General features: G+C 48.1%; 37 protein-coding genes (2 of these 37 running past the window's edge). 22 read left to right on the top strand and 15 right to left on the bottom strand.

Annotation, left to right across the window (positions count from 1 at the left end):
• Positions 1 to 362, bottom strand: the 5' portion of a protein-coding gene (locus ACO08K_RS10065; RefSeq protein WP_421796267.1) for a glycoside hydrolase family 172 protein. The gene continues 751 nt to the left of window position 1, outside the view; 362 of the gene's 1,113 nt are visible here — the first part of the coding sequence; its start codon is at positions 360 to 362; the stop codon falls past the left edge of the window.
• A 293-nt stretch (positions 363 to 655) separates the two neighbouring features.
• Here ACO08K_RS10065 and ACO08K_RS10060 point away from each other — a divergent pair, with 293 nt between their 5' ends.
• Positions 656 to 2,410, top strand: a complete 1,755-nt coding sequence (locus ACO08K_RS10060; RefSeq protein WP_421796266.1) for a DUF5597 domain-containing protein — start codon at positions 656 to 658, stop codon at positions 2,408 to 2,410.
• A gap of 28 nt (positions 2,411 to 2,438) precedes the next feature.
• Here the strand turns inward: ACO08K_RS10060 and ACO08K_RS10055 are convergent, their stop codons facing one another.
• Both ACO08K_RS10055 and ACO08K_RS10050 read right to left on the bottom strand, forming a co-directional pair.
• Positions 2,439 to 2,942, bottom strand: coding sequence for a hypothetical protein (locus ACO08K_RS10055; RefSeq protein ID WP_421796265.1), 504 nt, complete (start codon positions 2,940 to 2,942; stop codon positions 2,439 to 2,441).
• A gap of 151 nt (positions 2,943 to 3,093) precedes the next feature.
• Positions 3,094 to 4,110, bottom strand: a complete 1,017-nt coding sequence (locus ACO08K_RS10050) for an alpha/beta hydrolase family protein (protein WP_421796264.1) — start codon at positions 4,108 to 4,110, stop codon at positions 3,094 to 3,096.
• Positions 4,111 to 4,298: 188 nt separating this feature from the next.
• Between ACO08K_RS10050 and ACO08K_RS10045 the strand changes: the two genes are divergently transcribed.
• The 7 genes from ACO08K_RS10045 (at position 4,299) to ACO08K_RS10015 (ending at position 12,683) form a co-directional block, all read left to right on the top strand.
• The gene (locus ACO08K_RS10045) at positions 4,299 to 5,477 is read left to right on the top strand and encodes a hypothetical protein (protein WP_421796263.1); all 1,179 of its coding nucleotides are present in this window, start codon (positions 4,299 to 4,301) and stop codon (positions 5,475 to 5,477) included.
• Between the two features lie 254 nt (positions 5,478 to 5,731).
• Complete coding sequence (locus ACO08K_RS10040) at positions 5,732 to 6,247, top strand: exonuclease (protein ID WP_421796262.1); 516 nt, start codon at positions 5,732 to 5,734, stop codon at positions 6,245 to 6,247.
• Positions 6,248 to 6,288: 41 nt separating this feature from the next.
• The gene (locus ACO08K_RS10035; protein WP_421796261.1) at positions 6,289 to 6,702 is read left to right on the top strand and encodes a hypothetical protein; all 414 of its coding nucleotides are present in this window, start codon (positions 6,289 to 6,291) and stop codon (positions 6,700 to 6,702) included.
• A 175-nt stretch (positions 6,703 to 6,877) separates the two neighbouring features.
• On the top strand, positions 6,878 to 8,026 hold the full coding sequence (locus tag ACO08K_RS10030; RefSeq protein WP_421798305.1) for a cystathionine gamma-synthase: 1,149 nt from the start codon (positions 6,878 to 6,880) through the stop codon (positions 8,024 to 8,026).
• Positions 8,027 to 8,183: 157 nt separating this feature from the next.
• Entirely contained in the window at positions 8,184 to 9,173 is a 990-nt protein-coding gene (locus ACO08K_RS10025; RefSeq protein ID WP_421796260.1) for a hypothetical protein, read from the top strand.
• A 113-nt stretch (positions 9,174 to 9,286) separates the two neighbouring features.
• Positions 9,287 to 10,000, top strand: a complete 714-nt coding sequence (purQ, locus tag ACO08K_RS10020) for a phosphoribosylformylglycinamidine synthase subunit PurQ (protein ID WP_421796259.1) — start codon at positions 9,287 to 9,289, stop codon at positions 9,998 to 10,000.
• A 112-nt stretch (positions 10,001 to 10,112) separates the two neighbouring features.
• Positions 10,113 to 12,683, top strand: a complete 2,571-nt coding sequence (locus ACO08K_RS10015) for a protein-disulfide reductase DsbD family protein (protein WP_421796258.1) — start codon at positions 10,113 to 10,115, stop codon at positions 12,681 to 12,683.
• 123 nt (positions 12,684 to 12,806) lie between these two features.
• Here ACO08K_RS10015 and ACO08K_RS10010 read toward each other — a convergent pair whose 3' ends face one another.
• The 6 genes from ACO08K_RS10010 to ACO08K_RS09985 all read right to left on the bottom strand — a co-directional run bounded on the left by ACO08K_RS10010 (position 12,807) and on the right by ACO08K_RS09985 (position 18,167).
• Positions 12,807 to 13,289: a biotin/lipoyl-containing protein gene (locus ACO08K_RS10010; protein WP_421796257.1), complete on the bottom strand. Its 483-nt coding sequence runs from the start codon at positions 13,287 to 13,289 to the stop codon at positions 12,807 to 12,809.
• A gap of 5 nt (positions 13,290 to 13,294) precedes the next feature.
• On the bottom strand, positions 13,295 to 13,675 hold the full coding sequence (locus ACO08K_RS10005; RefSeq protein ID WP_421796256.1) for a hypothetical protein: 381 nt from the start codon (positions 13,673 to 13,675) through the stop codon (positions 13,295 to 13,297).
• Positions 13,676 to 13,766: 91 nt separating this feature from the next.
• The gene (locus ACO08K_RS10000; RefSeq protein WP_421796255.1) at positions 13,767 to 14,051 is read right to left on the bottom strand and encodes an AtpZ/AtpI family protein; all 285 of its coding nucleotides are present in this window, start codon (positions 14,049 to 14,051) and stop codon (positions 13,767 to 13,769) included.
• A complete protein-coding gene (locus tag ACO08K_RS09995) occupies positions 14,020 to 14,478 on the bottom strand; it encodes a bactofilin family protein (RefSeq protein ID WP_421796254.1) in 459 nt (152 codons plus the stop codon). The genes ACO08K_RS10000 and ACO08K_RS09995 overlap by 32 nt, the downstream gene beginning before the upstream one ends.
• Positions 14,479 to 14,790: 312 nt before the next feature.
• The gene (locus ACO08K_RS09990) at positions 14,791 to 15,846 is read right to left on the bottom strand and encodes a PorP/SprF family type IX secretion system membrane protein (protein WP_421796253.1); all 1,056 of its coding nucleotides are present in this window, start codon (positions 15,844 to 15,846) and stop codon (positions 14,791 to 14,793) included.
• A gap of 374 nt (positions 15,847 to 16,220) precedes the next feature.
• Positions 16,221 to 18,167, bottom strand: a complete 1,947-nt coding sequence (locus tag ACO08K_RS09985; RefSeq protein ID WP_421796252.1) for a TlpA family protein disulfide reductase — start codon at positions 18,165 to 18,167, stop codon at positions 16,221 to 16,223.
• A 246-nt stretch (positions 18,168 to 18,413) separates the two neighbouring features.
• On the opposite strand from ACO08K_RS09985, the gene ACO08K_RS09980 reads away from it, so the two are divergent.
• The 3 genes from ACO08K_RS09980 (at position 18,414) to ACO08K_RS09970 (ending at position 31,015) form a co-directional block, all read left to right on the top strand.
• Positions 18,414 to 20,468, top strand: coding sequence for a gliding motility-associated C-terminal domain-containing protein (locus ACO08K_RS09980; protein ID WP_421796251.1), 2,055 nt, complete (start codon positions 18,414 to 18,416; stop codon positions 20,466 to 20,468).
• Between the two features lie 101 nt (positions 20,469 to 20,569).
• Entirely contained in the window at positions 20,570 to 23,392 is a 2,823-nt protein-coding gene (locus ACO08K_RS09975) for a PAS domain S-box protein (protein ID WP_421796250.1), read from the top strand.
• A 402-nt stretch (positions 23,393 to 23,794) separates the two neighbouring features.
• On the top strand, positions 23,795 to 31,015 hold the full coding sequence (locus ACO08K_RS09970; RefSeq protein WP_421796249.1) for a gliding motility-associated C-terminal domain-containing protein: 7,221 nt from the start codon (positions 23,795 to 23,797) through the stop codon (positions 31,013 to 31,015).
• A 125-nt stretch (positions 31,016 to 31,140) separates the two neighbouring features.
• Here ACO08K_RS09970 and ACO08K_RS09965 read toward each other — a convergent pair whose 3' ends face one another.
• Positions 31,141 to 33,738, bottom strand: coding sequence for a beta-mannosidase (locus tag ACO08K_RS09965; protein WP_421796248.1), 2,598 nt, complete (start codon positions 33,736 to 33,738; stop codon positions 31,141 to 31,143).
• A gap of 283 nt (positions 33,739 to 34,021) precedes the next feature.
• Between ACO08K_RS09965 and ACO08K_RS09960 the strand changes: the two genes are divergently transcribed.
• The 6 genes from ACO08K_RS09960 (at position 34,022) to ACO08K_RS09935 (ending at position 43,268) form a co-directional block, all read left to right on the top strand.
• A complete protein-coding gene (locus tag ACO08K_RS09960; protein WP_421796247.1) occupies positions 34,022 to 36,142 on the top strand; it encodes a carboxy terminal-processing peptidase in 2,121 nt (706 codons plus the stop codon).
• Between the two features lie 9 nt (positions 36,143 to 36,151).
• Complete coding sequence (locus ACO08K_RS09955; protein WP_421796246.1) at positions 36,152 to 37,759, top strand: hypothetical protein; 1,608 nt, start codon at positions 36,152 to 36,154, stop codon at positions 37,757 to 37,759.
• A gap of 108 nt (positions 37,760 to 37,867) precedes the next feature.
• Entirely contained in the window at positions 37,868 to 38,323 is a 456-nt protein-coding gene (locus ACO08K_RS09950; RefSeq protein ID WP_421796245.1) for a nuclear transport factor 2 family protein, read from the top strand.
• A gap of 33 nt (positions 38,324 to 38,356) precedes the next feature.
• On the top strand, positions 38,357 to 40,231 hold the full coding sequence (locus ACO08K_RS09945) for a PQQ-binding-like beta-propeller repeat protein (protein WP_421796244.1): 1,875 nt from the start codon (positions 38,357 to 38,359) through the stop codon (positions 40,229 to 40,231).
• 35 nt (positions 40,232 to 40,266) lie between these two features.
• The gene (locus tag ACO08K_RS09940; RefSeq protein WP_421796243.1) at positions 40,267 to 41,394 is read left to right on the top strand and encodes a dienelactone hydrolase family protein; all 1,128 of its coding nucleotides are present in this window, start codon (positions 40,267 to 40,269) and stop codon (positions 41,392 to 41,394) included.
• 20 nt (positions 41,395 to 41,414) lie between these two features.
• Positions 41,415 to 43,268 (top strand): peptidase M61, encoded by a 1,854-nt coding sequence (locus tag ACO08K_RS09935; RefSeq protein WP_421796242.1) that lies wholly within the window; start codon positions 41,415 to 41,417, stop codon positions 43,266 to 43,268.
• A 185-nt stretch (positions 43,269 to 43,453) separates the two neighbouring features.
• On the opposite strand, the gene ACO08K_RS09930 is transcribed toward ACO08K_RS09935, so the two are convergent.
• Entirely contained in the window at positions 43,454 to 46,420 is a 2,967-nt protein-coding gene (locus ACO08K_RS09930) for a tetratricopeptide repeat protein (RefSeq protein ID WP_421796241.1), read from the bottom strand.
• A 197-nt stretch (positions 46,421 to 46,617) separates the two neighbouring features.
• Here ACO08K_RS09930 and ACO08K_RS09925 point away from each other — a divergent pair, with 197 nt between their 5' ends.
• Positions 46,618 to 47,520: a M23 family metallopeptidase gene (locus ACO08K_RS09925; protein ID WP_421796240.1), complete on the top strand. Its 903-nt coding sequence runs from the start codon at positions 46,618 to 46,620 to the stop codon at positions 47,518 to 47,520.
• Between the two features lie 187 nt (positions 47,521 to 47,707).
• Positions 47,708 to 48,139 (top strand): LNS2 domain-containing protein, encoded by a 432-nt coding sequence (locus tag ACO08K_RS09920; protein WP_320028490.1) that lies wholly within the window; start codon positions 47,708 to 47,710, stop codon positions 48,137 to 48,139.
• A 331-nt stretch (positions 48,140 to 48,470) separates the two neighbouring features.
• Here the strand turns inward: ACO08K_RS09920 and ACO08K_RS09915 are convergent, their stop codons facing one another.
• Positions 48,471 to 50,030 (bottom strand): hypothetical protein, encoded by a 1,560-nt coding sequence (locus ACO08K_RS09915; protein ID WP_421796239.1) that lies wholly within the window; start codon positions 50,028 to 50,030, stop codon positions 48,471 to 48,473.
• 600 nt (positions 50,031 to 50,630) lie between these two features.
• Between ACO08K_RS09915 and ACO08K_RS09910 the strand changes: the two genes are divergently transcribed.
• Positions 50,631 to 51,101 (top strand): low molecular weight protein-tyrosine-phosphatase, encoded by a 471-nt coding sequence (locus ACO08K_RS09910; RefSeq protein ID WP_421796238.1) that lies wholly within the window; start codon positions 50,631 to 50,633, stop codon positions 51,099 to 51,101.
• 85 nt (positions 51,102 to 51,186) lie between these two features.
• Here the strand turns inward: ACO08K_RS09910 and ACO08K_RS09905 are convergent, their stop codons facing one another.
• Positions 51,187 to 53,934, bottom strand: a complete 2,748-nt coding sequence (locus tag ACO08K_RS09905) for a 2-oxoglutarate dehydrogenase E1 component (RefSeq protein ID WP_421796237.1) — start codon at positions 53,932 to 53,934, stop codon at positions 51,187 to 51,189.
• Between the two features lie 168 nt (positions 53,935 to 54,102).
• Between ACO08K_RS09905 and rpsT the strand changes: the two genes are divergently transcribed.
• A complete protein-coding gene (gene rpsT, locus ACO08K_RS09900; protein WP_421796236.1) occupies positions 54,103 to 54,357 on the top strand; it encodes a 30S ribosomal protein S20 in 255 nt (84 codons plus the stop codon).
• A gap of 47 nt (positions 54,358 to 54,404) precedes the next feature.
• The gene (locus tag ACO08K_RS09895; protein WP_421796235.1) at positions 54,405 to 54,974 is read left to right on the top strand and encodes a TetR/AcrR family transcriptional regulator; all 570 of its coding nucleotides are present in this window, start codon (positions 54,405 to 54,407) and stop codon (positions 54,972 to 54,974) included.
• A 23-nt stretch (positions 54,975 to 54,997) separates the two neighbouring features.
• On the opposite strand, the gene ACO08K_RS09890 is transcribed toward ACO08K_RS09895, so the two are convergent.
• Both ACO08K_RS09890 and ACO08K_RS09885 read right to left on the bottom strand, forming a co-directional pair.
• Positions 54,998 to 55,372, bottom strand: a complete 375-nt coding sequence (locus tag ACO08K_RS09890) for an AAA family ATPase (RefSeq protein ID WP_421796234.1) — start codon at positions 55,370 to 55,372, stop codon at positions 54,998 to 55,000.
• A gap of 455 nt (positions 55,373 to 55,827) precedes the next feature.
• Positions 55,828 to 57,671, bottom strand: partial view of a 3-hydroxyacyl-CoA dehydrogenase NAD-binding domain-containing protein gene (locus ACO08K_RS09885; RefSeq protein ID WP_421796233.1) — the 3' portion only. Its footprint extends 310 nt past the window's final position; only the last 1,844 of its 2,154 coding nucleotides appear in the window; the start codon falls outside the window, past its right edge — the gene reads right to left on this strand; the stop codon is at positions 55,828 to 55,830.

Genomic DNA, 57,671 nt, shown 5'->3' with positions numbered 1-57,671 from the left:
AAACAGTTGAAAGACCGCCCTTCGGGATTCGCAAAAAGCGCCGTTTCCATACGTACCACTTTGGCCAAGCCAAAGCCAAAAAAATCGCCAAAAGGCACGTCCACTGCGGGTTTGCTTTGCCCATCCCAATACATGCGCAGCCGCATGGCGCGCAGCATTTCGGGCGAGCGGTCCCGCACCGTGAACCACATGCGCTGGATGATGCCCGGACCTTTGAGGTCTAAAAGGGTTTTGGTTTCGCCCGCTTTAAATTCCTCGAAGGCGTGGCCTTTGGCACCTTTATTGACTTTGCCCCCATTGTTGCTTACCCCATTGAAGTTCTCAAAGCTGCTGATGCTGCTGCGTTTGATGTTCTTTGGCATTTGGTGGAGGCTTTGGCCTTGGAGGAGAAAAGAAAAGACCAGGCCAAGAAGGACTAAACTGTGACGCATGGGTAATCAGGTTGTTTGTACTACGGATTGAGTAGTTGGTTGTGATGCAACAATGACGTATGCAAATGCTAAGTTACCTTACCGCTTTTGAATTTTATACTGCACTTGCTTTTCCATTATGACGCGCCCGGATTGAAACTGCACAATCAAAGAACCCTTTTGCATACCCCACTCGTCCGGCCAATGCTAATTTTACCATCATCAAATTCGCAAAAAACAGCAGCATGGCCAATCTTCCCAAAATAGTCACCACCCTGGGTATCCTATTGCTTCCCCTACTCAGTTTTGCGCAGCGCCCTTTCCTTGATAAAAGTGGAGGAGCGGCCAAAATGATGGTGCAAAACAAACCCTTCATCATCCTTGGTGCTGAAATCCACAATTCCACGGGTTCGGATACAGCTGGATTGAAAAAAGTACTCAAGCAGGCCAAAGCCCTGAACATGAACACCATCCTGGCCTATGCTTACTGGGAGTTCATTGAGCCCGAAGAAGGCAAATTCAATTTTTGGCTGCTGGATCAACTCCTGCTAGCCGCACGAAAGGAAAAACTAAAAGTAGCCCTCGTTTGGTTTGGCAGTTGGAAAAGTACCACTTCCTCCTATGCCCCCGCCTGGGTAAAAACCAATCCCCAGCGTTTTCCCCGACATACCCTGGCCGATGGCAAAACCCTGGAAATTCTTTCCCCCTTCAGCGAGGCCAATCGCAACGCCGACGCCAAGGCTTACGCGGCGTTGATGCAACACCTCGTCGCAGTTGACAAGGAACATACCGTGATTTTGCTGCAAACCGAAAACGAACCGGGTTGTTTTCAGGGCTACCGGGATTATTCTCCCGCCGCGCTCAAAGCCTGGGGCGCCGAAGTGCCCGCTGCAGTCATCACTTACCTCAATGCCAACAAGGGGAAACTGTTTCCCGCCCTGGAAAAGGCCTGGGCAAACAATGGCTACAAAACCCAAGGAACCTGGGAAGAGTTATTTGGCAAAAGCACGGCGGAAGGGGAGTACCCTTACTACAGCGAAGAGCTGTTTATGGCCTACCATTATTCCACTTACATCAACCACATTGCTGCGCAAGGCCGGAAGATTTTGGACCTGCCGACTTTTTGCAATGGCTGGTTGTACAACAAACGGGGAACCTACCCCCACGGCACCATCAACCCCCATGTGTTGGACCTGTACCGGGCGGGAGGTACTGCGCTGGACTTTTACTCCCCCAATGTGTACACCATCGATTACGACGATTTGTTCAGCAAATACAAAACGGGGGGCAATATCCTGTTCATCCCGGAAAGTTTGCTCTCACCCGCTGGGGTGCTCTACGCCATTGCCGAATACGATGCGATTGGTTTTGCCCCATTCGGCATTGATGGCTGGAACCGCAACGACGAACAAGTCAAACTCAACTTGAAATTGCTCGGTGAAATCAACGGTACCCTTCAACAGATGCAGGGCTTGATCAGCTCCAAATACAATTCGCCACAAATGCGCGGGGCCTACTTCGCTCCTCCCGCCCGCAACAAGGAAATTGAGTTGGGTGATTACAAACTAAGCATTGGCTCTTCGGCAGATTTCCGCTTCAGCATCGATTTTGGTAAATCGTTGGAACAAGTGGGCAAACAAGTCATTTCCTTTGCTGCATTGTCTGGTCAGGACGACCCCGCTCCCGGCCCTAATACGCCGCCCGCGGATAAACCTGCTCCGCCTGCATCGCCCTTTGGCGGTTTGCCCAAAGACATGGGAGCAGCGCTGGTCATCCAAAATGCAGCGGACGAGTTTTACATTGTTGGCTACGGGGTCAAGCTCAATTTTGCACTAAAGGAAGGTATCAGCTTCAATCACCTGGGCTTTCTGTCCATTGACGAGGGCTATTTCAAGCAAGATCAGTTCATCGCCACCAAACGTTGGAATGGGGATGAGCAAAAGGTGAGTTTGCCGGGGCAGCAATTGACGGTGCTGAAGGTGAGGTTGTATCGGATTTGAATACTTGGTTTGGAGGAGGATGAGGCGTTTACGCATACATAAACGCCTCATCCCCCTCGGCTATTTTCCTTACATTCTCCAAAACCCTCTTCATATACACCCGCCAAAAAGTTTTTGTGAACAACCAATTCAGGGGGTACAACCAGACCACTTCGGCGTGCATCGTATAGGTGTATTCGATCAAAATTTGCTTGGGCTCCAATTCCGTCGTCCGCCATTCTCCTACAAATTTTGAAAAGCCCAGCATCCAGGCTTTGAACTCACTCACCTCGATTTTCCAGTATTGGTTTTCGATGCGTTCGATGACCCGATCCATGGAGGCCTCGCCACCAGGCTGGCTAAAGGAGGGCGCTACAAATACCCTTTTGCTGCTGCCGGGCTGGCCCCAGTTTTCGTCTTCGGTGCAATGGGTCACTTTGGGCATGATGCCGTAGCCGGTGTGCACTTTGGACACGTCACAAAGCATGGGCGCTTTAAAGGCACGCTCCAGTGAGCAGTGGTAAATGGTTTTGACGGTAACGCTGGTGGTCATATAGAGGAGTTTTTAGGTGGGTTTTGTGCTTTCCGTACGCCTTCGGCCAATAGCGACATCAACCGGAACGCGGTTGACACAGTCTATTTGGTTCCGATCAAAGGTAAAACACCTAAACCAAGGGAACAACAAGGAAAAGTTAATTCTAGGTTTATAATTGTGCGAGGAATTCGGCAATCCGCTTGGCCAATTCAGGGTTGTCCGTGGCAATATCGGCATGTGTTTTATCGTAGGTATAGAGTTGGAATAGGGATTTTAAGCCCAGCTGGGTCATTTTTTGCTCCAACCCATACGCTTGGTCTACTGGCACATTTTTATCCTTCAAACCCATATGTAGCTGGGTTAACGGCAAATGTTGGGCAAAATAAAGGGGCGAGGAGGCAATCAATTTATTCCTCGTTTCAGCTAAAGTTGCTTGTTTGTTTTTCAAATCGTTTAGAAACTGACACAGATAGGTTGGGTCATTTTCATGTAGCGAAGTCAGGGTCAATAAATCGGTCGGCCCCACTACGTCTACTACTCTTTTGATTCTTGGGTCTCTGATTCCAGCCAAAAGGGCTACAGTTCCGCCTCTGCTGCCACCTCTAATCGAGCTTCGGTTTACATCAGCTTTGCTTTCAGTTTGCTGAACCAGGTTGAGGAAAGCGATGGCATCGTCGGTTGCACCATCAAAGGCGTCACAATGCACACCTTCGGATAATGGCGACGAATACAAAGTGCCATTCAAGGTAATCGCCAATGATTGCCCTCTTAAAGCAGGGATCGCTAAAATATACGGCCCACTTGGATCGGAGCTGTCCAGAGAAAGGTTGACTGAATTGGTCGTAATATCCAGTCCAAATCCCCCAATTAATAGTCGTACTGGCACTGACACATCGGTTTTAGGAATGAGTAAAGCACCGTATTCTTTGATGCCGTTTATTTTGAAAGACAGCATTTTGAAAGTATATTTTCCGTCCAGGATTGTACTTTCCTGAATCACCGTATAGTCCCTCGGAGTCAAATCTCTCTGTTTCCATTGGGCAAAAATGCTGTCCGTTTCTGCTGTAGAGGGAGTGGCAAACAAGGCACTTTTTTCCTGTTCCGACAGCATATCTTTCTCATCACAGGAAAGTATAAGAAACAAGCAAGTCATTAGCATCAGGGCTTTTGGGGAAAATCTTTGCATACCTAATTTTTATTGTAGTGTAAACAAACGTTTAGAAGACTTGAAAAGCGGGGCAAAAGTTGGGTGGGGTTTTTGAAGATTGATTTTAGGTGGTCGCTTCAACAAACTTGAACCCAACTTGAATCGAGTTTGAACACCCCAAAAGCTGCTTTCTCGCCTAGTTTTGGCCAAAATCAAACGACTTAGCCATGAAAACACGAGTTCTTTTAATCCTCTTCTTTTTGGCCATCCAAAGCTTTGTTTTTGCGCAAAAAAACAAAGCAGCAGTCACACCCGCCAAGCCTGTCGATTTTACCATCCCGCTTACGCCGGAAAAATGGGCATTCCAGGCCGGGAAAGTAGATTTTGTAGACTACAAAGGCCAAAAAAGCATGAAAATTGCCCCCCAATCCGGGCAAGTTGTACTGAAGGATTTGGTATTCAAAGACGGCACCATTGAGTTTGACGTTGAGCCCATTTTGCCCGAATTTGCACAATCTATCTATTTCCACCGCAGAGACGAAAAAGAACAGGAGATCGTTTACCTGCGCGTAGGTACCATCGGCAACAAACTCACCAACAGCGCCATCCAATACACCCCTTATTTCGATGCCATCAACATGTGGGACATGTATCCTCAATACCAGGGCCCGGCACTAATCAAAGGGGGCGATTGGAACCACATCAAGTTGGTGATTTCCGGCCTTCAAATGCGGGTATATCTGAATCACCTACCACAACCCGTCCTGGAAATTCCGAAGCTGGAAGGCAACATGAAGGAAGGCAGTATTGCTTTTGATGGCGCTTCTTACATCGCCAATTTGCAAATCAAACCCGATGCGACAGAAGGTTTAACGCCCCAGGAAGGAGTGGATTTGAGCAACCACGAAGCCAATTATTTGCGCAAGTGGGCCATCAGCACACCCACAGATTTGCCTCCTGGCAGCGAAGCTTTTTTGGGCAACCAACCCAAAGTAGAACAATTTACGGACAGCATCAAGGCTGAAAGGGGCGGATTCGTCAATCTGACTAGAAAATTTGGGGGCAATAAAAGCCGCAAAGTGGTTTGGCTCAAAACCAAAATCATCGCTAAAGAAAATGTAAAAACCAGGCTCCAACTGGGCTTCAGTGATGAGGTGTGGGTGTTTTTGAACAAACAAACGGTATTTGTGGACAAAAACCTGTTCCAACAAGCCGCTATGCGGAAGTACCCCGAAGGCCGTATGTCCAAAGACAATGCCAGTTTTGGCATCAACCTCAAAGCGGGCGAAAATGAATTGCTGATTGCCGTTGCCAACGACTTTTACGGCTGGGGCATCATCGCCCGTTTGGAAAGTACGGATGGAATCACTGGGCTTGATGAAGTAAAAGAATTTGTGCGGAACTGAGCGCATCCTCTCAAGTGCACTGGATTCAGTGGTTTTAACTGGTACAAGTCCAGATTTGGAAGTAGAATCTGGCGCTGTAGAGACGCACGGCCGTGCGTCTCTACAATGTTTTACGTAATACAACAAACCGCTTGCAGGGCACAACCATATTCGGAACTTATGTTATTCAATCTTGGTTGGAGTTTAAAAGGTCATCAACTACCTTTATATGCAGCACAACAGAGGCATTTTATTTTGCTATAAAAAACAAAGCCATGGCCTACATTATGGTGGACGTCGAAACAGACGGCCCAATCCCCGGTGATTATTCGATGATTTCCCTCGGCGCGGTACTGGTTAAACCCGAACTGAACCAGACCTTTTTTGCTCAATTCCGACCCATTTCAGAACAATACCTGCCCCCGGCCCTGGCCGTTTCAGGCTATTCCCGGGAGCAAACCTTGGGTTTTCCAGAGCCTAAGGGTGAAATGCAACGTTTTAAAGATTGGGTAGCCGAGGTCTGCCCCGATCGCCCCATTTTTATCAGCGACAACAATGGCTTCGACTGGATGTTTGTGTGCTGGTATTTCCATCATTTTTTGGGCGAAAACCCCTTCGGTTACAGCTCCCAAAATCTGGGCAGCCTGTACAAAGGCCTGGTCAAAGACACCTTTGACAACTTCAAACACCTGCGGATTAGCCCCCATACCCACCACCCGGTGGATGATGCCAAAGGCAATGCCGAAGCCTTGTTGGAAATGAAAAAAATGGGGCTGAAGCTGAAGTTGTAGACAAAGTATTTTTCTGTATCTTTGTATAAATCCGTGACGCAATGAACGACAACTTAATCATTATGGGAGTTAACGCACCGCGTATCCACCAGGCTATCATTGCTAAATTGATTTATGGGCTGACGGATTTGTACCTCAAATCTCACTCTCAGCTATTCCCTTATCCGGAAACCATGATCGATGAAAGTCAAACCAGCCCAGCACCTGATTTAATGTTGGTTAATAGCGAAACGGATTTGACCAAAGTCATCATTGAAATCACTCATACGCAAGGTGTTAAAAAAGATGCCCAAAAGTTACAGGAGTTGATGCAGGTTTATGACATTCCTGAAGGATTTATCTATGACTACAAATTAGGGATTTGGTACAAATACGATTTGCAAAAAGGACAACAAAAAGAAAATCCATCCTGGTGTGATGCAGTTGGCGTAGACTTGGCGAAGTTGTTGTTTTGAGAAATAGGCTGCCAACTTTTTTCTACCTTTGCGCACCTAAATAATGGGCAAAAATAAGTGTTCGTTTTTCCTGAGTCAAAGGATTAGATAAGACACTTAAAATGGACCATTTACTTATCTAATCCTTTGTCAAAATGAAACACTTATTTTTTATCGCCCTACTAACCAAACAGCAATCATGAAATTCGGAACCAAAGCCATTCACGCGGGCATTGAGCCAGACCCATCCACTGGCGCGGTGATGACCCCGATATACCAAACCTCGACCTATGCACAGGAAGCACCTGGTGTACATCAGGGTTATGAATACGCACGTACCCAAAACCCCACGCGTTCAGTTTTGGAAAAAAACCTCGCTGCCCTGGAAAACGGCCAGCACGCGGTGTGCTTCAGCAGTGGGCTGGCGGCGATGGACGCCATCATCCGTTTGTTAAACCCGGGTGATGAACTCATTTCCAGCAATGACCTTTACGGCGGGTCTTATCGGCAGTTGGTGCGGGTACACGGGCGTTACGGGCTGGTCTCGCATTTTGTACCCATGCAGGATTTGGGTAGCATTGCGGCCAAAATCAACGCCAAAACCCGGATGCTGTGGATTGAAACACCCACGAACCCCATGCTCAGTTTGGTGGACATCAAGGCGGTGTGCACCCTGGCACGGGAGCAAGGCATCCTCACTTGTGTGGACAATACTTTTGCCTCACCCTATTTGCAAAACCCACTGGATTTGGGCGCCGATATCGTGATGCATTCTGCAACCAAATACATAGGTGGCCACTCCGACGTGATTCACGGTGTAGTGATCACGAACAATGACTCGATCGCGCAGCAGTTGCGCTTTTTACAAAATGCCATTGGCGCAGTGCCCGGGCCACAGGATTGTTTCTTGATTTTGCGGGGCATCAAAACCCTACATTTGCGAGTGGAGCGGGCTTGTCAAAACGCGGAGAAAATTGCCCTGTTTTTGCGCAACCACCCCAAAGTACGCAAGACCTACTACCCTGGTTTTAGCGACCACCCCGGGCATTCCATTGCTAAAAAACAAATGCGGCATTTTGGGGCCATGGTTTCTTTTGACTTGCATACCGATACCCTGGAATACGCTACAAATGTTTTGTCCAATACCCAGCTGTTCACGCTGGCTGAGTCTCTGGGCGGCGTAGAATCGCTGATTGGCCACCCGGCCACGATGACGCACGCCAGTATTCCGCAGGAAGAGCGCTATAAAGTGGGCTTGACCAATTCATTGATCCGCTTGAGTGTGGGCATTGAAGACGTAGAAGATTTGATTGAAGATTTGGCGCAAGCGCTGGATCGACTCTGAAAAAGTTGAGGAGTTGAGAAGTTTAGGCTACCGCAGCGTTTTTGACGAAGACCTTGTATAAGTCGCTGCGGTAGCCTCAACTTCTCAACTCCTCAACCCCTCAACTTCTCAACTTTTTACCTACATTTGCCTCATTATCTATGCAAAACCACAACTAGTGCTCTCGTTATTCCGCACCAATCAGATTTTGTCGACCATTTTTGTACTGTTTTTTGCCAGCTTGATGTTGGCAGCACCAGTGTTGTTGCAGGTCAAAGGCCAGCCCGGCGAGTACGGGATTTTTTACCATTACCTGCAAGAACTGATTCGTGGGAATAACACTACAGCACTGTTCTTTGCATTGGGCTTTTTGTTTTTGGGCGCCTTTACAGTGAATTACATTGACCTCAATTTTCGTTTGTCCAAAGACATCAACATGATGCCGGGATTATTTTACGTCCTGGTGAGTTGTACTGCGCCACAATTGGGTGTTTTTTCCCCTTTACACGCTGCCAATTTCTTTCTGCTGCTTAGCCTCCACGAGTTGATGGACACTTTTAAGAAGCAGTCGATAGCCGACCGGGTATTCAATGCAGGATTTTTTCTGGCCATCGCCAGTTTTTTTTATCCCTCCTACCTGGTTTTTATTCTGCTCATTTTTACGGGTTTGAATGTAATGCGGGGCTTTGATTTCCGGGAAAGATTGATGGCGTTTTCCGGATTGGTGGTGCCTTATGTATTGATGGGGGTTGCTGCTTTTTGGTTCAACCATTTTGACTTGTTCTGGAAATTGCAAATCACGCAGGCTTTTGGCTGGTTGGATTTGGTGGATACACCTTTCACGGTTACCGTATTGCTGGTCATCATTGTATTTGTGATTTTGTTGCTAGCGGTGATTTTTCAACAAGGTAGTTTGACGGGCAAACGGGTCATTCAATCCCAAAAGCGCATCAACCTGTTGTATTGGGCCTTATTTATTGCGATCCTGAGCGTGCCCATACAGGCGGGCGTGCAGCTGCAACACTTGATGATCCTGGCTCCAGCTGCGGGACTACTTAGCGGGATGTTGTTCAGCTCGATGTCGCGCAATTGGGCAGAGTTTTTACACTTGGTTTGGTTCGCGCTGGTGATGATTTTAAAGTATCAGGCCTTTATTTTTCCAGGATAATATTCATTTCAGTTCCTTACCTTTGCGCTTTCAAAGGGGCGATAAAAACTTATTTTTGCCTCACTATTAAAGATATGCCATTCGCTAATCGCGGATGACCAAACGCTCAAACCATGAAATTCGGCATAGTTGTTTTTCCCGGCTCCAATTGCGACGACGACATGATGCATGTGCTCGGCAACGTCATGCAACAAGAAACGGTAAAGATTTGGCACAAAGAAACCCAGTTGGACGGCTTTGCTGCAGGGGATTGTATCGTGTTGCCCGGTGGCTTTTCTTTTGGCGATTATTTGCGCTCGGGGGCCATTGCCCGCTTTTCACCGATCATGAATGCAGTGGTTGATTTTGCCAACAACGGCGGCCTGGTCTATGGCATTTGTAATGGTTTCCAGATTTTGTGTGAAGCTGGTTTGCTGCCAGGGGTGCTTTTGCGCAACTCCAATCAGCAGTACATTTGCAAAAACGTATTCCTCAAAACCATCTCCAACAATAGCCCACTGACCGCCGGCATTCACTCTGGTCAGGTTTTAAAAATTCCCATTGCCCACGGGGATGGTCGCTTTTATGCCGACCCAGAAACCCTGGCTGAATTGGAAGCGAACGATCAAATTCTATTCAAATATTGTGAGCCAAACGGTGAAATCACCCCAGGTGCCAACCCCAATGGCGCTTTGGAAAACATTGCGGGCATTTGCAACAAACAACGCAATGTATTTGGCATGATGCCCCACCCTGAGCGGGCCTCAGAAGACATCCTTGGCAACTCCGATGGCCACCGTTTGTTTGATTCTCTGGTGAAAATGACCCACATGTCGGCCTCTATGTAGTGGCGCGGACAGCTTGGGTCATATATCCTTGAATTTGTTTTTTACGTTAGAACCATTGATCAACTGAAGCTGTTCTTAATGAGCTTGTTTAAGCTTTAAAAAAGACTTTCCCATGAGAATAGTTGCTTTTTTCTTTCTCTTGTTTTGCACATTTAGTGTTTCCGCTCAAATTGAAGACCCAGTTAAATGGTCGACCAGTTTGAAGAAATTGAGTGCAACGGAATATGAACTGATTTTTGTGGCCAACATTCAGGATGGCTGGAACACCTATTCTCAATACCTGGAAAGCGACGACGGTCCGGTGCGTACCTCCTTTCATTACGACAAAGGCAGTTTCCAATTGGTGGGCAAAAATATCGAAGAGGGCGACCGCAAGGAAGGCCACGACAAGATGTTTGACATGAACGTCATCAAATTGCTGCACACGGCTACCTTCCGCCAAAAAGTAAAGGTAACCGACCCCTCTAAACCCATCATGGGCTATGTGGAGTACATGTGCTGCAACGACGAGAAGTGTTTGCCGCCTACCGAGTTTGCGTTCAAATTCATGTTGAACGACGCTGGGGCTGAAAAAAAAAAGGTAGGTAGCCTCGAAGGGGATAAGCTTAAGGACGCTCAAAATAAAAATGCGGCACCAACATCTGCTCCTGAATCATCAGTAGCCAATGCGGATTTTCAGGTAACCGATCTTTCTGGTGCAGTGGAGGCTTCCGGCCTGCAAGAGTATGCAAAATGGGAAAGTTCGATCAAAAAATTGCAGGGAAACGTTTACGAGATCACGATAAAAGGTATTCCTGAGGCTGGCTGGCATTTGTACTCTCAATTTACCGAAGAAGGAGGCGCCCTGCCTACAACCTTTACCTATAACCCAGGCAAACACTACACTTTAGAAGGCAAAACCAAAGAACTTGGAAAGATCAAAGAGGAGCTTGAGCCTCTTTTTGGCGCAGTTGTAAAGCAGTTTGAAGGGAATGCTGTTTTTACCCAAAAGATCAAAGTAACCGACCCGGAACAAGCCATCACCGGCTTGCTGACCTTCATGGCTTGCAATTCCAGCGTTTGTTCCATGCCAACGGATGTGGATTTTCACTTTTTGCCGGCTAAGCTGAGCGCGCTGATCGGGGTAGAGGCGAATAAGGTGATTAAAGGAGGAACGGGAGCTACCATTGGTACCACGCCATTAGAAACCTATTTCGGTTTGAATAAACCTCAATTGGACGCGCCGCTAGGGCAGTGTGGAGTTGAAGGTGAAGTGATAACGGCCAAAACTGGTTTTTTCAAAATATTTTTACTGGGATTTTTTGGCGGCTTATTGGCTCTGCTTACGCCTTGTGTATTCCCGATGATTCCTTTTACGGTGAGTTTTTTCACCAAAATGAGCCAGAACAAAAAGGGAAAGTTAATTGGCAATGCTTCCATGTATGCTGGCTTCATCATTTTGGTTTACTTGCTCTTGAGTATTCCTTTCCATTTGATGGACAACATCAACCCAGATATTCTGAATGACATCTCCACCAATGTGTGGCTCAACATCATCTTTTTCGCTGTATTTGTCTTTTTTGCCTTTTCCTTTTTTGGGTATTACGAAATTGCGCTGCCCAGTTCCTGGGTGAATCGCTCCAGTCAGGCTGAAAATTTAGGCGGTGCCCTCGGGATATTTTTTGCTGCATTGACTTTGGCCCTGGTATCTTTCTCGTGTACGGGCCCGATCTTGGGTTCGCTACTCGCCGGAGCACTGACCTCGGATGGCGGCGCCTGGCAATTGACTGCCGGGATGGGCGGATTCGGCTTGGGTTTAGCACTACCTTTCGCCATTTTTGCCGCTTTCCCTAGCATCATGCAATCCTTGCCTAAGTCAGGCAGTTGGATGAATACCATCAAGGTAGTTTTGGGCTTTTTGGAATTGGCCCTGGCCCTCAAATTTTTATCAAATGCGGATTTGGTAAAGGATTGGGAGTTGTTGACCATTGAGCCTTTCCTGGCAATTTGGTTGCTGATTTTCCTTGGCTTGGCCTTGTATCTGTTCGGTTTTATCCACTTTCCGCACTATGGAAAGGAAAGATCCAATGGTATAAAAATTGGGATGGGTGTGGTGTCTTTGGCTTTTGCAATTTACCTCGGAACAGGTTTTATGGTCAATAAAGCGACGGGTTCCTATCAATCATTGACCTTGCTCAGTGGCTTGGCTCCACCTGTTTGTTACAGCTGGTTCAAACCTTGCGACTGTCCTCAGGAATTAAACTGTTTCAAGGATTTACAACAGGGCTTAGCTTATGCTCGTGAAGTAAACAAGCCAGTGTTGATTGACTTCACTGGGCATGCATGTGTGAATTGCCGCAGAATGGAAGAAAACGTGTGGCCAACCAAACCTGTATACCCGTTGCTAAGCAAGGATTATGTGCTGATTTCACTCTATGTTGACGATAAACGTGAACTGCCCGAGAAAGAGCAAATTGTAGTAGAAACTGCTCAAGGAGGGACCCGCAAATTGCGCAACATCGGCCACAAATGGGCCCATTTTCAGACAGAGTACTTCAAGACCAACAGCCAACCTTACTATGTGTTGCTTTCTCCGGATGGACAATTATTGACCAATCCGTTGGGAGGAATGCAAGAAAAAGAACTGTACGGTAACTTCTTACAATGCGGCAAAGACGCGTTCACTCGCTTGTCGATGAAATAAGAAAATAGTAGGAATTGCGGATTGTAGAGACGCACGGTTGTGCGTCTCGCGGGTGTGTTGTCCTATTTTGAGAGACGCACGGCCGTGCGTCTCTACAGTGCGTTGCGCGTAGAAAATTATATTTTATTCCATCTCCAGCAGCACCTGGTTTTTATTCACTGCTGCACCTTTCTCCACCTTTACTTTTTTCACCACCCCATCACCGGGTGATTTTAATACGTTTTCCATTTTCATGGCTTCGAGGATCAACAAAGAGTCGCCCTTGTGTACTTTTTGGCCAGCATCTACCATCACGTCAATCACCAGACCGGGCATAGGCGCTTTTAAGTCTTTAAACTTGGCTGCGGCCTGGATGTGTAAGCCCAGGCGTTCAACCGTCTGGTCGAAATGATCGGCTATTTTTACTTCGTACACCTCGCCATTGATCCGAAAACCAAAAGCTTTGGCCTGGTAGTCTACTTTTTCCAGGGTGGCCAAATAGGATTTTTCGCCGTGCAGCACATGAAAATGCCCATCGTCCAGGCGGATGAAATCCAGGCCGGTTTTGGTGGCATCTTCCAGTACCACCTGGCCATTTACGGATACCTTATAATTTGGAGTTTCCATAGGAATTAGCTGGTTCTACCCAATTTCATCAAAAGGGCGGTTTCAAAAACGGTATAAATCAAATAGATGCCAAAAAATGGCACAATGAACAATTTATCGCTGGGTTTGGCCAAAAAGAAATACCCGACTATGATCATCAACGAAAACAACATCTTGACCATGGTCAATCCCATGAAAGCATTGGTAAATTGATGCTTATTGGTGCTGCGGGCAGCCATACTTCCGTACCAAAACGCGAGCAGAGTAAACAGGAAAAAAAAGGCAAAAGTACCCCACGCAAATGCTGCGTGTACCTGAAACCCCGGCAGCAAGTTGAGCAAAAACAACCCAAGTGCTGTGCACACCGACACTATACCCAAATACAGCAAAAAGCGGGATTGATTCATGACTATGTAGTTGAAAAATGATTTCAGCTACAAAAGTACAAAACCCGGATGCATAATTAAGCGATTAGTAAATTTGAAGGAAAGGCAAATGTCAGCGCGGCGGCTGATTCTTCTTGTTGGGAGCCAACAAATCCTTAAGGGTAGAATACAAGGCGGCAAAGATGGCCAATAAAGAAAGGGCTACCGTAAACCAGGGTTTTGGGCTGTGAAAATAGGCATCCAATTTTCGCCCCAACAAAGCCCCAATGAGAATAATGATACCCATTTGGAAAGCCATACCCGAATATTTGAGGTAAACATTGGATGTGGCTTTCCCTTTGGAAAAATCAGATGGATCCTCTGGATCAGTTATTGGGTGCTTTGACTCCTTTTTCATCTTCTTTTTTGGCAACAAGCGGAGCTGAATTGGATTTGGCTGCCGGTGGCTGACCACCCATGTTACAGGTCACATTAAAGACCGCTCCGGTTTGAACCAACAATTTTCCGGTAGTTACCTCACCACTCACGACCGCATTTTCGCGGATGTTGAGCAATTCTGCCACTACAATGGTGCCTTCAAATTTACCTTCAATCACTGCATTGGCACAGCGGATTTCCCCCTCAATTTGGCCCGTTGGACCAATCACCACTTTGGCATCGCAGAAGAGCTTTCCTTTGATTAAGCCATCTACGCGGATGTCACTTTCGGAACGTACCGTACCTTCAACCACTGTACCTTGTACAAGGCTATTGAAAGCGTTGGGATTCACCGGAGCAACAGATCCATTGCGTGGCTTGTTGTTGGAATCTTTACTGCTAAACATTGTGTTCAATTTTGGTTTACGAATGATTATGACTGTTATAACGTTCCAAACAGAAATTCAGTGTCTGCCTGAATCGTAGGTATAATCGGTCATAAAAATCAAAGTGGCAAGATACAAAGAAAATGGCAATTGCACTCTTGAGTCAACCTGAACTCTCTGCGACTCCAATAAAAAAGGCCTCCCGTAACTATTTTTGTGACGGAAGGCCTTTTTTATGTGACAAAACTGTGGAGCGCAACCCTAACCCATGACTTTAGTCGTGGGTTAGGGTAAAGCGTGTCCAAAACCCCAGCCCACGAATTTATTCGTGGGTTAAAAATTCGGACAGTACACCCCACGGCGTTCCAAGCCACAAATTTTATAAATCAAGCTGAACTCAAACGCCCCTTGTGAATTGGAAGCTGGTTTGAGTTGAGAAACGTTGATGTCGTAGCTAAAGCCAATGCTCAGGTCGTTGAAGTCAAAACGAGTAGAGGCAATGATGGCGTCGGTCAAATAACCTTGCTCCAGTTTGTTGGCCACCCGGCCCCACAAACCCAGCTGAAATGCCTGGTAGCTGTCTTTCGACTGATCCAGCATAAAGCGCAAACTTGCACCGGCATTAACCTGGAAAGAAGGCCCCTGACGCATCACGATAAAGCCAGGCAAAAGCCCCATTTTTCCGCTGGAAGTAGGAAACTCGCCGCCTGCGTGCACCGTCCAACGGGTAAAGATTGGGTCTTCTTCTCCTTCCGTATCAAAGGATTGGTTGGCCCGGTTCAAGTGGTGAAACGCACCCCCGATGTAGACGTTTTTATTGCCATTGCGGTGGAAATACAACAAACCCGCAGCCATGTCAGCAAAGAGGAAGTTGTCGCGGTTGAAGCGATCTTCTTGCGAAGGTAGCGTTGGATCAAAACTACCTTCCCCATCGTGTTGGGTACCCCAGCGGAGGTTCAGGAAGTCGATGCTTCGTTGAGCCAAACCAGCTTCGGCACCAGCCACCAAATAACCGGCTTTTTTGCGGCCACCACTGATTTGTTTGGAGAAAGAACCGGAGATTTTTCCGGTCAGGGTAGCGAAATTGGCCTCACCAGCCTTATCGCCCCAGAAAGTACCTCCCACGCCAAAATAGTCATAACGCCCAACCGGAATGCGTTGGTCGTAAGAGACTGAATAGGTACGGAAGGAATTGGAGCGCAGTACGCTGCCCCATTGGTTGCGGTAGTTCACAGCAACGCGAGAGTTGCAATTCATCACCCCAGTCATCGCCGGATTCAGGTTGAGTGGCGACATGTAGAACTGCGAAAAGTGAATGTCTTGCCCCTGCAATATGGTTGCCCCCCAGATCAGCAGGCCCAGCGCAAGTATTGATTTCCAGTTTTTCATATAGATAGCGAGGGTTAATAATCGGTTTTGAGTACGCACCTGGTCGAATTTCTGCTTTACCCAAGCAATTCAAACAAGCTTGAAAACAAATATGAATTTTTTGAAATTGTGCTGCAAGTATACACAACTCTCCGAATAACTGTAATGCTCAAAGCCCTGAAAAATTCAAGTAAGCCCAAAGTTTAACATTACTGTGAACTTTGATACAATTTTCAGCAGTTAAGATAGTGTTTTTTCACTGGTTTCACAACTGCACAAGCAAAACGTTGGAATAAATACTTGTATTGCCCCAAAGGGATTTCGGATTTGGGATTTCGGATTTCGGTTGGGGTAGCCCAGTAACCGAAATCCGAAATCCCAAATCCGAAATTACATCACGGTTTTACCTCCCCTGCCAGATCAATCATGGCGGCTACCTCTTCGATCAGCGTTTCAGTGCCATTGAAGCCTACGCTCATGAATTTGATGCGACCATCTTTACCGACGATGAACTTGGTAGGGATGCCCTCTACTTTGTAACTACCCACCACTTTGTCATCATTGTCCATCAGTACATTGAAGTTGTACTTGTTTTTTTCAATGAATTCAGCGGCAGCCTTTTCTTTATTGTCTCCCTTTTCCCAGGTGTCGATGAAGAGGAATACTACGTCGTTGCGGTTTTGGGTGGCTTCCAGCGATTTTTGCATACCGGGGAAGGATGCCTTACAAGGACCGCACCAGGTTGCCCAAAAATCGAGGATTACCACTTTGCCCTTCAGGCTACTCAGGGATACTTCTTCTCCTTTGAGGTTGCGCAGTTTGAAATCAGGGGCCTCCTTGTCGATCATTTTTTTGCGCAGTTCTTCCCGTTTGTGGGCTTTGGCGTCTTCTTCCAGGTTGGCCAGGTAGCGCTGAGCAGCGGCTTCGGGGCTATTGTTGGCCTGGAACAAACGTACGAACTGGGTTTTCATCGCATCAGAAGCGGTACCAGCGGTGATCAGTTTTTCCAGCATCGCTTCCGCCTCTTTGCCTCCTTTGGCTTTTTCGAGGTAGATGCAGTAGCGTTCGTTGGTTTCGGGATCACTGAATTTTTGGGTTTCGTTGTAAATGTGCTGGTACTCCAGTGCTTCGGCGTATTTGCCAGTACGGTAGAGGCAGACTGCGTAGGTATCGGAGAACATGCCGAGATAACCCTTCATGTTTTCCTTCATCTGCTTGAGACTGATAAAGCCATTGACATCAGCTTTGTCATTCGAAGCTTGTAATGCTTTGATCAGGTCAATGGATTGTTTGGAGTATTTTGTCGAACGTTCTGCGTCTTCTTTGCTTACTTCTTTGACAATTCCTTCGCCACACAATTGCCAGGCCGCGCTGTTCAGTAGATTTGCTTTCCGACTCTTGTCGCTAATTTGATTGAGGTATTTTTCAAAATTCGGCCAATCTTTTTTGCCCAAATAACCACTGGCAATCACCGAGGTAAGGCTGGAAACCACATTTTTTTCACTTGCTGTAAATGGTAAACCAGCCAAAGACTCATATAAAACTACTTTTTTACTTAGGTCTTTTTCCATGCCTACAGCCTCAATTTTCTCTGCTCTTACCAACATCCCATTGGGGTATTTTTTGCGGATGCTTTGGCCTAAAGTCTCCAGCAAAGCTTTTTCATCGAGGATTCTGAATACCTGATAGGCTGTATAGAGGTCTTGTTCGGTTGCTTTTTTGTCGTTGGCCAAAACCTCGGCCATTTTTTTGGCCTCAGCTACAATGGACTCGTCTTTGGACCTTTTACCTTCCGCAGCAAAAAAAGAAAGCAGAGTCTGATCCTTACGAGAAGCAACATTAGTGGAAAATTCCTCGCGCACCAAAGCCAAACCGCCGGGAATGTCCCGATCTACATTGGTGTAGGGTGCGTAGCGGCCTTTCGTTAGGCCTAAATTACCTTTTACACCTGGTGCCAGGGTTTTACGATCAACCTGATAAAGGCTAAACCCATAGCCTTTACCACCATTGTTGTCTTTTTCACCATCTACTTCATTGGCGAAAGTGATGTAAAAAAGGTTGGCTTTGGCCGGAATGCTTACTTTGGCTTTAAAGATGCCTGATTCAGATTTGAAGTTTACGTCATCAAATTGTAAGCGGTCCGCCTGGTTCGGATTGGTAGTCATAAAAACTACTGTAGCTTTTAATTCTTTTTCATTGGCAAGTATCGTTTGGTTTTGGTCGTAGGAAAGGGTAACGGTTTCGCCAGGAATTGGCTTTTCGGGGGAACATTGTAGTGCTTGAGCGTTGAGGCTCAAAGTAGCGACGAGGGCTACAGCAAAAGTCAGGATTAATGATTTCATGTTTTGACAATAGGTTAGGTAATCGTGATTGTGATTGAGAATTGTCATGTGTGTGTAAAAATAGAAAGTTTTTCATTTAATGCAGACTATGTGGTAAATATTGTCGGTGAAGGTACAAAAGGGTGATTTTTGGCGTAGAACAAGGCAAATTTCCTTGTTCTCCATTGAATTGTTTTTTCCCCGTTTTAAAATTCTCACACTTTACAATTACCTTGGACATCGCTTAAATATCACAACAAAAACACAATGAACGCCAAACTTCGGATCGCCATCACTCTGGTGTTTTTTAGCCTTTGTATTCAGTCTAGTATGGCCCAACAAGGCCTGTGTAAAGGGGCTCTGGGAGAAAATATTTTCAAACGGGGTGATTTTGGTAGCGGCAGCGCCAACGTATTGGGATTTGACCCCGGCATTGCACCTGGCTACCGCTACAGTGCTTCGACGCCACCCAATGACGGCTTGTACGTCATCACCAATGGCAATGCCAGTTGGGGTTCCTTTTCAGCAACATCCTGGGTCAAAACCAAAGACCGTAGCGCTGACCCCAACGGATATTTTATGGTCGTCAATGCCAGCTTTCAACCTGGCTTGTTTTATCAGGATACCGTAACTGTATGTGGCAATACGACCTACCAATTTTCAGCGGATATCATCAACCTGATGCTGCCCAGTTTTGTCGGATACATTAAGCCCAATTTGTCTTTTTTGGTGGATGGTAAAGAGGTGTACAGCAGTGGTGACGTACCCCAGGATGCTATCTGGCGTACCTACGGCTTTAGCTTTACCACGCCCCCCGACGCCAAACAGATTGTCCTGTCCCTGCGCAACAACGCACCCGGTGGACTGGGCAACGATATAGGGCTGGACAACATCACATTTTTGCCCTGCGGGCCGCTCATCAAAATGCCCGATACCAGTTACATCTGTGTCAGTGATGTATTCAAACTTATGCCTACCATTGAAATCAATGACCCCAAATCACTGGCCTACCAATGGCAACGCAGCACCGATGAAGGCAAAACCTGGACGCCGATCCCTGGGGCCAATAATTTGCACATCGATATTGAAAAACCACGCGAGGGACAAACCTTTCGCCTGGCAGCCGCTGCGAGCGCAACCCAGCTGAATAATCCTTCCTGCAATTATTTTTCTTACTCGACGGTCTTGGAGCGAAAAAAAGCCCCCAAGCCCAAAGAAATTGTCATTTGCCCTGGCGGCTCAGTCACCTTGGCCGGGCAAGTTTACCGAGACTCTGGTTACTTCGATGTGGCGCTCAAAACACCCAGTGGTTGTGACAGCATTTTGGTACACCACATCATTATCGAGGACTTGAGCCGTTTTCGGATCAAGGGGGACAGCATCATTTGCCCCGAAAATTTTTCAATTCTGGACGCGGGCAATTTTGCAAAATACCAATGGTCAACCGGAGCTACAACCGATATCATTAGTATTGAAAATCCGGGTACTTTTAGCGTTTCGGTCACCTCTGTGCATGGCTGTCCAGCTAGCCACAGTCTGGTGGTTCGTGCCCGCGAACTGCGAGGAACCATGACCGGGACCGATCCCCGTTGTGCCTTAGGTAAGGACGGCAGTATCAGCATTACCAACGTAAGTGGGGTGAATCGCCCTTTGGTATACACCCTCAATGGCAAAGATTTTCAACCCGGAAATACCTTTAACGGTCTGGTCGCCGGTACTTATAACGCTACCGTACAAGCCAGCCCCGCTTGTAAACTCAGCCGCAGTGTGACCCTGAGTGATCCAGTCGCTTTTCAGTTGGAGGATGTTGACAAAATCAGCCTCAAACAGTTTGACAGCATTCCATTGAGTGCCCGGGCAAATCAGACTATTGGCTCCTATCGTTGGTCGCCAGTGGAAGGTTTGAGTTGCAGCGATTGCGCTGAGCCTTTTGCCCAGCCCCTGAAGAGTGGCACATACACCCTGATCGCGAGCAGTGCACTGGGGTGTGTGGATTCTACCAACTTTGTTTTTGAGGTCATCCCCCGCCACAATACTTATGCGCCCAATGCATTTTCACCCAATGACGATGGGGAGAACGATTTTTTTACCCTTTTTTGTGATCGGGGTGTAGCTCTGATTGCCCATTTGAGCATTTTTGATCGCTGGGGCAACGAAGTATTCAGGGTTCAAAATGCCAAGCCCAATGGTACTGAAACGCGTTGGGATGGTAGTGCCCGTGGTAAACCTGCTTTGCAAGGCCTTTATGTTTGGCGGGCTGACGTAGAATTTGTCGACGGAGAAACCGCCAGTCGCAGTGGGTCGGTTTTATTGCTTAAATAATTTTTTGCGTCATACAAATTAACAAATAGTAATTTTTTTGAGCATAAAGCCCTGTTTTTTACCACCAGTTCCTTAATTTTGAGGAAATTGAGGAAACCAGGATGGAGACCAGATTGGACACTGATAATAGGCAATGGTTGGAAGAAAAAGCCGCTCGGGTGAGAGCCGAAGCTTTACTTTTGGAAAAAGAACAATACATTACCCAATTGCTCCGGGAAAATGAAGCCCTTCAATCAAAACTCAGTTCCACGGATGATTTAAAAAAGGAACTACACTACGTTAATGAAATTGTCAATAGTGTACAAGACATCATCTTCATTTCAGACAATCAAGGGCTTTTTCGCTTCATCAATCCAGCTGCTGAAAAATTACTGGGTTTCCCCAAGGAAGATATGCTGGGCACCCATTATGCTGCACTCATCCGTGATGATTACGCCGAACCCATCCGGCTTAAATACCTAGATCAAATCCGCCATGGCTTGACCTCTAGCTACGTGGAATTTCCAGTGAAAAATGCCTGGCAGCGCGAGATCTGGTTGGGTCAGCAGGTCAGCTTTATTTATCGGGAGGGCAAATTTTTTGAAGCACACTCTATTTCTCGGGACATCACCGAAGAAGTGCAATCGCGCAAAGACCTGACTACAACCTATTCGCGACTGAAAGGGTTGGTTCAGAATCTACATGCTGGCGTTTTGGTAGAGGACGAAAACCGTAAAATTGTGCTGATCAACCAACAGTTTTGCGACCTGTTTGGCATTCCGGTTGCTCCCGAATTGTTGATCGGTGCCGACTGTGCCCAAGCAGCGGAACAAAGCAAGGGACTTTTTTGCAATCCAGAGCGCTTTGTTCAGCGGGTAGATGAATTATTGGAAAAAAGAGAGCTGACCCTGAATGAAGACCTACAGATGCAGGATGGCAAAATCCTGGAGCGGCATTATATCCCGGTTTTTTCAGGCACCGAATACCTGGGGCACATGTGGCATTACCGGGATGTAAGTGCGCAACGCATGGCCAGTGAGCACATCCGCAAAAGTGAAGAAAAGTACCGGGGGATCATGGAACACATGGAATTGGGCTTGTTGGAGGTCAATTCTGAGGCAAAAATTGTGCGGGCTTACCCTCGCTTTTGTGCAATGGTGGGGTATAGCGAGCAAGAACTGATTGGACAAGATCCCAAACTTTTATTTGCTCCCCCTAACTTCCAACGCCAGGCCCATAAAGAAGAAGCTAAGTTTTTACAGGGGAAATCGGTGATTTGGGAGGCTCCAGTGCTCAAAAAAAACGGCAGCATCATCTGGACTCTGATTAACAATACCCCAATCTACGATGAGTTAGGCAATCTGTCGGGTACATTAGGCATTCATCTGGACATTACCGAGCAAAAATTGTTGCAAGCGGATTTGGAACGCGCCCGGGAGGAAGCCGAAAAAGCCCGGGACGCGGAAAAGGCTTTTTTGGCCAACATGAGTCACGAAATCCGCAACCCCATCAATTCCATCGTGGGCATGACCAATTTGTTGTACGATACCCAACTTAGCCCAGAGCAGGCAGAATACGTTCATACATTACAGTACTCAGCGGAGTTGTTGCAAGCCTTGGTCAGCGACGTGTTGGATATTTCAAAGATTGAACAAGGGAAAATGGAGCCCCATCTGGAGGACTTTGATTTCTTAGGAATGGCAAAGGCCATGTGTAAAACCTTCGAATTCAGACTATCCCAACGCCCCATTGAATTTCAGTGCGAGATTGCGCCCGAGGTACCGGAGTATTTGCGTACCGATCCTACTTTCCTGAACCAAATTTTGCTCAACCTGATCAACAATTCTTTCAAGTTTACCGAACAGGGCTTTGTTCGCTGCACCGCTTCGACCACCATAATCGAGGGGAAAAACTGGATTGAGTTTACGGTGACGGATACTGGGATTGGCATCCCCGAAGATCGTTTGCCTTTTATTTTTGAACGTTTTGACCAGGCTGGCAAAGCCAAAAGAACCCGCGAAGGTGCAGGTTTGGGGCTTCCCATTACCAAACAACTGGTGGAACTACTCGGTGGGCGCATTCAAGTTCAAAGCATTATGGGCGGGGGAACCAGTTTTACCGTCCTACTTCCTTTTGAAACAGTCAAAAACCCGGTCCTGCACAAATCAGAATTACCACTTGCTTACCAGCGCAAAGGGGGGGCTCCGTTTCACGTGCTCATCGTGGAGGATAATGCCATGAATAGCCGTTATCTGGAAAACCTCTTGCAAAAATGGGGATTGACCTACTCTACTGCTGATGATGGGCTGGTGGCCCTTCAGGCTACTGAAAAGGAAGTTTTTGACTTAATCCTCATGGACATTCGGATGCCCAATCTGGATGGCTACGAAACCACCCTGCGCCTGCGCAATGCCCCCCAAAACGCCAATCAGCAGGTGCCCATTATTGCCCTCACTGCCTCGGCCTTGTTGGATGAAAAAGTAAAAGCACTGCAAGCGGGAATGAACCAACACCTCTCCAAACCCTTTACCCCTGAACAATTGTTGGAAGTGTTTCGGCAATTGTTTCCCGGTTTTTCACCCCAGGCTCCAAGTACAACTGCACTTTCTTTGAACCGCGACGAACTGTCCGAGTTGTACGAAGGGGATACCGGGTACATGCGGGAGATTTTTGACATCTTTGCCCAAACTGTCCCCAACGAACTTGCCCAGATGCGGGAACTCCTGGAAGCTGAAGATTGGAAATCCTTTGCCGCCAAAGCGCACAAGATCAAACCTTCCTTCCAAATGGTGGGACTTGGGCATTTAAGCGCCCGCGCCGAACAATTGGAACGCGCCAAAAAAGAATTTGACCCGCAGGACTTGATCCGCGATTTCGTCGGTTTTGAGGCGGAGGTTTTGCAAGGCATCAAACTGGTACTGGCGGAATTGAGCAGCATGTCTTGAAGCTTCAAAATGTCATTTTTTTGACGATAAATGAGCACTTTACAATAAAATAATGCGCTCAAACTAATCCGCCCGTGTTTTTTTGCAATTTTTGCAGAAGCTTAAACAAGCTCTAAGTCCTTTTCAGCCATTTGCTACGTACGTTCTCCTACCAAGGGCGATAAAAAATAAGTGTTCATTTTGCCAAAGGATTAGATAAGCAAACGGTTCATTTCAAGTGTCTTGTCTAATCCTTTGACTCAGGAAAAATGAACACTTATTTTTGCCCACTACTCTGCTTTATTTGTTACGCACAAAAATGTCACGATGAAGTTTTTGAATCGCTTAAGTATTGGCCATACAACTACTGGAAAGACCAATGCTTTGCATGCTGATCACATGCGCCCAAAACCGAAGAGGAAAATGATGGTCAATACTGAGCTTTATCGATTGTTGGTGTTGAGGAGTGTCTTGATGCTGGTGCTGGCTTGGCCGGTGATGGGATGGGGGCAGACGGTGATTTTTAGTAACGGTGGAAGAACATACACCAATACAAAATCACGTACATCGGACACCTATAATGCAACGGCTAATGCTTGTGCTTCGGTAAATTTTTCAGTAGATTTTAGATTTTCATTGGGCTGGGGTGGTTCAGGCAATTTAGAATCAAATGATGAATGCCCCGGCTCAGGTGGTTGCAGTGGTGATCCTGATGACCCTGCTGCAGGTGGTTGCACCAATTGTTGGGATTTCATCTGGGTGCTTTTTTTTGTGGATGGAGCAGAAGTACACAGTGATTTGATTGGTGCAGGAAACAATCAACAAAGCGGGACAATCAGTATAAGCGGAGTTCCAGTTACGCCCGGTGCTATGTTAACCATCGAAATTTTTACCCAAACCTGGGCAAGTGACGAATCTGTTACTTTTAACAACATTCGTATTACAGGAACCCCTAGCCAGGTTATGCTCAACGATATTGGCCCCTTTTGTAGCAACCGGGGGAATGTGGCACTCGCCAACAACCAGAATGGAGTGACCGGGGTTTGGTCTGGGCCAGGAGTAACGGGAACGAATTTTAATACCAATACTGCTGGCGTTGGTACCCATACCCTCACTTTTACACCAAACGCCAATCAATGTGCAACGCCCAATACCATTGACGTACAAGTGGATCCGGCTGGCCCCGCAGTGCTGGATGACCTGGGCCCCTATTGCCAGAATTCGGGTAACATTAACCTGCCTACGAACCAAAATGGGATCAATGGCAACTGGTCGGGCACCAATGTGAGCAGCAACCGCTTAAGTACAACGGTGGTTGGTACAAAAAACCTCACCTTCACACCTTCTGCAGGCCAATGCGCAACTCCGGCGACTACTACTGCTGAAGTGACAGCCCCAGTTTCGGCGGTATTTTCCAATTTGGGCCCCTATTGCCAAGGCCAGGGGATAATCCAATTGCCAACTACAGATGACAATGGTACTACCGGGGGCTGGACGGGCACCGGTGTGACGAGCAATGTAAACCTAAACACCGGAACAGGTGGGACTGGGCCACGCACCTTGCGCTTTACCCCTGGTGCCGGCCAATGTGCAGTTGCCACAAATATTCCGGTAACCATTAATCCCAGTTCAGCCATATCAGTTGTTACTCCAGGCCCTTTTTGTACCAGTCCTACCCCCGTGGCTCTAAATACGACACAAGGTGGCCAGGCAGGCAACTGGTCGGGCACCGGAGTGAGCAGCAATCGATTAAACATCAGCACTGCAGGTGCCAAAACCTTGACTTTTACCCCCACTGACCCCTGTTTTTCTCCCGCGACTATAACTGTAAATGTCGGCACATCTGCCGCAATCACCCCCATACCCAATCAAACGGTTTGCGGCAGCAGTTTTAAACTCCCAGCCATTACTGCAACCACAAGTTTGGATGGAACTCAGGCTTATTATACTGGGCCGTCGGGTACAGGTACAAAGTTTGCGCAGGGTGCGGTGATTACCAGCTCGCAAACCCTCTTCGCTTATTACAATTCTGGTGGATGTAGCGATGAAAAATCTTTTACCGTTACTTTTCAAACCACCCCCAAACTCGATTCCATCCGCGACACCACCATTTGTGGCAAGTACACCTTGCCCATAATCAAAGGCACTAACCTGACCCCCAACGCCGCTTACTACACCAAAACCCGTGGCGGTGGCACCCGCTACCTCCCGGGCCAGAGCATCGATACCGCCCAAATTTTATTCGCTTACGATAGCACGGCCACCGGCTGTTTTGACCAGGACACCTTCAAGGTCAACATTGTTGCGCAACCCCGTTTGGACACCATTGTGAACGTGCAGGTTTGTTCCAGTTACACTTTACCAACTCTAAAAGGTATAGGCCTCAGTGGAAACCAGGCTTATTATTCAGCGCCCAATGGCGGTGGAACCAAATACTTGCCAGGGCAAAGTATCGCGGGAGACATACGCCTGTATGCCTTCGACCGCATTACCACCTGTACCAGCGAAAGGACTTTTTTGCTGGATACCCTTAGTCCGCCCATTTTGGATCCCATTCGGGACACTACCAGATGCGGTAGTCTGGTATTGCCGCCCATTAGGGGAAAAAACCTTGCAGCCAACACGGCTTATTACACCCAGTCACTCGGCGCGGGCCTGCGTTTTAGCCCTGGCCAAAACTTCAGCAACAGCCAAACTTTGTTTGTATACTCGGGTACGGCCACCTGTTTTGACCAGGATACCTTCCTCATTAGTATTGTGGATCGCCCCAGCCTGGATAGCATTGCGGATGTACAGATTTGCGGGGCTTATACTTTGCCCCCCATCAGCGGAACCAATCTCAGTGGCAATCAAGCTTATTACACTGCACCAAATGGAGGGGGCACAAAATATACTGCCGGCCAAACCGTGAGCGGGGATTTGCGGCTCTACGCTTTTGATCAGGTTCCGGGTTGTTTTGGTGAGCGTAGCTTTTTGTTGGATACCCTGAGTCCACCTCAAATTGACAGTCTACCCGACACTACTGCCTGTGGTAGCCTGCAATTGCCCCTGATTACGGGCAAAAACCTGAGTCCCAATGTAGCCTATTACGGTGGCCCCAATGGGACGGGTACCCGCTTTCTACCCGGTCAAACCTTGAGCTTCAGCGGCAACTTTTTTATGTTTGACCAAAAAGCAGGCTGTAGCGCCGAGCGACTTTACCGGGTCAGCATTACCCCTGGGCCGCGGATCGAGTTGGGCATCAAACAACCGATTTCCTGCAACGGGAGCAAAGACGGAGAACTGGATTTGAAGATCAACAACAGTTTGCCGCCAGTCAATATCCGGTGGAACCAGACCAGTTTGAATGGGACAGAAGATCCGGCAAACCTGGGTCCGGGAACCTATACCGTCACGGTAACTGATGGTACAGCCTGTGATGTTATCGCCTCCATTACCTTGATTGAACCCACCAAAATTGCCTTGACTTGTACAGTAAGCAAAGCCGTAACGCAAGTAGGCGGTACCGATGGTGAAGCAAGGATCAGCATCAACGGCGGCACCGCCCGCTACAAACTGAGCCTGAGTGGCCCGGTGATTCAACTCCGTGATAGTCTGAGAGCGGGAACCACCATCCTTACTGGCTTGAGTACTGGAACTTATCAAGTATTAGTGACCGACAGTCTGGGCTGCCAGGATTCCTGCCAGTTTACCATCATCCAACCCAATTGTACCATTGCTGCGAATGCTACATCACTTAACCCGACCTGTAATGGTGCCAACAATGGCCAAATTGACGTAAGCACTACAGGAGGAGAAGCCCCATTGAGCATCGATTGGAACCAAAACGCCCTCGATGGGCAATTCAACCCACGTAATCTAGGCCCTGGCAGGTATTCCTTTATCGTCACGGATAATGTTGGTTGCCGGGCTAGTGATACCATCGTATTAACCCAACCAGCGGCTGTGGTGCTAAGCTGCGCCCAACAAAGCGCGGTGACCCGGGTTGGCGGCAACAATGGCGCCGCTCTGATCACCACCAATGGAGGGACTCGCCCTTACCGTATCTCCTGGTCGGGAAAAAACTCAGGCAGTTTCACCCTGAGCCGCAGTGGGGACACCACCATCACCGGGCTAAGCGCTGGACAATACCGCATCGTATTGCGCGATCAAAATGGCTGTGTCGATTCATGTCTGCTGAGCATTACCGAACCTGTTTGTGCCATAAGCGCCAACATTATCACCGTAAAATCGATTTTGTGCAATGGCGACAACAACGGCGTATTGACCGCAAGTGTACGCAACGGCCAGGCACCTTATACCTACCGCTGGAGCAACGGCGCTGGAAGCATCGCCCGCGACACCCTAAAAAACTTGGGACCAGGAACTTATACCCTGATCCTGACCGATAACCTGGGCTGTGCCGATACCGCCCAAATCAACCTTACTCAACCCTCACCAATTGTGGCCAATTGTCAAGTCATCTCGGATGTTACTACTGTGGGGGGGCGCGATGGGGGCGCCAAGCTGAAGTATACCGGCGGAACCGGGACGATTGCGCTGGATTGGGGCGGTTCACAACCGGGTAGTGTGACTGCCAGTGGTCGCGATAGCATCTCGCTGGGCAGTTTGCCACCGGGGACCTATTCCCCCAATTTCATCGATGTCAATGGTTGCCGAACTTCATGCAGCTTTACTGTCCGTGAACCGGTATGTAACCTGCAAGCCAGCTTGTCGACCAAGGCCCCAGCCTGTCAGGGCGAGGCCAATGGGCAAGTGATTGCAATACCCACTGCGGGGGTAGCACCTTATAGCTTCCAATGGAGCAATGGTGGACCCAACAAGGATACCCTATCCAACCTCGCTGCTGGAAACTATCAAGTCACCATCACCGACGCCATCAATTGCCGGGTGGTGCTGGACACCGTTTTACGGGACCCTGCTGCTTTGACTTTTTCTTGCCAAATCATCCGCAACGTCATCACCGTCAAAGGCAACGAAGGGATTGCCCGGGTGAGTTTCAGCGGAGGAGTTGCGCCATACTTTATCCGTGTTCAAGGTCCCGTTACCAGCACCCGTACGGAAGGCAATAGTGGTAGTGTGGATTTGACGGGCTGGTCTGCCGGAGATTATACCGTGATCATCAGCGACATCAATGGCTGCCAGCAGAGTTGTTCTTTTAGCATAAGCGAACCCAATTGCAATTTAGCCTTGCTATTACAGGGAATAAACCCGCTTTGTAATGGCGCGGCAAATGGCCAAATCAGCGTCGCGGTCAACGGAGGCAAGGCACCCTTCAAATACGATTGGAGCGACAATACAAACGATGGCCAGGCAACCGCACGTAATCTGCGTGCGGGAACGTACACCGTGGTAGTCAGCGATTCGATCGGTTGCGCTGGGATCGACACCTTGGTACTTGCAGAGCCCAGCGCCCTGCGTTTAACCTGTGGAACACCTGTACCAACTACAACGGTTGGTGGGCAAAACGGCCGCATTACCGTACGATTTAGTGGTGGAACCGGGCCGTACAAGCTGCTTTTGAGCGGAGCAAAACGCGACAGTTTCCTCAATTTGAGTGTAGATAGTTTTACCGTCAACAACTTGAGCAAAGGTGATTACCGCCTGACCTTGTTCGATAAAAATGGCTGCACGGTGCAAGGCTGTGATTTTCGGATCAATGACCCGATCTGTAATCTTGTTTTGACCTTAACGCCAACGAATAATTTGTGTGCAGGAGCCAGTCAGGGCAGTATTCAAAGCTCCATCACTGGTGGTATTGGGCCATTCAGCTATGATTGGAGCGACAATCGTTTTGACGGCAACCCTCGGGCGACCGGTTTGCCGAGTGGCAACTTCCAATTGATTGTGACGGATGCCCAGCTTTGTCGCGATACTGCAAGTGTGAGCATTACAGAACCAGCACAGCTCGAAACGATTTGCTCCGTCGTCAACCAGCCCAGCACCGTGGGTGGCAGCGACGGGCGCGCCCGGGTGGTCATCCGCGGAGGTAGCGGTCAACGCAACATCCAGTTGAGTGGCCCCAGCCCCGGGCAAATGCAACAAAGCAGCGTAGACACTTTCGGCTTCAGCAATCTGGCGGCGGGGAATTATTCCGTACGGGTCAGCGATGCAAATGGTTGTACGGATACTTGTAGCTTCAGCCTGCAAAACATTACTTGTAAACTGGTCGGCACGGCCCAGGGTATCAATCCGGATTGTAATGGTACTGCGACCGGCAGCATTCGGGTCACGCTTACGGGCAATAATGGAGCCGTGACTTACGCATGGAGCAATCCCGCCCTAAATGGAGCAAACCCAACTGCCTTGGCCGCCGGAACCTACACCGTGACCTTGACCGATGCGGCTGCTTGTAAAGATACGTTAAACGTCACTTTGCTTAATCCGACACGACTCACCCTGGCCGCCATTCCCGCCAGCCAACCTACTCCAGCTCGTCCAACAGGTGGAAGCATCGCCTTGACTTATGCTGGAGGAACCCCCGCATACCGCATCAATTGGAGCCCCAATGGCAGCGATCAAAGCATTGGCAATACGGGGGCATTTACCATCTCCAACCTGAGGGCCGGAGCTTACACGATTACCCTGACGGATAGCAATGGTTGTAACGCACAAGTTAAGGCGACCTTAAGTGAACCACCTTGTAACCTCAGCATCAACATTGTGGCTACCCGCGCCGATTGTGGCAGTAGTCACCTCAATACTACACTTACTGGCAACACCGGGCTACTCCAATACACCTGGAACGTGACCCGCTTCAATGGTCAGGCCAATCCGCGCAATGCGACACCGGGCACTTATGTCGTCACCGTGACTGACGCCATTGGTTGTTCTGCGAAGGACAGCCTGGTACTTGCCGTTGATCCCTCGGCATTGATTGTCAGTCTGGGGCTGATCAATCCCCTTTGCCCTGGCGATTTGGGCGTCTTTACCTTACGCAACGTTACAGGAGGGCAAGGCCCCTTTACCCTGACGCTGAACAATACCATCCAGCGCTTCAACAATCCACCGCTTACCGTCAGAAACTTAAATCCTGGGACTTTTGCGCTGAACATCACCAATGCTTCGGGGTGTAGTTTTGACACGACCATTACCATTCAATCCCCCCGCAGCTTGAGCCTGGAACTTGGCCCAGATACCACCCTCCGGCGTGGTGCCAAGGTTACCTTCAAACCGCAGCTCAATTTTAATCCAAGCCAAATCTCCTGGTCGCCACCAAGCGGGCTGACTTCGGCTCAAAGCCTGAATGCCCAGGCGGAACCTGCCTTTACGACCACTTATACCTTACAGCTGAGTGACAGTGCGGGCTGTAAAGTGAGTGATAAAATTCAGGTTTTGGTGGCTGGTCAGGTGGAGGCCTATTTCCCCAATGCCTTCAGCCCGAATGGGGATGAGGTCAACGATTATTTCAGCGGTTATGGGGGCGATGAAATCGAAGCCCTGGAGTATTTGCGGATTTTTGATCGCTGGGGAAACCTGGTGTTTGAAGGGATCAATATTCCGGTAGATGACCCGACCAAGGGTTGGGATGGGACTTCGCGGGGGCAGCCTTCGCCGATTGGCTTGTACGTATTTTCGAGTGTGGTGCGGCTGAAAAATGGAAGCACGTATTCGAAGGCTGGGGAGGTGAATTTGGTAAGGTGATGGGGCTGTCGCTGCTGAGGTGATTCTTAAGTGCCATAAGTTTCTTAGGTGGTAAAATATTTTTCTTTTTCACCACCTAAGAAACCTAAGGCACCGAAGCAACACCACAGTGGGTCGCCATGTGGCTACTGCGCCTCTCCCAAACTCAAAATCTTCAACCCTTCCGCTGTCAAACTCACCCCCTTTTGCTTCGGCTTAAACACCACCTCCACCAGCTCACCCGGCAAGAGATCAAAATAATTGTCGCTAAAAAAGCCATCCACCTCATCCCCAAAGTCCAGGAAAACGTTTTTGGCCAATTGGCTGGCACGTAGGCGGATCAAAAAGCCCTCCTCGCTCGGCAAAACCTGCTTTTCGATGGCTGGCGCAGTGGGCAATTCCAGCACTTTGGCACTGGCGAGGTAGACTGGGCTGTGGGAAATGTGATGATCCTGGCTGTACAAATCAACCAACAAGACCGTTTTTTTGGCCGTATTGGAATCACAAATTTCCGTCAAAGGCAATTCCAGGGCATGCAGCGCCGTATTTTGCGGCATTTGTATGCTGGTATCTTTTTTCCATAAGGTTTCTCCATTAAAATCAATCAGGCGCAGGCGCAATTCCCCCGCTCGCTCACCCAACTCATCGGAAATTACACTGAGCCTCAGTTTCCCATCCCTAACCAAAGCAGCCGTGATGGTGGGTTCAAAAGCTTTTTTGATGAAATAATGCATCGCTTTCCAGCGCTGGTAATAATCCATGCCCGACCAGGAAGCCACGGGCCACACGTCGTTGATTTGCCAGTACAGGGAGCCCATACAATAAGGCATACTGGCCCGATGCGCTTCGATTGCCATCTTGATGCCCTCGGCCTGGAGCAATTGCCCCACGTAGAGGAAGTGCTCAAAATTGGCGGGCACCCGGTAGTTTTGCTGCATATAACTGCGGATTCGCAAATTGCCGATGCCGCTGCGTTGGTGAGCTGCCATGACCGGGGATTCGATGTTCCAGTCTTCGGGCAAGGCGTAGGTTTTGACCGTTTTGAATTCCGGGAAAGACTGGAAGCCGTATTCACTCATGAAGCGCCCAATATTGTCGTAATACGCGCTGAAGGGATGCTCCGAATGCCAGACGCCCCAATAATGGATGTCGCCATTGGGGGTATGGCTATTGGCGTGCCTGCCCGGTACATTGTAGGGCGAGGAAGGCCAATAAAACATCCCCGGATGATGGGCACCGACGATGGTGGGCAGTAGTTTGTGGAAAATGGTATCGTAAGTCTGCCAAATCTCCCGGCGCTGCGCCATGGTGTAGAGTTGTTTCCAGCCCCAGCCCATAAATTCGTTGTATTGCGACCAGGCTACATCTATCTCGTTGTTGCCACACCAAATGGCCAAGCAAGGGTGATTGCGCAGGCGTTTCACGTTGTACACTGCCTCTTCCTCCACATTGCGCAGGAACTCAGGATCGCCGGGGTACATGCTACATGCAAACATGAAGTCTTGCCAAACCAGCACGCCCTGCTCGTTGCAAAGGTCATAAAAGATGTCGTTTTCATAAAAACCTCCGCCCCAAATGCGCAGCATGTTCATGTTGGCATCCACGGTGGACTGGATCAGGTTTTGATAACGTTCGTCGCTCACCCGGGGGATGAACATATCGTTGGGGATGTAGTTGGCCCCTTTGGCAAAAACGGGTCGCCCATTCAGTTCAAAGTAAAAGGAGCTGCCTTTTTTGTTTTCATCGGGGGTTTGCACAATTTTGATGGTGCGCAGCCCAATTTTTCGTGAAAGCTCATTGATGGGTTTGCGCTGATAGGATAAACGCGCCGTGAGTTTGTACAAATGGGGTTTGCCCAAATCATGCGTCCACCAACGGATGGGGGCGTAAATCTCCAGGGGGATGTGGAACTCATTTTTGCCCTTCAACATGGCTACTTCCTGCATGCCCAGCAAGGTGTCGCCCTGAAAAATTTCGATCAAACCCTCATGCTCCACCAGCGATTCTACCTCACAACGCGCGGTAAGTTTCGCTTTTTCATCATTCAAACTATCCTGCTGAAAATAGACATCAGTCAGCCGCGCCTTGTTCCAGCCCATCAGCCGGATAGGGCGGTAAATGCCACTGGTTACGAGGCGTGGGCCCCAATCCCAGCCAAAATGATAACCGGGTTTACGCAAAAAAACACTTACTTTTTTATCCCCCAGGCCACCTCGTTCGGATTGGTCATTGGTGGCGGGCAGGCCGTATTTGTGTTTACTCAAAGCTTGTAATCCAACGGTGATGGGGGAATGAAAAAATATGCGCAAGTGGTTTTGCCCAACTTTGAGCAAGGGTTTGACTTCTTTTTCATAAGCCACAAAAAAATTATCCGCCAAAATCAACAATTGCCCATTGAGGTACACATCTGCATAGGTGTCCAGTCCCAAACATTCTAGGGTAATGGCTTCGAATTTCAAAAAATCTTCCTCAATGGTGAAGCGACAGCTATATTCCCAATCGGCTTTGTCCACCCACTGTACTTCTTCCTCTTGCATGCGGAAATAGGGATCGGGAATTTTGCCATTTTGCATCAAATCGGTATGCACCGTGCCAGGTACGGTAGCAGGCATCCAGTTGCCTTTGTTGGCTTGTCGAAAAGTCCAGTTATCCTTGAGTTCGATCATAGCGCTGTTGGGTTGCGTTTGGCATCCCAATAGTGCACTCAGCAAGGCCATTAGGATGAGGAATGAAAAAAAGCGCATCCAAATCTAGTTGTGTGAACTGCGAATATAAGAAAAGTGGGGAAGCTGGGGAGAAATAGATGGGAAGCGCTGGTGATTACTAAGTATAACCCCAAATCTACCCCCTAAACTTTTAAAAAAACCTTAACCATCCCTCCCTAAACCACTCCCTCAAAAAATACGTTTATTTAAAAATCGTCAAAAGCGAGCAAATCCGCTAAAATCCCTCCAAGTGGGGGATTTCTTATTTATCTTAGTTGCGTTAGTTTTACCTTCATCAAGGATCTATCCAAAAAAGCGACAAATGAACACCACAAAAAGTGTATTTTTTACTGCTCTATGTCTCCCGATAGTGCTCTTATTGTGCAGCAACGATGTTGGCAAGGCACCCGTCGATGATCGTTACGATCGGATTTTGCACACCGTTGGTCAATTATTGGAGCAAGGGCATTACAGCCCCCAGGCGCTCAATGACCAATTCTCTGACAAAATTTACAAAACTTACCTGAAGGAACTGGACCCTGAAAAAGTCATTTTCCAGCAAGCTGACTTGAAAGAATTCAGCAAGTACAATTCATTGATCGATGACGAAATCCGCCAAACCCCAGTTGAGTTTTTTTACAAAGTCAACGAACGGTACAAGCAGCGGCTTAATGAAATCAAGACCAATTTGCCCAATCTGGCCAAAAAAGCCTTTGACTTCACCGAAGCCGACAGCATCGTAACCGACTACGACAAAAGGACTTTTGCCAACAATGCCAAAACCCAACAGGAGCAGTGGCAAAAAAAGCTGAAGTTCATGGCTCTGGAAAAATTTATCGATCTGCAAGATCAAAGGGAAAAAGCCACGGCTGAAACCCCTAAAGAAACCGATGCAGCCCTGGAAGTCCAGGCCCGTGAATTTGCCAAGACGACCCTGGACAAATCCCTCGATCGCCTGATCAACAAAATCAGCGACGACGATCGTTTCAGCATGTTTGTCACCACCATCACCAACACGATGGATCCGCATACCGACTTTTTTATGCCTGTGGAAAAAAGAAGTTGGGATGAGCGCCTTTCGGGTAAATTTTATGGCATCGGTGCCATCATTGGGGAAGAAAATGGCTACCTCAAAATTGCCACGGTATCTCAAGGTGGGCCAGCCTGGAAAACCACCGAAGTCAACGACGGCGACCTCATCCTCAAAATCGGCGAAGGCGACAAAGCGCCAGTAGACGTGGTAGGTTACGACATTCCCGATGGCGTCAAACTCATCCGTGGCGACAAAGGCACCACGGTGAAACTGACCCTCAAAAAAGTAGATGGAACCATCAAAGTGGTGCCCATCGTGCGGGAAGAACTGAAATTGGAAGAAACTTTTGCCAAGTCTTGCACCATCAAAGACGGCAATCAAAAAACGGGTTACATCTACCTGCCCAAGTTTTACACCCCCATGGGTGACGAAGGTGGCCGCAGTTGCGCCGCCGATGTGGCCAAAGAAGTGATGAAACTCCAGGCTGAAAACGTGGATGGTATCGTCATCGACCTGCGTGACAATGGTGGTGGTAGCCTTTATGAAGTGGTGCAAATGGTTGGTTTGTTCATCCCTGACGGACCCGTGGTACAAGTGAAAAACGGCGATGGTCGCTCTTCCTTCCTGCCGGATGAAGACAACGGAAAGGTATTGTACAGTGGCCCACTGGTCGTGATGGTTAACGAATTCAGCGCTTCGGCTTCTGAGATTTTCGCCGCGGCCATCCAGGATTACCAGCGGGGGATCATCGTAGGGAGCACTTCCACCTACGGCAAAGGAACGGTACAACGTCCCATTCCCTTGAGCCGTCTGACCAGAGATGAAAACACCGATTTGGGCACCGTACACCTGACCATCCAGAAATACTACCGCATCAATGGCGCTTCTACGCAATTGAAGGGGGTAGTGCCTGATCTGGTGTTGCCAGGCTATTACGAGTCGTATAAATTCAGAGAAAAAGACAACAAAACTGCGCTGGCCTGGGACGAAATCAAAAAACTGAGCTACAAGCCCTGGGCTAAAACACCTAACATGGACGTGTTGCGCCAGCGTTTCCGTAGCCGCATCGACAGCACGGGTTTGGTGGAGAAAGTACAACAAAACTCCGCCTGGTTGTCTGCCCAGCAAGATGCCGCCCTAGATTTGAACCTCCAGAAATACAAGGAAAAAGAAAAAGCCGTTAATGCCAGAGCGAAACAAGCCCGCGAGTTGTTCGTGATGAACAAGGAAATGGATGTCGCTCGGGTAGGGGAGGACCCCAATGCTTCTGGAACCAGCGTAGCCTTCAACACTCGCTGGGTTAATTTCCTGAAAAAAGACCGCTACTTGTACGAAGCGACCAAAGTTGTAGGTGATGTTTTGGAATTGACGGGTGGGAAATCACCGCTGTCGATGAAGAACGATAGATAGAATGCCTCAATGAAAACGCAACTACTTGTCCTGGCCTTGTGGAGTTTTGCGCTCAATTTTGTGCAGCCGCAAAACTCTCGTTTGCCTGAAGGCCGGACAAGTAGTTTTTTATCCAAGCACCCCCAGCTCAGCACCCTCCCGCTTGGCTCCTATGCCGTCGGATTCCAGGTATTCAAGCAATATGATTACGGGCGTCACTTTCAACCCAAATTGGATTTCGAAGGCAAACCCAATCCCGGGCAAAGCGCCCTACCCATCCAGATCAGTATGTGGTATCCCGCTCAGGCCAACAAGCTCAAAAAAATGCTTTTTGCCGAATACCGCTACCTCGATGCACAAAAAAACAGCTTTAAGCCACTCAGCGATCAGGAGAAAAAAGATGCAGGCAATGGCCTGAAATTTTCGGCCAAATTTGGCCTGGACCTGGACCTGAGCGAGCAGCAAATCCAAAACATCCTGCAAAGCCCTACCGCTGCTGCACTCAATGCCCCCAAACAAAAAGGCCCCTTCCCCGTGATCATCGTGGGAGTGGATGGAGGCCCGGGTACGAACAATGTGTTGTGTGAATACCTGGCGAGTTTGGGTTATGTCGTCCTGCTCACGCCCAGCGTTGCGCATACCGGAACCTGGCAGGCCAAACAACCCCAACTGGCCCTGGCTGAGCGCATTGGCAACCTGGAATACCTGCTGGCTTTTTTGCGCAGCCAACCCATTACTGATTCTCAGCGGGTGGGCGTTTTGGGCAGTAATTTTGATGGCATGTCGGCCCTTTTGTTCCAAATGAAAAACATGCAAGCCGATGCGGTAGCAAGCCTGGATGGCTGGGAAGGCAAAGCGGGCACACAGGAAAGTTTGTTCCAATCTCCTTTTTTTGATGCCAATAAAATGCGGGTACCCTACCTCACTTTTTTACAGGATGAAAAAAATCCACCGCCATACCTCCAACTCAGCAAAAAAGTGCTGGACACCTTGCGCTATGCCGATCGCTATTATGTCGTTTTGCAAGGCATGAACCACGCTTGTTTGATTGGCAATCTGGGCGTTATCCCCGATTTGACCGCTGAGAAGCACCAGGCCTATCAGTTTTTGTACACCCGGATCGGGCAGTTTTTTGACGCTTACGTGAAAAAATCGTCGGAAGCCTTGCAATTGCTGCAAAAAAAGGCCGTAGAAATGGCTTATCCTGCTGATATGGTAAAGGTAGAACTACAGCAAAAAGCGCTGCCTCCCGTACCCACACCTGAAGAATTTGAAAGCATTGTGATGAGTGGTAATTTAGAAAAAGCGACTCAAATTTTTGTGGCCGGCAAACAGCTTAACCCTACTTTACAGCTTTTTGATTTTCAAACTTTGAACCTGTTCTCCTTTCGCTTCGGACAGCAACAAAAAAAGGAGCAAGTGTTGGCGATCTGGAAACTGGGTGCCATCGCTTTTCCAAATTCTACCTCGGTAATGGAGCGATTGGGTGATACGTATTTAGCCACAGGAGAAAAATTGCAAGCCAAAGAACAGTTTCAAAAAGCCTTACGTGTTTTGGATCAGGATACTCAACTGGATGCTGATACCAAAAAAAGGCTACAAAGCAGTTTTAATGAGAAGTTGATGAAATTGAATTGACCTTGGTAGACAGTTGAAAATACCCCATTGCGGGGGATGGTTTACAGCCTTGAGCAAGTTAATTTTGGTACATCGGATCTACTTTTCCTCGACTGAAAACACATGCTCATGCCGATTCAAAAAATCACCCAACTGTTCCTGGTTTTAAGAATACTTGGAGGCATCTCGCTTTCCGCCCAAAGCACTGCTGCCGACAGTGTGACCCTCGCACTCAACGACTATATCGATGCCTTTTATTACGGAGATACCAGCAAAATTCACCGCAGTATTGACCTGGGAGTGCACAAGTACGGCTACTATCGCCCCCGCAACAGCACGACCTACGAAGGTTCGGCCATGCCTTTTCGAGAAATGATCGAATATGCCACGGGAGTATTAAAAAAAGGTAAGAATCCTAATGTAGAGAAGTTTCCTCGAAAAGTGGAAGTTTATGAAGTGGTGGATAAAACGGCCTGTGGCAAAGTAACGGCCTGGTGGGGAACCGATTATGTCCTGTTGGCCAAACTGGATGGCAGATGGAAGATCACGAATGTACTCTGGCAATCGCCAACTCCCAAGCAATAACAGCACTTTGCTTTAACCAATCGACACCTAAAAATGAGAAATAACTTTGTCCTCAAAAGCCAGATCAAAGCATTGATCGGATTACTTTTCCTTTGCTTTTTTTGCGAAAACCTGGCTTATGCTCAGCAAAATTCATCTATTGGGCTTCCTTTGTTTAGGGGTGGGCCAGCTAAAAATGGCGTCTATCCAGGCGCTGATTTCAACTCCATCAAAGCTACCAAATGGCAATTCAAAACCGGAGCCGCCGTGCGCTCCAGCCCTACATTTGATCAAGGTAAAGTTTATGCGGGTAGCAGTGACGGTTTTTTCTATTGTTTGGACGCCACCAGCGGCAAAAAAATCTGGGCTTTTAACGCTGCTGCTGCGGTGCAATCGAGTCCGGCTGTCAGCAAGGACAAGGTTTTTTTTACCAACAAAAAAAATCAGCTTTTTGCCCTGCACAAAATTACTGGTCAAAAAATCTGGCAAGTTGATCTGAAACCCGACCTGCCCTACGCCTGGGGTTTTGACTATTACCAATCCTCCCCATTGGTCAATGCCGGAGTGGTTTATGTAGGCAGTGGCAGTGGGGCAGTTTACGCTTTGAATGAGTTGGATGGCAAAATCAAGTGGAGCTTCCCAACGGCTTCTTTGGTGCGCTCGTCGCCGTCCCTGGCTCAAAATACCCTTTATTTTGGCGACTTATCGGGCAAGGTATACGCTGTGGATGCCCAAACGGGTAAGAAAAAATGGCAATTTGCCACCGTTGGCGATACCGTCAACAACCTGAACTTCGGCAACGATTTTAAAGCCATCATGGCCTCGGTGGCCATCAAAGACAACATCGCGGTGGTGGGCGGCCGGGATGGTTACTTTTACGGCATCAATGCTACGAGTGGTCAGGAAATCTGGCGCCACAACTTCGATGGCTCCTGGGTCATTTCTTCGGCAGCCATCAAGGATAGTGTGTTGGTGATTGGCACTTCGGATGGGCGCTTCGTAAAAGCGTATAACTTGTACACGGGTAAGGAAAAATGGACCTATAAAACTCCTACCATCGTATGGTCTTCACCCATTATTGTGGGCAACACTGTGGCTGCGGTGGTCAACGACGGTTTTGTGCATTGCCTGGATTTGCAAAAAGGGACCGAAAAATCCCGTTACCGTTTTGGCGACCGGGTATTTTCTTCGCCCTCTTTTGCCGATGGGGTGATTTATGTAGGCAATGACGATGGCAATATTTCAGCTCTGCAAACGGGGAACAAACCCAGTTCAGGGCGCCCCATCAAAAAAGCCGTATTCTGGACTAGCGATGTGATGGGCAAGTATCTGCGGGCAGGTTTGAGCAACCTGATTCGAGACTATTTTGTAGCTGAAGGTTACGAATTACTGAGTGAAGAAACACTGCCGACTTTTTTAAAAACCAACAGCAGCTCCGACGTGTCTAGCGTAGTGGTATTTGCAACGGGTTATTTTCAAGAGGAAATCACCAAAGGTACCTATCAAAAAAGCCTGCTCTACGATTACCTCAGCAAGGGTGGGAAAGTGGTAGTACTGGGCACCAACCCCGCTTTTCACCGCTTTGATTACAGTGCCAAGGAATACAAGGGCCTGGATTACCTGCAAGCTGATACCCTCATCGGGGTGAAGTATCCCTTCAATGACTTGCGGAGTCACTACGGTTTGTACGGCTCCGTGCCCACTGAAACGGGCAAAAAATGGGGCTTGAGCCAAACCGTTTCGGCTTTTGCTGGAGTAGATCCGGCTCAGGTTACCCCCCTGGCCCTGGATGAAAACGGCAAGGCAGTGTATTGGGTAAAAAACTACGGACACCGGGAAGGGACGGGTTTTGTGCAGTTATGGATGCAGGCGAATATGTTGCATCAGTTGGGCGAGGTGCGGAAAATTGCGGAATACGGATTGGAATAATGTGTTGTGGTAAAACCTGAATAGCATAAAAAAATATGAAGTCCTTTATCTTTTTCCTTGCTTGCTGCCTGGGTATGATGACATTCCATCTGAATGCCCAGGACGTATTCCAATCTGATTTGGCCTATGGCAAATACTCGGTTGGATTTAAGGCTGTGCAAACCATTGACCACACCCGTGCTTCCTTGCAGACTGGGAAGGTTCAATCTGCTGGCCGGGCCATGCAATTGTACATTTGGTATCCGGCTGAAAAAGCGAATACCAATCAAGTATTGTACCTTGATTATTTGACCTATTGGTTTGGCCAAACCCAGGCCACTAGAGCTGGTTTTTTTCAAAGTGTGGCAGAACTAGGAGGTGATACCACCCTGTTTCAGCCTGTTTTTCCTAAAATGGCTCAAAACAAAACGAAAGCTTATCGCGACGCCAAAATAGCCTCTGGCCAATTTCCTTTGATCATTTTCCCGGATCAGGTGCATTTGCAAAACATACTCTGTGAATACCTGGCTTCCTGGGGTTTTATCGTCGTTTCGCCAGTGATTCAGGGCCCTTTTGCGGAGCCCATGCAATACGACCCGGCCGGGATTGAAACTGGAGTGGCCGATATGCAATTTGCCTTGGGGTACCTGCGTAAAAACTTCCCGGTTCAACGCAACTTTGCCGCGATGGGCCTTGGGTTTAATGCCACCCTGGCCCTGGCCTTACAAATGAGAGACCCTGATGTAAAGGCACTGATCAGTCTGGAAGGAGGCATCACCACCACTTTCGAAGAGGAACTGATTCAGCGTAGCCCCTATTATAAGCTAGAGCGTTGCACCGCGCCCATGCTGGTCATTCATGCACCGCACCCTGATGTAAAGCCAGAACTGGTTGACAAATACAAATACGCGGAGCGGGTTTTTCAATTCTACCCGCAATCCTCCGAGTTCTACTTTTTGAACTTTGGTATCTGGGAGCACTACCTGAAAAACATTCTACCCCAAGCCAACCACGGCAACACCTGGCAGAGTTTTGCCCATGCGGCTCAATCCATTCAATGGTTCTTGAATTGGAAACTGAAGCAGGATGAAAAGGCCAAAATGGGGTTTTTAAACCTTGACGAACCCAAAGACATTGTGACAACTTCGTTGAAAGCTGCCGCAGTTTTACCTTCTTCTAATTAACCGGATAAAATTCATTGGAAATGAAAATTCTATACCTGATTGTTTTATGTTGCTTTTGTTACCAAATTGGCTTTAGCCAAACTTCTGCAACCAATACCTACCGCTTTAGCCTGGATCTGGTTCAAGTGACTGACGACAAAATTGGCGTAGAACTGCTGCCTCCCGCCATCAAAAAGAAGGAAATCATTTACAACCTACCCAAAATTGTGCCGGGCACTTATTCCGAAGATGATTTTGGCCGCTTCATTGAAGGTTTTGAGGCCCTGGATAAAAGTGGCAAGGCTTTACCAGTCGAAAAAATCGGCACCAACAGCTGGCGAATCAGCAATGCCAAAAAGCTTGGCAAAATCCGTTACAAGGTGAACGATACCTTTGACGACGAAAGCAGTGGCAAAAAAATCTTTGAACCCTGTGGGCTCAATATTGAAAAGGATGTTAACTACCTGCTCAATACCCATTGTTTTGCGGGATATTTTGATGGCATGAAACAAATGCCCTTTCAACTCACGGTGCTGCACCCGGCTAATATGAACGGAAGTACGGCCTTGATCGATGCCGACCCCAGCACCACCCAAGATCGTTTTGAAGTAGAAAATTACAACCGCCTGGTCGATAGCCCTTTGATGTACGGCAGTGCAGAAACAGCTACCATTCAGGTGGGCAACACCTCGGTGCTCATCGCTGTACATTCACCCAATAAGGTAATAAGTGCCGCTTTTTTGGCTGAAAAAATCAACGGTTTGCTTCAAGCACAGGGGGCTTACCTGGGTGGGACTTTGCCAGTCAACAAATATGCCTTTTTGGTTTACCTCAACGATAAAAGAGGGGTGTCGGGTGCGCAAGGTGCCTTGGAACATTCCTACTCTTCGGTGTATTTTATGCCCGAAGGCAACAATGGCAATACCGTACAGTTTTTGATCAACGTGGCTGCCCACGAGTTTTTTCACATCCTCACTCCTTTGAACATCCACTCGGAGGAAATCCACTATTTTGATTTCAACCAGCCCAAAATGTCCAAACATCTCTGGCTGTACGAAGGTACTACCGAGTACCACGCCCATTTGGTGCAGGAGAAATACGGCATGACCACCAAGGATGACTTTTTGGGCGTATTGCAACAAAAAATCAGCAACTCCCGCCAACGCTACATCGATACCTTGCCCTTCACAGTGATGAGCGCCAATTGCCTCGATACTTATGCTGGTCAATACGGGAATGTATACGAAAAGGGAGCCTTGATCGCCATGTGCATCGACATTAAGTTGCTGCAATTGTCGGGAGGCAAATACGGCATCCTCAGCCTCATCGGCGATTTGTCAAAAAAATATGGCAAGGACAAACCCTTTAAGGACGAGGAGCTTTTTGGCGAAATTGGCAAATTGACCTACCCGGAGATCCGCCTTTTCCTGGAGAAATACGTGGCGGGTAATCAGCCCTTACCCCTGGAGGAGGTTTTCGCCAGTGTAGGCGTCGATTTTTCTCCAGTAATTCAGGACAGTACCTTCACGCTGGGACGTATCTCCTTTGAACCGGATGAAAACCAGCGTCAAAAAATCAGCAACCTGTCCAACATGAATGCCTTCGGCAAAATGATGGGCTACAAACTGAACGATGTCATCCTGAGTATCAATGGTGCCGCCCTGACTGCTGACAATGCAGATGCGGTACTGGTTGAGTTGTACAAAACGGCCAAAGTGGGCGATCCTTTACAAGTGGTGGTGCTGCGCAAGGGAACGGATGGCGTGGAGCAAAAAGTAACCTTATCAGCCCCGATGATGAAAGTGGCCAGGAAGATGACGAATGTACTGCGCTTTAATCCAAATGCGAGCGCGGAGCAAGTGGCGCTGCAGAAGAGTTGGTTGGAGAAGAGGTAGGTTGTAGATGCTTAAAATACTACTCAATCACGGAACAACCGAGCATTTTTGACCATTACCTGGAGTGAATCTAAAATTTCTTAGGTTTCTTAGGTGGTAAAAAGAAAAAAACCTGCGTAGCAGGGAAAATTCTTTCACCACCTAAGAAACCTGAGGCACTTAAGGAATCACCCAAGCAGCGATGCCTATTTCAAATAATTCGCTTCAAAAAACTCCGCGTACCCATCCAGCGTCTTATCCCGCAACACCGAGCGGTAATTGTCCATGCTGATCGGCAACAACTGGTAATTCACATTCGCATCCATAAACTGGGCACGGTTTTTCATTACCCCGTCGTAGTACTTCATGGCTGCAGCCTTGTTTTCAAAACGGCGCAGGATCACCAGTAATTTGCGGGTTTTTTCATCATCCCCCACCGCGAGGTTGGTGATGGTGATTTTGTCCAGCTTGTGGAAATTGCGGTTGTAATCCGAAATTTTATTTTTGGCGTTATCCAGGTTGGCATTGTTGTCCAGTGCTACCAGGATGAAGTGGATGGCATTTTCATCGGGGCGGAAGCGTACGTTTTCCTCATCGGTACGCTCCTGGTCGCCGGGGAGTTGTGCGCCAGCACCACCCAGCAAGCGCAAGATTTCCTTGGCGCGTTTTTGCTCATCTGAGGTAGGGTATTTGGCGATCACTTCATTCAGGGCACTTTTGTAAGCGTCGGCGCCCTGCAGGTTACCAGTACAGAGTGCTGCCAGCAACGCAAAACGGGAAGCCAGTTTGTTCTCGGCCCCAAAGCGTACTTTGGAATCCATACACATCTTGAACGCATCCTGATAATTTCCTTTTTTGAAGGCAGCATAAGCCTCATCGTAATACACGTTCACCTTGCGCTCTTCGTTAAGGAACTCGGCGGCGTAGTTGGGGTCTTGCAGGATACGGGCAAAAGTAGAAGTGGGGTAACCACCCACAATTTTATCGTAATAAGCCTGAGCCTGCTCAGCGTGGTTGAGTTTGCGGTGTGCCAGATACAGGTAGTACCAGGAATTGAGTTCAAAGTTGTGGCGGCCAAAGCGGGTATTCAGCCCCTCCAGGGTTTTGACCGTTTTGTCAAAGTTCTCCAACTTGTCGTAGTACAATACCCCGAGTTTGTACATCGCATCGATCACCTTGACTTCAGCGCTGCGGCGTTCCGCTTCGGTTCGGGGTATGTCGCCCAGGTAGGATTTTACATCGTCTTCGTCTTCAGTACCGTCAGTACCAGTGGCCTTTGGTTTATTGGCATTGGCAGGGTCTTCAAGAACGATCTCATTGCTTCCTCCGCGCTTTTCCGAGCGGCGCCAGTTGTCTTCCAGTGGGCGTTCGCCCCAGTTGCGCTGGAATTCCCGTTTGCCCTGCTTTACCTCTTTTTCATCATAGGCCCAGAAGGTAGAAGCTTGAGCACCCGCTATCAGTGGCCGGCCGGTTATTGCTCCAGGGTTTGGGTTATTGTTTTCCGGTACTTTGGAGTATTCCAGGGCGCGCAGGCGCTGTTCATCCTTGTCCTTTTTTATTTTGGCCGCCCGCTTTTTGAGCTCCGCATCCGAAAGGGCACTCAGGGTCAACAAGCTGTCCTGTACCTGAATGGTGCTGAGGTTTTTGGCAATGTCGACCAGGTTGTCCCGTAGAATGGTTGCGGATTTGAGTCGATCATCCTTTTTGTCCATAATCGTCAGCGTACTATCCAGGTAATTTTTGGTTTGGATGAATTTTTCTTCATCAAAATACAACTGCGCCAAGGTATAGTACGATTCAGTTACCTGCGCCGGGTTGTTGCCTGCACTGCGTACGGACAGGGTCAGGTATTCAATGGCTTTAGGTTTGTTGTTGTTTTTCAATGCCACGTTGGCCAGGGCGTAATAAACGCGGTCGCGGTATTCCTGGTTTTTGGCGTCTTTGAGCATGCGCTCCAACTGGGCAGTCGCAGACTCTGCCGACCCCTTGCCGCTGAGCCAGGAGTTTTGCGCCATGTTCAGGCGGGCATTGAACTGCATTTCGTAGTTCACCGAAGAACTGGCTACTTTTTCAAACCCACTATAAGCTTCATTCCAGCGTCCGGCGCGTTGGTGCAATTGAGCCAGAATATAGTTGTAACGAGCCTTTATTTTGGAGTCATCTGCCCGTTCAACTGCTTCTTCCAATGGTTTTACTGCTTCTTCGTACTGCTTCTTTTTGATGTAAAAATGGCCCAACAGAGGGGCCAGCTGTGCCCGCACTACATTGGGGGTATTGGGGTCATTTTCCAGTTCAGTCAGGGTGCGGAACGCCAAATCTTCATTCTCCCGTTCAATGAGGGTACGCGCCAGCCAGAGGACACCTTCGTAATAGGCTGGTTTTTTCTTCAAATAATCTTTTTCCCGTTTGGCTTCTTCGGCTTCTTTCCGCGCTTTTTCCTTTTGAATTTGCTCGGGTGATTTGGTCGTTGAGGTGGTGCTGCTGGTTTTGGTCCGATTCAGGATTTCGGGCTTGGCTGGCAGTGGTTTGCCTTGTTTGCGCGCTCTGGCTACATCGGCATTGTATTTTTTGCGGGCTTTGGCTACGTCTTTGGCCAATTTTTCTTTGTCCTTCTTGGCCTTTTCCCGAACCTTTTCTCTTTCCTTGGCGGTGAGCACCTGGCCATCACTGCCGACCATGGGTGTACGCGTACTGCCACTGCGTACATTTTGCGCCACTGCTTTTTTTAGCTTCGCTTTTTCGGGTGAAAATTCAGCGGTGAGGTAACGCAGGGTTTGTTCTGCGGTCTCGAAGTCTTGTTTGAGAAAATGAGCCTTACCCGCCAAAAGGTAACAATCGTCCACCCAGTCACTTTTCGGGTGCAGTGCCGCAACCTTGGTCACTTTTTTGACCGCTTCATCCAGTTCCGGAGCTGCTGCCTTAGGGTTGTCGATGCCCATATAGGAATAAACGGGCAATATTTGGGTGTAATTGTCCTTGTATTGCTGTTCCATGCTGAGCATGGTTGTCGCCAGAATTTCGTCGGCGTTGAAGTAGCCGTTGTAGTGCGCAGTGGTATTGTGGTACACTTTTCCAAGGCCAGACAGCTCCTTACTGCTGCTTTTGACGGCGACACAACTCTCAATCATCAGGGCAAGCGCCACTACCGTCAGGGCGTAAACTAATCGTTTCAAGGCCGAATATTTTTTACAACGATGAATAAAATCGTTAAAATCAGTGTGCAGAGCTGGTTTACTAGGCAGTAAACCGTAAATTTGCATTAGAGTTTGTCTAAACAAAAAAAATTAAACAAACTCTCACTTATAACTTGAAAGACACAAATTTATTTTGGTTTTAAGAAAAAACAAACCCAGAATTCAAACTGAAGATTATGGCTTTGAAGTTTAATGGCGAGCGCTGGAAAAAATGGCGGGAAAACATCACCAAGCATTACCGCTTCGTGATCATGAATGAGGACACCTTCGAAGAGGTTGGCTCTTATAAATTGACCCTGATGAACCTGTATGTATTCATCAGCACTTTGCTGGTGGTACTGACCTGTTTGGTCTTTATGCTGATTGCTTACACCCCCATCAAGGAATACCTGCCCGGGTTTCAGCCCGTCAGTAGCAACGACCGCCGACTCCTGGAACTCACCCGCGAAGTCAACCGCATGGGGCAGGAGATGCAGGCCCAGGAGGTGTACATCAAAAACCTGCAACGCATGCTGACTGGTAACCCCTTGCGGGAACAGGACGTGCCCAAGGCCACTCCTGACCAGGCACCAACCAAGGATGCCGCAAAAAAAGTAGGCATGTCTCAGGTGGACGAAGAAATGCGACGGGAGGTAGAACTGGAGCGGGTTGGCCGAATTGCGAAGCAAAGCCGTGCGGTTGGATTTGCGCCCAGCGAAAAACCCATTGAACAGCTGTTTTTTGCTGCACCGGTCAATGGCGAAATCAGTGCCCATTTTGACCGCCAAAAATCACATTACGGGGTGGACGTACTCGCGCCCCGTAATGCTGCCATCAAAGCGGCCATGGACGGTTATGTTTTTTTATCGGAATGGACCCTCGAAACGGGCAATACCGTTGGCATTCAGCACGACAATGGAATTCTTTCTTTTTACAAACACAATTCATCACTGCTCAAAAAAGTAGGCAACTTTGTTCGTGCTGGCGAAGCCATTGCGATCGTTGGAAATACCGGGGTACTCTCCAGTGGGCCTCACTTGCACTTTGAATTGTGGCACAAAGGGAAACCCGTTGATCCCGTCGACTATGTAACTTTTTAGGCCCTTTTGTGGTTATACTTCTCTTTTTGTGGCCTTTGCAATCGGTAGAACGACTTTTTTCCTTTTCGTTTTTTCTCAAAAAAACCGGATATTGCAGCGTTTTTGTTTGAGTCCACTGCCAATAAATACCAAATTACACTGTCTATCAATCCTTTATCCAAACAGTTAAAGACAATACAACATTTTCATGGACCAGAATACTCAGCAGCTTAAGGCAGCTTATAATGAAAAAGGGGAATCGATCAGCCCGGTACTGCCCAATGAAGTGAAAAATTTCCTCATTGACATCGACGGAACGATTTGTGACGATATTCCCAACGAGGAACCCGAGCGGATGGTGACGGTGTTGCCTTATCCTGATGCCCTCAACATCCTGAACAAATGGTATGATGAAGGCCACGTGGTTACTTTTTTCACTTCACGCACGGAAGAACACCGCCAGGTGACCGAAGAATGGCTGAACCGCAATGGGTTTAAATACCATGGCATTCTGTTTGGTAAACCTCGGGGCGGTAATTACCACTGGATTGACAACCACATCGTAAAGGCTACTCGCTTTAAGGGTAAATTCACCGATTTGGTAGTGGAAAAACACGAAATTGAGGTATTTAAGGATTAATCGTCCTTAACTATGCATAAGCAGAAAATGGAGGTAACTTGTAGTTTGTGCAGGTTATCTCCTTTTTTTTATGGGCAATAAAAAGGAGAAAAAAAAAGCCGACGCAAAAATGTGCCGGCAAATAATTAATGTATGAAACTTAGATTAGCCAAACTGTAAGACCTCCATCCAATTCCTACTTCCTGATCTCATTTCAGTGTGGAGAGGCCTTCAAAAAAATCTTTGCAATTTATAGACAATTTGCTGTACCATAACGAGGATTATTAGTTTGAGTTACATTTATTGGGGTGAAAAAAAGTCTGAAATTTGGATAAAAATAGAAATCAACGTGTTATAAAGTTAGTTCCAAACGCCGCTCATACCGTTCTTTTACCACTTGGGCCAGGGTTTTGTGCTGAATTTTGCTTTCAACCCAGGATTCAATGTCCAGAAAAATGAAAGAGCGTTTTTCAAATTCCTCCGCTTTGAGCTCGCCCAGTTTTTTACGGAAATCCAAAAACAACTTAGCCGTATCATCAGGTTTGGCGTTGATCAGTCGGCGGAAAAAACCAATGCTGGCCTTTTGCAATTTGCTGGGGTCGTCCATTTTACTGATAAAGCGAGCCGTATTGTTGATGACATAATCCAAAAAGTCCATGTTTTTGAGGTCGTAATGCGCCATGATGAACATCAAACTGGCATAGGCTTGCATGTCTTCCCTCAGCGCTTTGCCGGGGTGGTTCAAAATCTGATTGAGGTAATCAATGGCTTGAGCTGGTTTGCCTGCACCCATCCACAACCAGGCAATTTTGAAATAAAAAATCAGGAGTTTGTGGGCATCCAGCTTATTGTCGTATTTCCGGATGCGGCGCAAGGCGTGTTGCAAGGTACGCCCCGTTCCTTCCTGGAAACTGCCTTCCAAAAAATGGCGGTTGAAACGCCCCTGGTGCACAAAGAGGAAAGAAAGAATCTGGGAATTGTAGTTGAACTTGGGGTAAACCTCTTTGCGGAATTTTTCAAAACGGTCCAGCGTTTTTATGAACACTGGGTAGTTCCGCAAATAAAACGCCGTAACCAGCAACTGGTGCATCCCGATCATGTACATGTCCATGTCCATTTCAATCATCTTGGGCTCGGATGCGTACAGGTTTACCCATTTTTCGGCGTATTCTTCACATTTATCGTACTCCTGCAAAAGGTAGTGGTACCAATAGTAGGCGTGATAGACGTGGATTTTTTCAAAAAAAGTATGGGCTTCCTCTTCTTGTTTGGGAAGTTTGCTCCGAAAATGTTCTTCCAGTTTGGCCCGCCCTTCCTGTGTTTTGATGTGCCCCTCGTTGATAAAAAGGCGTTGCAGGGCCAGTTTAAAGTTGGACAAGAGGGCAATCGACAAATTGGTATTGCTGTGGGTTTCGGATTCGGCCTGCAAGTCGTCCATCCTTTCGGTGGTACTGCGCGTAATGTGGCGCGACTCGATCCTTTTTTCAAATTCTACAATTTCCAATTGCAGAATGTCATGGTTGATCTTATTGGCCAGGGATTTGGCCTTGGCCAGGAGTTTCAAAGATTGCAGGTATAAACCCTTGCCGTACAGAATAACCGCATAATCGATCCACTCCCGGATTTGGATCTCCTCGTGTTTGTGAATCTCCATCAAGCGAAGGCAAGTCAGGATGTGCTGGTATAAGTGCCGCTTGAGATTAGAGAGTTGGCTTTTATTCGAATCTTTGAGTTTGCGGATAATGGTTTCCTCGTCAAAGTCCTTTTGTTTTTCGAGCAAATCAAAAAGCTGTAGAAATTTAGCGTCACTTTCCCCCTGAATTCGCTTGGCATACAAGCGAAAATTGCGTTTTTCAGCCTTAGTTAAAGACTGAATCATTTCAAAAAGCTGATCTCCATGAGAGATGGGCATAACATCGATTTTTAAACAATAATGCTTTTTTTTACTGTGGTTTGTTCCTTTAAAGAACTAACTATCAAACACTTGAAAACGGCAGAATACCGCATCAATGCAGCAAGTTACAGCACTCAAATTGGCCTAACGTAGGTTGGTGATCACAATTGGCGGCAAAAATGCCTATCCAAACATGAAAATACGACCTAATTTTGAATTGTTCAAACAGCAAAGAGGAATCAGCGTAGTATGCAAAATTAATCTTCTTTACTTGTTTGTTCACCGTTGGTAGTCAGGGGCAGGAACTGAGAGAAAAGGAGACCACGTCTACCCAAGCCCTAACCACCATAGTTGTTGCTGCCCATTTTCGGGCGGCATTACTCGGTCTATTTGGTTTTCTTATTTGGATAGCAAATCTGGCAGAGTTGAAAAAGGACTGATAGTTTCCGCAAGCCCGGGGGATATTTCTCGCCGGGTTTTTGCTTTTATGAAAGTTTGTTGCAAGTTACCCTACAGATCACAACAAAGTAGGCCAAGGCATTCAATGTCGCTACCTACTTCGTTCCAACCGAAAACAAAAGTAGTTTTTTTTTCGTTGGAAAAAAAAGCATTAATACCATGAGAATACTAATGGTTTGCCTTGGCAACATTTGTCGTTCCCCCCTGGCGGAAGGCATTTTGAAAGACAAGGTGAAAAAAGCCGGCCTGGCCTGGGAAGTAGATTCTGCGGGAATAGGCGACTGGCATACTGGAGAATTGCCTGATAAACGCTCTATATCCACAGCCCGCCAGCATGGCATCGATATCACCGATCAACGGGCCCGCCAAATCCGTAAAGAAGATTTACTCCATTTTGACCTCATCCTAGCCATGGACGATTCCAACCTGCGCCAAATCCAGTTGTTGGCCAAACAGGTGCAAAACCCCAAGGCGCAAATCGAAATGATCCTGAACTATTCTGCTCCAGGGAAAAATCAATCGGTGCCCGATCCTTATTACGGTGGGCTGGATGGTTTTGAGAAGGTGTTTCAGATGTTGGATGAAGCGACGGAAAGGATGTTGGAGCGGGTGATGAGTTATGAAGTTTAATCGCGAATAATTCGAATGACGAATGACGAATTTGAGGGCAACACACCCAATTCGTCATTCATCATTCATCACTCATCATTTATCACTAAACAAACGCTTTCTGCAAAATCTCTTCCTGTTGCTGGTCATGGACCTTCTTAAAGCCCACTGCAGGGGAAGCACTCGCCCGGCGCGAGATGCGCTGCAGATTGCGATCGGTTTCCCAATTCAGTTTCATGTATTGCCATGCGCCCATGTTGGCTGATTCCTCCTGTACCCAGATGAGTTCAGCTTTGGCGTAGCGTTTGAGCACTTCGGCAAGTTGAGTCTCGGGCATGGGGTGCAATTGCTCTACCCGTACGATGGCTACGTCGTCGCGCTTTAGTTCACGCTTGCGCTGCGCCAGATCGTAATAGATTTTTCCAGTGCAGAACAAAACCCGCTTGACACCTTTGGCTTCTTTGCTGCTTACCGTAGGATCGTCGATAACTTCCTGGAAACCCTTACCTGCTTCAAAATCTTCTACTGGAGACACACATTCCGGGTGACGCAGCAGAGACTTGGGCGACATCACCACCAATGGTTTGCGGAACTCCCAGGCCAATTGACGGCGCAGGAGATGGAAGAAGTTGGCGGGTGAACTGATGTTGGTGACAATCATGTTCAAGTCCGCGCAAGCTTGCAGGAAGCGCTCCAAACGGGCGCTGGAGTGCTCGGGCCCCTGGCCTTCGTAGCCATGGGGGAGAAGCAGGGTCAGACCCGACATGCGGTTCCACTTGCTTTCCGCCGCAGAAATGAACTGGTCGACGATGGTTTGAGCACCGTTGAAGAAGTCGCCAAACTGCGCTTCCCAAATCACCAAAGTGTTCGGATCAGCCAAAGAATAGCCATATTCAAAACCCATTACCGCAAATTCGGATAACAGGGAGTTGTAAATGTAGAATTTGCCCTGGTCTTCCTGGATGTTGTCCAGACGGTTGAGCACCTCATTGGTTTTGGCGTCGTGTAGTACGGCGTGGCGATGCGAGAAAGTACCCCGTTGTACATCCTGACCGCTCATGCGCACAGGGCGGCCTTCCATGAGGATGGAGCCATAAGCCATCAATTCGGCAGTCGCCCAATCTACCTGCCCTTTGGCCAGCAATTTTTTGTTGTTTTCCAACAAACGGCTAACCTTGGGGATCGGGCGGAAATGGCTCGGAATGGTGTTCAAATGGCTGAGGATTTTCTCCACAGTGGCCTTTTCCAAACCAGTAGCTGGCGATTTTTTGAAATCTTCAACGGTGGCGTGGCGCAATTTCTCCCACTCTTCTTCAGGAGCTTGCGACTTATAAGGGAGTGGATGCTGTTTTACTTCGTCCAAACGCTCTTGCAGGTCGCCCCAGAAGGTTTTTTCCAGGTCGTCGGCCAACTGCTTGGGCAGTTCCCCCATTTCGATCAATTCCTTTTGGTAAATCTCCCGTGGGTTGGGGTGTACACTGATGGCTTCGTAGAGGTCGGGTTGGGTAAACATCGGGTCATCGCCCTCGTTGTGGCCGTGTTTGCGGTAGCACACCATGTCGATGAACACGTCGGTGTTGAATTCCTGGCGGTATTCCATGGCCATTTCTACAGCGTAAAGCAGTGCTTCTGGATCATCGCCATTTACGTGGAAGACGGGTGCAGAAACCACACTGGCAACGCCGGTACAATAGGTAGAAGAACGAGCGTCTTCAAAATCGGTGGTAAACCCGATCTGGTTGTTGATCACAAAGTGGAAGGTACCTCCCGTATTGTAGCCCTTGAGTTTGCTCATCTGGATGACCTCAAACACGATACCCTGGCCCGCTACTGCGGCGTCACCGTGGATGAGGATCGGCAAAATCCGGTCATACTCACCTTTATATAAACGATCCGCTTTGGCGCGGGCGTAACCTTCAACTACGGGGTTGACCGCTTCCAGGTGGGAAGGGTTCGGGGTTAGTTCGAGTTGAACTTCTTTACCCGTTGGCGTAACAACCTGAGAAGAATAACCCAAGTGGTACTTCACGTCCCCGTCGCCAAAACTTTGGTCGGGAATGGCGGTGCCTTCGAACTCGGTGAAGATTTGCTCGTAGGTTTTTTTCATGATGTTGGCCAACACGTTCAAACGACCGCGGTGTGCCATCCCGATGATCACCTCTTCGACGCCCATTTCTGCACCTTTATTGATGGCTGCATCCAGGGCTACGATGGTGCTTTCTCCACCTTCCAGCGAGAAGCGTTTTTGACCAATGTATTTGGTGTGCAAAAACTTCTCAAAACCTACCGCCTCATTCAGTTTTTCCAGAATGCGGCGTTTTTTATCGAGCGGAATGTTGTAATGCTTCTCGGGGCGGCTTTGCTCCACGCGGGTACGCAACCAACGGCGCTTTTCACGCTGCTGGATGTGCTGGAACTCAAAGCCGATGTTGCCGCAATAAATGCGTTTGAGGTGCGCCAGGATATCGCGCAGGGTGGATGGTTTTTCCAACCCACACTCCGTGGCAGCGTAGAAGACTGTATCGAGGTCTTTTTCACTCAGGTTAAAGTCTTCCAGATCCAATTTTGGATTCCGGTTGCGGCGTGGCCGCACGGGGTTGGTGGTGGACAAGAGGTGTCCCCGCCCCCGGTAGGCATTGACCATGGCCAATACCTGGAATTCCTGTGGGTTAAAAACCGAGGATGGCGTTACACCATTGCTTTTTTCGTGCCCATTGGTGGTATGGGCATAATCAAAGCCTTTGAAAAAAGAGGCCCAGGAGCCTTCAACTTGCTCGGGATTATTTTGATATTGCTCGTACAGCGAATCAATGTACGCCGGGTGAGCATTGGCAATGAAGGAGAAATCGCTCATTGTGGTGATCTGGTTTTAAATATGCGCGCAAAAGTACAACCTATTTAGGTCTTTGGATAATCTTAAACGAAAAGGTTTTTTTAAAATTACCTTTGGACTTTCCAAATGAATAATTATCTTTGCGCTCCAATTGTTCAGTAGTATTATTAATTGTGAAAAGTTTTTGTAATGGCAAACCATAAATCGTCTGAGAAGCGTATCCGTCAAGAGGCAAAGCGTCGTTTGTTGAACCGCTACTATAAGAAGACTACTCGTACGTCTATCAAGAAGTTGCGCAGCATGAAGGACAAGACGGAGGCGGTAGGTTTCTTGCCAAAAGTGATCCAAATGATCGACAAACTGGCAAAGAAAAACACTTGGCATAAGAACAAGGCAGCCAACCTGAAGAGCAGCTTGATGAAGCACGTTGCTCACTTGGGTTAAGCTTATGACATACCCCCGGTCTCTAATGATCGGGGGGCTTCTCTCTTGTGGAAAAGTCAAAAAAAGAACAAATCTACGAAGCCGCCGCGCGCCTGTTCCGGGATAAAGGATACCAGGCCACCTCTATGCGCGATCTGGCTAAGGAAGTAGGTCTTCGTGCTTCCAGTTTGTACAATCATTTTCCATCCAAGTCTGACGTTCTTCGCGAAATTTGCACCAACAATGCTCAGCGTTTCCTTTCCGGTATGTTGGAAGTGGAGTCCCTTGGCGTGAGTGCTACCGAAAAACTCACCCGCTTGATTCGACTACACATACAATTGTCGCTCGAAGACGTCACCTCCGTCACCGCTTTCAACGATGAATGGCGGCACCTGGAAGAACCCCACCTGAGTGAATTCCTGCAATTGCGCAAAGATTACGAAAGCCGTTTTCAGGCCATCATTAGCGCTGGGGTGGCGAGTGGGGAGTTCAAACCAGTCAATCCGCTGATTTTGTCGTATACCTTGTTCTCGGCCCTCCGCTGGTTGTATGATTGGTACAAGCCGGGGAAGAAGATCACGGCGGAGATGCTGGAGGAAGAGTTGTTGGTGATATTGTTGGAGGGGGTGAGGGTGTGAGCTTGAAATAATTTTATTTTACGCTAAAGTGAAATGAGAGGTGAAGAAATAATCTCAACCTTAAATTCTTTCTTTAGATTTTTCTTCAACGACCGGACCCCTATTCCTCCGAAAATTTGCAAAAAGTCAGTTGCAATCGTTAAATCTCCATTGGTTTTTAATTCTTTGACCATCTTTTGTTGCCCAATCAAAGCAGCTAATAAGTCATCTTGAAAAGACTCATAACCCAATATTTGATTTTTTGCCGAGCTAAAAAGAGCCTTCAACAAATGCGTCTTCCCCAACCCATTTTCCCCAATAATCACATTGATCCCTTCTGAAAAACTGACATCTAAATCAGCAAAACAGGTGAAATTGCTCAATCGTAACCCTTCTATTTTTCCTTGATTGGGAATCATTTAATTTTTTTATTCAAAGATAATTGAAAATCCATTAAGTAGCAAAGCTCTCTGCTCTGCATCTCATTACTCGCCATTCGGCTATGCAAGTACATAGTTATGGTAAGTAATTTTGGCGCATTACTCGCCATAAGTGCTTGCAAGTGTATAGTTATGGCCAGTAATACTATTTGATACCCCCCCTACAGCAAGGTCTATAAACCCTGTTTTTTCGGGCAACGTGAGCCCCGCTAGGGGCGCAATATGGGTAGAAAACAACCGCCCGATGTTTTCTCCCGTAGGGACGTGATGTGGGTATCTAAAGGGGAATATACCCTTATTTCGTCCCTGACGGGACTTTGAAATCATTGGGAATCATCGATTGCTACCCAAATTGCGCCCCCTAGCGGGGCTTGTCGGCATGTTCAAAACAGACCCGATCGGCCTCATTGGAGGGCAGCCACATAGGGCTGCCACTACGAGCTCATCCCCAACAAATCCCCCACCAATTCCGTCTCTTTCACCAATTCTTCCAACTTCTTCGGCACCCGGAAACGTGAACCATGTTTTTCCCGCAAGTACTTACATCGGGCCACAAAAGCCTCCAGGCCATAATCTGCGATGTATTGGATGGTGCCACCTTTAAATGCCGGAAAGCCCCAGCCGTAAATGCTACCCAGGTTAGCGGCCGCTATGGAGTTGATCACCCCTTCCTGCATACACCACACCGCCTCCAATACCTGTGAAATCAAAAGACGATCGATGAGCTCCTGGCGTTCGAAGGTGCTGAGTTGGGGGCCGAAGTGGGTGCTCAGTTCGGGCCACAAGTGGCGTTGTCCATCTTCGGTATATTCATAAAAGCCTGCCTTTTTGTTGCGCCCGGGGCGGGTGAATTCCTGCAACATCTTGTCCAGGGCCTCCACCGCAGGGTGGGGGATGTATTTGGGGCCATAGTGTTCACCTGCCTGGCGTTCGTAGTTGAGCACGAGATTGAGGCCCAGGTCATCGGCCAGGGCGAGGGCACCCTTGGGCATTCCAGCCTGGCGGCCCAGGTTTTCAATCAGCGCGGGCGGATAACCCTCCTTGAGCATGGTGATGCCTTCCAGAATGTAGGTGTTTTGCACCCGCGCGGCGTAAAAGCCCCAATCGTCCTTGACGATGATGGGCGTTTTTTTGATGGCTTTTACAAAGTCGAAGGCGCGGGCCACCGTTTCCTCCGAAGTACGGGCACCCCGCACAATTTCTACCAAAGGTACTTCATCGGCTGGATGAAAAAAGTGCAAACCCACGTAATTATCGGGGCGCATGGATACTTCGGCCAGTTTGGTGATGGGAATGGAGATGGTATTGCTGGCCATAAAAGAATACTCGTCCATAAAGGCTTCGGCTTCCTTGGTGACCTTTTGTTTGACCATCGCGTTTTCAAAAACGGCCTCGATGACCAGATCGCAGGTTTCAAACTCGCGGGGATCTTCCGTAGTGATGATGCGTTTCAACAATTGGTCTCGCTCCGTGTTGCTCATTTCGCCACTTTGTACCAGTGGGTTGAGTTTGTTGCGGACATACTCACGACCCCTTTCGGCGATCAGTTTGGATACATCTTTCATCACTACCTCCAGGCCATTGCGCAGGCAGGCGTAGGCGATACCCGAACCCATCATGCCCCCGGCACCAATCACGCCCACTTTTTTTGGCCGAAACTTGCCGAATCCCCGCGGGCGATTCAAGCCATGGCGGATGTAATTGCTGTCGAACCAAAAGGCTTTGATCATGTTTTTGCACTGCTTGCTCATCACCAATTGGGTGTAGTAACGGCTTTCAATGCGTTCGGCGGTATCAAAATCGACTTTGGAGCCTTCCGAAAGCACGTTCAAAATGGCTTGTGGTGCTGGGTAATTGTGGTGGGTTTTGGCAGCGAGGCGGGCGGCTTCGGAGCGAATGAAATCGGCTACCAGGGCGTCTTTGGCCGAACCACCGGGGATACGTTCCCCACTTTTGTCCCAGGGGCGGCGGCTTTCTTTATTGCTCAGCAGCCAATCTTTGGCCATTTCCAACATCTCTTTTTGGTTGGGCGCCAAATCGTCGATGATGCCGACCCGCAGGGCTTCTTGTGGGGAGTACAACTGCCCACTACTTACGATGTGATTGGCTTTTTCGATGCCCAACAACCACATCAAACGCACAATTCCGCCACCGCCGGGAATCAAACCCAGCTCCACTTCGGGCAAACCCAGTACAATCCTACGGTCATCCACGGCAATACGGTGGTGGCAAGCCAGTGCCACCTCAAACCCGGTAGCAATGGCACTACCATTCAAGG

Origin of the sequence: Haliscomenobacter sp. (genome assembly GCF_965225875.1) — a bacterium.
In the GTDB taxonomy this organism is placed as follows: Bacteria; Bacteroidota; Bacteroidia; order Chitinophagales; family Saprospiraceae; genus Haliscomenobacter.
This window is presented reverse-complemented; position numbering and strand designations above follow the sequence as displayed.

What these genes read in the sequence shown, in the direction of transcription:
- ACO08K_RS10060 (WP_421796266.1), top strand. Translation starts at nt 656, where the DNA reads ATGGCCAATCTTCCCAAAATAGTCACCACCCTGGGTATCCTATTGCTT.
- ACO08K_RS10055 (WP_421796265.1), bottom strand. Translation starts at nt 2,942, where the DNA reads ATGACCACCAGCGTTACCGTCAAAACCATTTACCACTGCTCACTGGAG.
- ACO08K_RS10050 (WP_421796264.1), bottom strand. Translation starts at nt 4,110, where the DNA reads ATGCAAAGATTTTCCCCAAAAGCCCTGATGCTAATGACTTGCTTGTTT.
- ACO08K_RS10045 (WP_421796263.1), top strand. Translation starts at nt 4,299, where the DNA reads ATGAAAACACGAGTTCTTTTAATCCTCTTCTTTTTGGCCATCCAAAGC.
- ACO08K_RS10040 (WP_421796262.1), top strand. Translation starts at nt 5,732, where the DNA reads ATGGCCTACATTATGGTGGACGTCGAAACAGACGGCCCAATCCCCGGT.
- ACO08K_RS10035 (WP_421796261.1), top strand. Translation starts at nt 6,289, where the DNA reads ATGAACGACAACTTAATCATTATGGGAGTTAACGCACCGCGTATCCAC.
- purQ (WP_421796259.1), top strand. Translation starts at nt 9,287, where the DNA reads ATGAAATTCGGCATAGTTGTTTTTCCCGGCTCCAATTGCGACGACGAC.
- ACO08K_RS10015 (WP_421796258.1), top strand. Translation starts at nt 10,113, where the DNA reads ATGAGAATAGTTGCTTTTTTCTTTCTCTTGTTTTGCACATTTAGTGTT.
- ACO08K_RS10010 (WP_421796257.1), bottom strand. Translation starts at nt 13,289, where the DNA reads ATGGAAACTCCAAATTATAAGGTATCCGTAAATGGCCAGGTGGTACTG.
- ACO08K_RS10005 (WP_421796256.1), bottom strand. Translation starts at nt 13,675, where the DNA reads ATGAATCAATCCCGCTTTTTGCTGTATTTGGGTATAGTGTCGGTGTGC.
- ACO08K_RS10000 (WP_421796255.1), bottom strand. Translation starts at nt 14,051, where the DNA reads ATGAAAAAGGAGTCAAAGCACCCAATAACTGATCCAGAGGATCCATCT.
- ACO08K_RS09995 (WP_421796254.1), bottom strand. Translation starts at nt 14,478, where the DNA reads ATGTTTAGCAGTAAAGATTCCAACAACAAGCCACGCAATGGATCTGTT.
- ACO08K_RS09990 (WP_421796253.1), bottom strand. Translation starts at nt 15,846, where the DNA reads ATGAAAAACTGGAAATCAATACTTGCGCTGGGCCTGCTGATCTGGGGG.
- ACO08K_RS09985 (WP_421796252.1), bottom strand. Translation starts at nt 18,167, where the DNA reads ATGAAATCATTAATCCTGACTTTTGCTGTAGCCCTCGTCGCTACTTTG.
- ACO08K_RS09980 (WP_421796251.1), top strand. Translation starts at nt 18,414, where the DNA reads ATGAACGCCAAACTTCGGATCGCCATCACTCTGGTGTTTTTTAGCCTT.
- ACO08K_RS09975 (WP_421796250.1), top strand. Translation starts at nt 20,570, where the DNA reads ATGGAGACCAGATTGGACACTGATAATAGGCAATGGTTGGAAGAAAAA.
- ACO08K_RS09970 (WP_421796249.1), top strand. Translation starts at nt 23,795, where the DNA reads ATGATGGTCAATACTGAGCTTTATCGATTGTTGGTGTTGAGGAGTGTC.
- ACO08K_RS09965 (WP_421796248.1), bottom strand. Translation starts at nt 33,738, where the DNA reads ATGCGCTTTTTTTCATTCCTCATCCTAATGGCCTTGCTGAGTGCACTA.
- ACO08K_RS09960 (WP_421796247.1), top strand. Translation starts at nt 34,022, where the DNA reads ATGAACACCACAAAAAGTGTATTTTTTACTGCTCTATGTCTCCCGATA.
- ACO08K_RS09955 (WP_421796246.1), top strand. Translation starts at nt 36,152, where the DNA reads ATGAAAACGCAACTACTTGTCCTGGCCTTGTGGAGTTTTGCGCTCAAT.
- ACO08K_RS09950 (WP_421796245.1), top strand. Translation starts at nt 37,868, where the DNA reads ATGCCGATTCAAAAAATCACCCAACTGTTCCTGGTTTTAAGAATACTT.
- ACO08K_RS09945 (WP_421796244.1), top strand. Translation starts at nt 38,357, where the DNA reads ATGAGAAATAACTTTGTCCTCAAAAGCCAGATCAAAGCATTGATCGGA.
- ACO08K_RS09940 (WP_421796243.1), top strand. Translation starts at nt 40,267, where the DNA reads ATGAAGTCCTTTATCTTTTTCCTTGCTTGCTGCCTGGGTATGATGACA.
- ACO08K_RS09935 (WP_421796242.1), top strand. Translation starts at nt 41,415, where the DNA reads ATGAAAATTCTATACCTGATTGTTTTATGTTGCTTTTGTTACCAAATT.
- ACO08K_RS09925 (WP_421796240.1), top strand. Translation starts at nt 46,618, where the DNA reads ATGGCTTTGAAGTTTAATGGCGAGCGCTGGAAAAAATGGCGGGAAAAC.
- ACO08K_RS09920 (WP_320028490.1), top strand. Translation starts at nt 47,708, where the DNA reads ATGGACCAGAATACTCAGCAGCTTAAGGCAGCTTATAATGAAAAAGGG.
- ACO08K_RS09915 (WP_421796239.1), bottom strand. Translation starts at nt 50,030, where the DNA reads ATGCCCATCTCTCATGGAGATCAGCTTTTTGAAATGATTCAGTCTTTA.
- ACO08K_RS09910 (WP_421796238.1), top strand. Translation starts at nt 50,631, where the DNA reads ATGAGAATACTAATGGTTTGCCTTGGCAACATTTGTCGTTCCCCCCTG.
- ACO08K_RS09905 (WP_421796237.1), bottom strand. Translation starts at nt 53,934, where the DNA reads ATGAGCGATTTCTCCTTCATTGCCAATGCTCACCCGGCGTACATTGAT.
- rpsT (WP_421796236.1), top strand. Translation starts at nt 54,103, where the DNA reads ATGGCAAACCATAAATCGTCTGAGAAGCGTATCCGTCAAGAGGCAAAG.
- ACO08K_RS09890 (WP_421796234.1), bottom strand. Translation starts at nt 55,372, where the DNA reads ATGATTCCCAATCAAGGAAAAATAGAAGGGTTACGATTGAGCAATTTC.